Below are 57,399 nucleotides of genomic sequence, written 5' to 3'. Positions count from 1 at the left end.
ACCATGATAAAAGCGCCAGCCGCGCATTTGCGCCGCGAGATCACCGATCTCCGGATAATGCCCGGACTGTCCCAATACTGATAGCCCACTCTCGGACGTCAGAAGACGGCTTGGATGTTCGGTTCGCCGCCCCTCCCCGTCACGTGCAAACACCGCAGGCCCCTTGCGATCCATCAGATCAACCGGACGTCGCCCGGTATCGAGATTGAGCTGCTCTTCCTTGATTTGTGGTTCAAACGGAAATGCCCCCGATACCGGAGGCGGTAGGCCAGCCTCAACCTTGTAAGACAGGCGCGAGGCAAGGCGTTCATCTTCAAACTGGGCTTCCAGAATGATTCGGGCTGGCTCCTGCTTGCGCCTGACACCGCCCCACATGGCAGATTGCATTCCACCTTCGCGCACAATCTCAGTTGAAAATGTGCCTTCAGCAGCCGCTTTCACCAATTGCAGCGCACGATAGAGGTTCGATTTCCCGGCACCATTCTCACCAACAAAGACCGTGACCTGTCCCAAATCAAACCGAACGGATCGAAGCGAACGATAGCCTTTTGCTGAAAATGAAACGAGCCGCATAATTTCCTCTGTCAGATAAGCAAAAGGCGGCACAGGATGCGCCGCCTTTTGAAATTCAACAAACTCATTCGCTCAGAGCTTCGACATCTGCATAGCGATGGCGAGATAAATCTGCTCGGCCAGTTCTTCGGCAGCACGCTTGGTTGCATCACGCTCTGCACGCAGGTTAGCAAATTCCTGACGCGGACGGTCAAACGATGCTCCTACCGTACGCGTACCGGCTTTCAGCGGCTTGCCGTCTTTGTCAAACAACACGAAATTCGACGTTGCATTGACTGTACCAGCCGATGGACGACCCGTGCGGTCCGTCTGATCGCCAATATCAACACTGACGAAAGACGTAACCGACTTGCTCAGACCAAGACGGAGTTTATAGACCGGATTTGCAGGCTCGCCAGCGCCCCCCGAAAGCAGGAAAATCAGCCGGTTGCGAACCTGAACACCGTAAATGTCGTTCACCGGCTCGACCGAGATCGACGCCAGCTTGCTGCGCATATCCGGCGTAACGCTGCCACCGATTGTGCTGCCAGCGCTGCCGCCACCCGAATAGAGCGGCTGCACGGTGCAACCTGCAAGAAGAACCGCAGCTCCGAGTGCCACGAAAGCAACGCGGAAGTTCTTAAAAGCGGTCATGAAGCGATCAGGCAACGACATTGACGATCCTTTGCGGAACCACGATGATCTTTTTCGGCGTGCCCCCTTCGAGCGCGGCCTTGACGAAGTCAAGTTCGAGCACTGCCTGTTGGATTGTAGCTTGATCAGCGTCGCGCGCGATTGTCAAATCCCCACGCTTCTTACCGTTGATCTGAACGGGCATAACGATCTCGTTTTCCACGATCATTGCTGTATCGAATTTTGGCCATAGCGCAGTTGCGGCAATCGTTTGCTTGCCAGCAATTGTCCCACCCAGTTCGGTAACGCACTGTTCGGCAAGATGCGGCATCATTGGAGCAAGCATTAGCACCAGCATTTCAGTGGCTTCACGCACTGCACTCTTCAGCTGGTCATCAGCCTTACCAGATGCAACCTGCTGCAACGGTGCTGCAAGCGTGTTGACCAGTTCATAAAGACGCGCAACAGCACGGTTGAAAGCGAGCTTTTCAATGTCATCGCCCACAGCCTGAACCGTTTTGTGCGCAGCCTTCGTAACAGCAAGCGCTTCGCCTTCTGCACCGGACTTCGCAACAACATCCTTCAGAACAGGAGCTGCTTCCGAAACCAGACGCCACACGCGCTGCACAAAACGATGCGCACCTTCGGCACCAGCTTCCGTCCAGATCACATCGCGCTCTGGCGGACTATCGGAAAGCATAAACCAGCGCGCAGTGTCGGCACCGTAAGACGAGATGATGTCGTCGGGATCGACCACATTCTTCTTCGACTTCGACATTTTTTCAATCGAGCCGATTTCAACTGGAGCGCCAGTATCCAGCATGGTTGCTGTGCGCTTGCCATCTGATTCTTCGATGCGAATATCGGCAGGTGCCACCCACTGGCCATCAGCCTTATAGGTTTCGTGCACCACCATGCCCTGCGTGAACAAGCCCTTGAACGGCTCGTCAATGCCGACATGGCCAGCCACTTTCATGGCACGGGTGAAGAAGCGCGAATAGAGCAGATGCAGGATCGCATGCTCAACGCCACCGATATACTGATCAACCGGCAACCAGCGATCCGCAACTGCGCGATCCGTTGGCTCGTTTTCCCATGGCGCGGTAAAGCGTGTGTAATACCATGACGAATCGACGAACGTATCCATCGTGTCGGTTTCACGACGCGCTTCGCCACCGCATTTCGGGCACTTCACATGACGCCATGTAGCATGACGGTCGAGCGGATTGCCCGGACGGTCGAACTCAACATCGTCCGGCAGCTTAACCGGCAGATCGGCACGCGGCACCGGATTGACGCCACAGCTTTCGCAATGGATCATCGGAATTGGGCAACCCCAGTAACGCTGGCGCGAAATACCCCAGTCACGCAGACGGAACTGAACCTTGCGTGCAGCCTGCGGGCGGCCATCAAGCTCAATCTTTTCCAGACGATCAGCCACTTCAGCAAAAGCTGCTTCCGGTGTCATACCATCCAGAAAGCGCGAATTGATCATCACGCCATCATCGGTGAAAGCGGTTTCGCCAACGCTAAAACTCGCAGCGTCCTCGCCCTTTGGCAGAACAACCGGCGTCACTTTCAGCGCATATTTATTGGCGAAATCCAGATCGCGCTGATCATGGGCCGGGCAGCCGAACACCGCACCCGTGCCATATTCCATCAGCACGAAATTGGCGACATAGAGCGGCAGCTCCCAGTTTTCATCAAACGGGTGCTTAACCTTGATGCCGGTATCAAAGCCCTTCTTTTCAGCCTTTTCCAGCGCTTCAAGCGACGTGCCATGCTGATGGCACTCATCAATGAATGAAGTCAGCTCAGCATTGTTTTCTGCAAGCGTCTTTGCCAGTGGATGATCTGGAGAGATCGCGACAAAAGACGCACCGAACAATGTATCAGGGCGGGTGGTATAAACTTCAACTTCCGAGAAGCCAGCGGGGGCAGTTGATGCATTGAGTGCAAAACGAACCTGCAAGCCTTCCGACTTACCAATCCAGTTCTTCTGCATGACGCGGACTTTTTCCGGCCACTGGTCAAGTGTATCGAGACCAGCCAGCAAGTCTTCGCTAAAATCGGTGATTTTGAAGAACCACTGTGTCAGTTCGCGCTGTTCGACCAGAGCACCAGAGCGCCAGCCGCGTCCATCCACCACCTGCTCATTGGCAAGCACGGTGTTGTCGACCGGATCCCAGTTGACCTTCGAGGTCTTGCGAGTCACCAGACCTTTTTCAAACAGATCGATGAACAGCATCTGCTGACGATGGTAATATTCTACATCGCAGGTCGCAAATTCACGCGACCAGTCGAGCGAAAGGCCCATCGATTTCAGCTGACGCTTCATCGTATCGATGTTCTGGTAGGTCCATTCTTTCGGATGCACCTTGTTCTGCATTGCCGCGTTTTCCGCAGGCATACCGAACGCGTCCCATCCCATCGGATGAAGAACGTTAAAACCCTTGGCACGCTTGTAACGAGCGACAACATCACCCATCGCATAGTTGCGCACATGGCCCATGTGAATGCGCCCTGATGGATAAGGGAACATTTCGAGCACGTAATATTTTTCGCGCGGATCGCTGTTGTCGGTTTCGAAAGTCTGGTTTTCTTCCCAGATTTTCTGCCAATGTGCTTCCGCCACGCGCGGATTATAACGTTCGGATGCCATGACCGTATTTACTCGTACGAAGGTGATGCAATAAGGAGAGTCGATATTTAATGGCGACCTTCACCACGTATTGGCGAAAGCGTCAAGTTTTTGCAGACTTAAAAGCCTGAAAGCGAGAGTTTCATGTCAGATATTGGTGCGAACCTGAACACGGTCAAGACCGCGATTGCCAATGCCGAGAAAGAAGCGCATCGCAAAAAGGGCTCTGTGACGCTCGTTGCAGTGTCCAAAACATTCGATGCGGACGAAATTCGCCCAGCGTTAGATTTAGGCCAACGAGTGTTTGGTGAAAACCGCGTTCAGGAAGCGCAAGGCAAATGGCCCGCATTGCGCGAAGCCTATTCAGGTATTGAATTACATCTCATCGGCCCCCTGCAGTCCAACAAGGCCGCCGATGCGGTTGCGCTCTTCGATGTGATCGAAACCGTGGACCGCGAGAAGATCGCAGCCGCCTTAGCTGTCGAGATCAAAAAGCAGGGCAAAAGCTCAAAGCTCTATGTGCAGGTCAATACCGGTCTTGAAGAACAAAAGGCTGGCATCCCCCCGAAAGAAGCTGTTGCCTTCGTCGAACGCTGCCGCACTGAACATGGCCTGACAATCGAAGGTCTGATGTGCATTCCACCTGCCGATGAAAATCCCGGTCCGCATTTCGCATTGCTTGAAAAGCTTGCCCGTGCGGCAGGCGTCGAAAAGCTCTCCATGGGCATGTCGGGCGACTTCGAGACCGCAGTTGGTTTCGGCGCGACTTCGGTACGCGTGGGTTCGGCAATCTTTGGCGGACGGAGCTATTCACCGTCGGCTTGAGGCGGAGGTGGGCGTCGATGCGCCCTCACCCGCTCTATTATCTTGGTGTAAATCCAGGCCAAAGTAATTGCCACCACACAACCCAATGCGATTTCCATTAATCGCGTGAGCGCAAGCAGAAGCTCCTCATTGCGCGTTTGCGCAAAGCGTCCCGCATCCATGACGATCACCACCGTTGCGGGCGCTAGACGCCAGTTCACCGGATAGCGGTCGATCATCAGGATCACAAAGACGGTGAGCGCTGCACCAAACAGACTTGCAACTGGCGAGTAGCCCACCAGCCAGATCGTGACCATGCCGATCATGCATCCAACAGCGGTATTGATCGCCCGAGCCTGTGAAAGCGCAAGCGTGGTACGAACATCCGGATCAGAAATGATGAGGACCGTGATCACTGCCCAAATCGGATGATCAACCCCTGCCCATTGAAGTCCAAACCAGCAGATCAGGCACCCAAGCAATGTCTTGGACGCGTAAAGCAGCGCCTTTTCCGGATGAGAAAGATGAACAAACGCCATTTGGCCGTCCGTATGCCCCAATTGGAATCAAAACCTGCTGCCAATCATAGAGGAGTGGGGATCAGTGCAACAGTATTTCCCCTCGCACGTTCTTCCAATCTGATGGACCCAACAGTTTTTGATGCGCGTAGACAACCGAATGCAACGGCCCTTCGATCTTCTCTTTCCAGAATTCGATGAAGTGGTGCAACTCTGGAAACTCCGGTGCGAGATCGTAATGTTGCCAGACAAAAAGCTGCAACAAATGCGGATGATCCGGCATATGGTAGAAAAGCTTTGCCGTTGTCAGACCGTAACCAGCAAGTTGCAATTCAAAGGCAGACTTTGAAATAAAAGCGGATGTCGTCATGGCGATTTCCCCTTTTTATAGGGATCTCATTGTGAATATTCAGCGGACCCCACAGAAATTATAATCGCAGAAATTAGTTTTTAAAACGTAAAAACAATATGTTAGCAACATATTAGCGTGAGTGCTGCCACGCTGATCATATTTTCGTGCTGCGTCACTGTGGACCATAGTCGATCCGAATGTCTAATTTACGTTGAGCCAGACGGAATGTAGATGAGTCTGGCGATAGCTTCGCCCCGATGCGAGCTATCGATTACGGCGGGAGGATCGCCGGACAGCAAGGAGGACGACATGTCGGAAAAGCTTTACCCTGTTCTGCCGGGGGCAAAGAAAAACACGCTCATCGACAACGAGAAATATCTCGAATGGTACAATGAGAGCGTGACCGACCCGGATGGATTCTGGGCCAAGCACGGCCGACGGATTGATTGGTTCAAACCCTTCACCAAAGTCAAGAACACCGATTTCAACGGCGACGTTTCGATCAAATGGTATGAGGACGGTGTTACCAACATCTCCTACAACTGTATCGACCGTCATCTCAAAAGCCGTGGCGATCAGGTTGCGATTATCTGGGAAGGCGACAATCCCTATATCGACAAGAAAATCACCTATCGCGAGCTGCATGAAAATGTCTGCCGCCTTGCCAATGTCCTTAAAAAGCACGGCGTCAAGAAGGGCGATCGCGTCACCATTTATCTTCCGATGATCCCGGAAGCAGCTTATTCGATGCTGGCCTGCGCCCGTATTGGTGCAGTGCATTCCGTCGTCTTCGCCGGCTTCTCACCGGAAGCGCTGGCCGGACGTATCGTCGATTGCGAATCCACTTTCGTTATCACTGCCGACGAAGGTGTACGCGGCGGTAAGCCCGTGCCGCTGAAAGAAAACACCGACACAGCTATCGACATCGCTGCCAAGCAATATGTCATGGTCAATAAGGTTCTGACCGTGCGCCGCACCGGCGGCAAGGTCAGCTGGGGACCAGGCCGCGATCTTTGGTATCATCAGGAAGTTGCAAGCGTCGAACCGACCTGTGATCCTGAACCAATGAATGCGGAAGATCCGCTGTTCATTCTTTATACCTCTGGTTCAACAGGCAAGCCAAAGGGCGTTCTTCACACAACCGGTGGCTATATCGTTTACGCGTCGATGACGCACCAATATGTTTTCGACTATCATGACGGCGACATCTATTGGTGTACGGCGGATGTGGGTTGGGTCACAGGCCATTCCTATATCGTCTACGGACCATTGGCGAATGGCGCGACCACGCTGATGTTTGAAGGCGTTCCGAACTTCCCTGATCAGGGTCGTTTCTGGGAAGTGATCGACAAGCATCACGTCAACATCTTCTACACCGCGCCAACAGCTATCCGCGCTCTGATGGGCGCTGGCGACGAATTCGTCACCCGCTCTTCGCGTTCCACCCTACGTCTTCTTGGCTCGGTCGGCGAACCGATCAACCCGGAAGCATGGGAATGGTATTACAACGTGGTCGGCGATCAGCATTCGCCAATCGTTGATACATGGTGGCAGACGGAAACCGGCGGCATTCTCATCACTCCATTGCCGGGTGCAACCGACCTCAAGCCAGGTTCTGCAACCCGTCCATTCTTTGGCGTCAAGCCGCAGTTGGTGGACAATGAAGGTGCGGTTATTGAAGGCGCAGTCGATGGCAATCTCTGCATTATCGACAGCTGGCCGGGTCAGATGCGTACACTGTACGGCGATCACAAGCGCTTCATTGAGGCTTACTTCTCCACCTATAAGGGCAAGTATTTCACAGGTGACGGCTGCCGCCGCGATGAAGATGGCTACTACTGGATTACCGGCCGCGTCGATGACGTACTCAACATTTCCGGCCACCGCCTTGGCACCGCGGAAATCGAGTCGGCACTCGTCTCGCATCACTCGGTTTCGGAAGCGGCTGTTGTCGGCTATCCGCATCCGATCAAGGGACAGGGCATTTATTGCTATGTCACGCTGATGACCGGCGAGAGCGTTCAGGACGAAGAAGCCCTGCGCAAAGAGCTGACCTTGCATGTGCGCAAGGAAATCGGGCCTATTGCAACGCCGGATAAGATCCAGTTCTCACCCGGCCTCCCAAAAACCCGTTCTGGCAAAATCATGCGCCGTATTCTGCGTAAGATTGCAGAAGACGAGTTTGGCGCATTGGGTGATACTTCAACGCTTGCCGATCCTGGCGTTGTGGACGACCTGATCGAAAATCGTCAGAACAAGAAATAAAAACAGGCCGGGATTTCCCGGCCTTTTTCTTTATTAACGGGGTATGTGAATGCGCCCAAGTTTGACGAGATTTTCGTTCATGCGTGTCGAAAATCGTGGTTTTCGAGGACCGGAGCGGAGTGTACTTTTGGGTACATGAGCACCGGAAGCGCAGAAGAACGCGATTTGCAGGCCGCAGAAACGGAAATATCCCAAACTTAAAAGTCGATGGTCCGACCCTTGATCTCCCAATCGCCAAAGCGAGCGGGATCTTTGCCACCACGACCACCTATTTCGCGCGGCTGCTTTTCAGCAGTCTGGGCAGCACGGCGTTCTTCCGCTTCCTTTAACGCGCGCTGGGCTGCGGGCGGCAGAGTATCAATTTTGCTGCGATCAGCGTTGTCATTCATTTCTGTTTCGTTGAATTTATCGGTCATAGGCGGCAAATCCATTATTGAAGCGATAGCGTTCCATACCCATCATATAGTTAAACTTGGTGGGTAAGCAAAACCCCGATTGATGTAAACTGTTGCTGAACTGGAGACCTCGACACATGAATATGACGAAAACTGCCATGCTGATTGCTCTCATGACAGTCATGTTCATGAGCATCGGTTATTTGCTCGGCGGCGGCGGCGGCATGATGATCGCGCTCGTGGTCGCTGTAGCCATGAACCTGTTTGGCTATTGGAACTCCGACAAAATGGTGCTGCGCATGTATAATGCGCAGGAAGTGGATGAGCGTTCTGGTTCCGATTATTATCGGATGGTCAGTGGTCTCGCTGCCAATGCGGGCCTGCCAATGCCAAAAGTTTATATCATTCACGAAGACCAGCCCAACGCTTTTGCGACGGGCCGAAATCCAGAAAATGCTGCTGTTGCAGCCACAACCGGCCTACTGAACCGGCTGACACCAGAAGAAGTTGCAGGCGTGATGGCGCATGAGCTGGCCCACGTTCAGAACCGCGACACGCTGACCATGACAATCGTGGCAACGCTGGCCGGTGCCATTTCCATGCTCGGTAATTTCGCGTTCTTCCTAGGCGGAAACCGCGAAAACAACAATGGCATTATGGGCGTGGTCGGCACGATCCTTGCCATGATCGTCGCGCCTTTTGCAGCGATGATCGTGCAGATGGCGGTCAGCCGCACCCGCGAATATGCCGCCGATCGTAGAGGTGCTGAAATCTGCGGAAATCCGCTTTGGCTTTCTTCAGCTCTCGGTAAAATTGCGCGCGGGGCTAAGTCAGTTGTCAATGAAGAAGCCGAGCACAACCCGGCGACAGCCCATATGTTCATCATCAATCCGCTGAGCGGGCGCGGCGCCGACAACCTGTTCTCGACCCACCCGGACACTGATAATCGCATTCAGGCGCTCGAACAAATGGCAGCCGAAATGGGCATTCGCTCGTCAGGAATGACGCAGCGTAATGCGCCCCCTGCACAAAACAGTGGTCCTTGGGGGCAAAGTAGTGGTAATGCAGACGAAAATAACAGTGGCAGTTCGGGTTCCAATTCTGGCTACCGAGGCCCATGGTCATAGAAACGCATACCAAGCGTCAGAAAAGTAGAACAGCGTGAACGATAAGAATACTGCGCCAAAGCGTGGAAATAACAAGCCGCAGACACATGATTACGCCGCAGACCGTGCCGAACAGCAACGGCCCGGTCTTGCAGCACGTCTCACTGCGGCTCGCCTGCTTGGTGCGGTGATCGAAAAGAACACATCGCTCGACGGTCTGACTGATAACAGCCATGGTCACCCGCAATATCTCGCACTTGAGCCACGCGACCGTTCGCTGGTTCGCGCTATTTTGGGATCAGCGCTGCGCAATCGCGGTAGCATTGATCGCGCAATTAACAAGCGTCTTGATCGCCCACTGCCGGAAAACGCGCACGCGCTCAAGCATTTGCTGCATATCGCGGTCGCGCAGATTTTCTATCTCAAGCTGCCTGATCATTCAGCCGTTGATCTAGCGGTTGAAGCGGCGAATTATGACCCGCGCAATCGCAAATATGCAGGTCTGGTAAACGCTCTTCTGCGCCGTCTGTCGCGCAACAAAGAACGCGCACTCGAGCACACATTGCAGCCTGAAAAAAATGTGCCGGAATGGTTTTCAAGAAGCCTTACCGATTCCTACGGCCCGAAGAAAACCGAAGCCATTTTGACTATGCATGGCTACGAGCCGCCAATCGATTTCACCGTTAAAGGTGATCCGACGGAATGGGCAGAGAAGCTCGGCGGCGTAGCCTTGCCAAACGGTTCTGTGCGTCTTCAGACAGTCGAGGGCAACCTCACCGATCTGCCGGGTTTTGCCGAGGGTGACTGGTGGGTGCAGGATGCCGCCGCAAGCCTGCCAGCGCGCCTGATGGGCGACATTAAAGGCAAGCGCGTGGCCGATCTTTGTGCAGCCCCCGGCGGCAAGACTGCACAGCTTGTGCTTCAGGGTGCTGATGTGACAGCCCTTGATATGTCCGAAAACCGCCTCAAGCGGCTTGACGGCAATCTGGAGCGTCTGGGCCTTAAGGCCCGCACGGTTGCAAGTAATATGATGGATTTTAAGCCGGATACATTGTTTGATGCCGTGCTGCTGGATGCGCCATGCTCATCCACTGGCACCGTGCGCCGTCACCCGGATGTGCCATGGACCAAGACACCGCAGGATATTAAGAAGCTTGCTACCCTTCAGGCCAAAATGCTTGAGCAGGCCATCACGCTTGTGAAACCCGGTGGCACAGTGCTGTTCTCCAACTGCTCACTGCATCCGCAGGAAGGCGAGGACATGGCCCGCAATGCACTGAAAAATCCGGCCATTGAAGCCTATCCGATCACGCTTGGAGAGTGCCCCGGGCTTGAAGGCTTGATCACCAAAGAAGGCTTCTTGCGCTCAACCCCTGCTGATCTGCCTGCGGAAAAATTTGATGGCAATCCGAATATGGCAGGCATGGACGGCTTTTTCGCCGCCCGTTTCAGACGCAAGGCCTAATCAATTAGCCATTGCTGATAAAAATCGACGGATTTGGCATAATGGGTGCTCTGCACCCATTATGGTTAACACTCGATTCACCATTATAGACGATTCTAAGAATGCATGATTCCGAAATCTGGAAAGCAGCATTTCGATACATCATGTCATGAAAGGACGGACCTGCCTTATCGGGTCCATTGCGAATGAATTTGAATACGGAGAATGAGAGGGTGGCAGTCGCGTTGAGCGAAACCCCGCATCTTTGGGGACTGGCTGTTGCACAGGCTTGGCGCAAGTTTAGCCGTCGCCTGCGCATGGGCCCGCTTTATCGCTGGCGTTTCACCGGCTTCACGCCGGAACGCATCCTGATTGCCCCGCCAGATCTCCGCGTTGCCGATCCGCAATTGGCACAGGAATTCTACCACGGCCGTTTCGCGCTGGCTGGTCGTCTTGTCGAAACCGGCGGCATGTCGCCTTTCGCAGTTGAACCGCCGACACCTGAATGGGAAGCAGCGCTTCAGGGCTTTGGCTGGCTCAGGCATCTCAAAAGCGCGAATAGCGAACTTGCCACCGCAAATGCGCGCGCGCTGGTTGATGACTGGATGCGCTTTTATGGCAGACGCATCGGTGGTCTTGCATGGTCGCCAGAAGTGACAGCCCAGCGCATTATCGCATGGTTACAGCATTCCAATCTCATTCTTTCGGGTGCGGAACTGCCAGCCTATCGCAAATTCATGCGTTCGCTTGCCATGCAGGTGCGTTATCTACGGACCGTAGCATCCGCCATGGATGATGGTGAAGAACGCCTGCGTGCGCGTATTGCCCTTGCCTTTGCAGCGCTTGCCCTACCCGTTTCACCACCGACCGCGCGCGCGGCACGCCGCAATCTCGAATATGAACTGAAACGCCAGATTCTGCCCGATGGCGGACATATTTCGCGCAATCCGGTGACGATCCTTGAATTGCTGGCAGATCTGCTGCCACTGCGTCAGACCTATGCCAATGGCACAGAATCGCCGCCAAAGGCACTGATTGAAGCCGTCGAACGCATGCTGCCAGCCTTGCGTTTTTTCCGGCATCAGGATGGCAGCCTTGCGCTGTTTAATGGTGTTGGCCCGACATTGTCCGAACGCATCATTTCAGTGCTGCGCCATGATGAAACCGCAGGCTCACCACTCACACACGCGCCTTATTCTGGCTATGAACGCCTATCGATGGGTGCGACCACGATCATAGCCGATACAGGTCTGCCACCGCCCGTGACCTCGTCGCGCGATGCCCATGCCGGTTGCCTTGCCTTTGAAATGTCCTCCGGGCGTCAGCGCTATATTGTTAATTCCGGCATCGATCGCTACGGCCCGCCGGAATTTCGTCCATTGGGACGCTCAACCGCGGCACACTCGACCGCCACCATCAATGATACATCATCGTGCCGTTTCAGCCATAATACCGGCCTGTCCAGCATGATTGGCACGCCAATCGTTGCCGGTCCGACCCGCGTTCAACGCGACCGTGTGGAAGATCAGGGGCGGCAAGGTTTTGTAGCAAACCATGATGGCTACGTTCGCTTATTCGGTATTTTTCATGAGCGCCGTGTCGTGCTTTCGCATAATGGCAGCGTTATCCAAGGTGCAGACCGCTTCTATCGTGGTGACGCCAAAGCTTTAAAAGCGAATGGCCGCGATAATGTTGCCGTGCGTTTTCATATCCATCCGTCGGTGGAAATCTCGTTTGATGAAAACGGGCTGATTAATCTCAGCGCACCGCATGATGACACATGGGCTTTCTCTTGCTTTGAAGTGGCTCCGCAGCTCGAAGACAGCATCTTCTTTGCTGGTTTCCGCGGACCTGTGACATCAAAGCAAATCGTGCTCTCGTTCCCGGCACACGAACTGCCGGAAGTGAACTGGCAATTCAGCCGTGTTGCCATCGGAAGCTATACCTAGCTCATAAAGCCTCGATCTCTGGCTTTTAGGGTATGATTCGTCTCACAGCTGTGCTAACTCGCAAACCGTCCCACCCTTCCTGAACGCAAAACGCTTCAGCAACGAAGAGACCGTTTCCTATGGCTGTCAGCTCCAAGCATATCCCCGCTCCCGATCTTCATCGGGTGCGCCGCGCCCTAATTTCCGTGTCCGACAAGACCGGTCTCATCGATTTCGCTAAGGCGCTTCATGCCCATGGCGTTGAAATTCTCTCGACCGGCGGTACCGCCAAGTCGATTGCCGCAGAAGGCATTCCTGTAAAAGACGTGTCGGAAGTTACCGGCTTTCCGGAAATCATGGACGGACGCGTGAAGACGCTGCACCCATCGGTTCACGGCGGCCTGCTTGCAGTGCGCAACGACCCGGAACATGTTGCTGCCATGGAAGCCCACGGCATTGGCGGTATCGATCTGGCCGTCATCAATCTCTATCCGTTTGAAGAAGTTCGCTTCAAGGGCGGCGACTACGACACCACCGTCGAAAACATCGACATTGGTGGCCCAGCCATGATCCGCGCCTCGGCAAAGAACCATGCCTATGTCGCAACGGTTGTCGATCCCGCTGATTATGCAGACGTTGTAGCCGAGCTCGAAAAGAACGAAGGCTCGCTGCCTATTTCTTTCCGCAAGAAGCTCGCAGCCAAGGCGTTCTCGCGCACAGCGGCTTATGATGCAGCCATTTCCAACTGGTTCGCAGAAGCGATCAACGACGAAACCCCGACCTATCGCTCGGTTGCAGGCAAGCTGCACTCCGTCATGCGCTATGGCGAAAACCCGCACCAGACCGCTGGCTTTTATCTGACCGGCGAACAGCGTCCGGGTGTTGCAACAGCAACGCAGCTTCAGGGCAAGCAGCTTTCCTATAACAACATCAACGACACCGATGCAGCTTTCGAACTGGTAGCCGAGTTTGACCCAGCCCGCACCGCAGCTGTTGCCATCATCAAGCACGCCAATCCTTGCGGCGTCGCCGAAGCTGCAACCATCACCGAAGCCTATCTCAAGGCGCTCGCCTGCGATCCGGTTTCGGCTTTTGGTGGCATTGTTGCGCTCAACAAGACACTTGATGAAGCGGCCGCTGAAGAAATCGTCAAAATCTTTACCGAAGTCATCATCGCACCGGATGCAACCGAAGGCGCACAGGCCATCGTTGCCGCTAAGAAGAACCTGCGTCTGCTGGTAACGGGCGGTTTGCCTGATCCTCGCGCCAAGGGCATTGCAGCGAAAACTGTTGCAGGCGGTGTGCTGGTTCAGTCACGCGATAACGGCAATGTCGATGACCTCGATCTGAAAGTCGTTACCAAGCGCGCACCAAGCGAAGCCGAACTCAACGATATGAAGTTCGCTTTCCGCGTTGGTAAGCATGTGAAATCGAACGCCATCGTTTATGTGAAGGACGGCGCAACAGTCGGCATCGGTGCAGGTCAGATGAGCCGTGTGGATTCGGCCCGCATCGCAGCGCGTAAGGCAGAAGACGCAGCAGAAGCCGCCGGTCTTGCTGAGCCGCTCACCAAGGGCTGTGTGGTTGCGTCCGACGCATTCTTCCCATTTGCTGACGGTCTGCTTTCTGCTGTTCAGGCAGGTGCAACTGCTGTCATCCAGCCAGGCGGCTCAATGCGTGACGATGAAGTGATTGCTGCGGCTGACGAACATGGCATCGCCATGGTGATGACTGGCATGCGCCACTTCCGTCATTAATCTCAGCAACGGCTTAAACAATTTATAGCCCCCACAACTTAGGTGTTGCGGGGGCTATTTCTTTGTATTCATATCATTTTCGTTTAAGTTCGGTTTAGACTGTAATGAAACACGGAGGAGCATATTTAATGACGCAATTTATCGGTTCCATCGACCAGGGAACCACCAGTTCACGTTTCATTATTTTTGATAGAAACGGCGATATTGTCGCCATGGATCAGCGCGAACACGAGCAGATTTATCCGAAAGCTGGTTGGGTCGAGCACAATCCGAACGAAATTTGGCGCAACACGCAGCATGTTATCGGCGAAACACTGAAAAAAGCGAAGCTCAAGGCTTCCGATATTGCATCCGTCGGCATTACCAATCAGCGCGAAACAACGCTGCTGTGGGACAGGAAGACCGGCGCACCGCTTTATAATGCCATTGTCTGGATGGACACACGCACGGACGAACTGGTCGATCATTTTGTCCAAGATGGTGGCGCTGATCGCTTGCGCGATAAGACGGGACTGCCGATTTCGACTTACTTCTCGGGCCTTAAGCTGCGCTGGATACTCGATAATGTTCCCGGTGCGCGCGAAAAGACAGAAGCAGGCGATGCGCTGTTTGGCACAATCGATAGCTGGCTTGTCTGGAACCTCACCGGCGGTGCAAATGGCGGCATTCACATCACTGATGTCACCAATGCGTCACGCACGCAGTTGATGGACTTGTCTACGCTCAAATGGGACGAGGAAATCCTGCAGCTGTTCGGTATTCCCGCAGCTTGCCTGCCGGAAATTCGTTCTTCCAGCGAAGTCTATGGCGAGATTACCCTGCCAGCGCTTGTCAGTGTCAAGCTTGCAGGCATTCTGGGCGACCAGCAGGCAGCCCTTTTCGGTCAGGCCTGTCTTGAGCCGGGCGAAGCCAAGAACACCTATGGCACCGGCTGCTTCATGCTGATGAATACTGGCGAGAAACTGGTTCCATCCACCTATGGGCTTTTAACGACTGTTGCCTATCAACTTGGTGAACAAAAGCCGATCTATGCGCTGGAAGGTTCCATCGCGATCACCGGCGCACTGGTGCAATGGCTGCGCGATAATCTTGGCATTATCAAAACCAGCGCCGACATTGAAACACTGGCGCGCACGGTCGAAGACAATGGCGATGTCTATTTCGTTCCGGCCTTCTCCGGCCTTTATGCACCACATTGGGAAGATTCTGCACGCGGCGTCATTGCTGGTCTGACGCGCTTTGCCAATAAGGGTCACATTGCCCGCGCTGCCCTTGAAGCAAGCGCCTATCAGGTGCGCGAAGTGCTGGAAGCCATGGTCAAGGATTCAGGCGTAGAGATTACTGAACTGCGTGCAGATGGCGGCATGACCATCAACGAACTGCTCATGCAGTTCCAGTCAGATATTCTCAACGTGCCGGTCGTGCGTCCGAAAATTATCGAAACCACAGCCCTTGGTGCAGCTTATGCGGCTGGGCTTGCAGTTGGTTACTGGAAATCAACCAACGACATTATCGAGAACTGGCAGGTCGGTCAGCGCTGGCATCCAAAGATGACGGCAAAGGAGCGCACTGGCCTGTTCAACGCGTGGGAGAAGGCCGTGCAGCGGTCTCTCAACTGGGTCGATTAGAGCATAATCCGACCGGAGTGGAACGAGGATCGATAAGATTATGCTTAAAGTAAAAAGTTTTAGAGCGCCGATCTGATTCAATCAGATCGAAACGCCTCTAAAACTAAGGCTCTCGTAACAGACCAAACTTGAAAACGATCAATGATTATCGACAGCCGGTGAGCATATCCGCTCACCGGGCGGCTTTTTAGTACCTAAGTTATTTTCTCGGAGTAGATGATGAGCAATGGTTTTATCGGTGAATTTCTCGGCACGATGGTGCTTATCCTATTGGGCGATGGTGTTGTTGCAAACGTGCTTCTTGCAAAATCCAAAGGCCAGAATTCCAGCTGGATCGTCATTACCGCAGGTTGGGGCTTTGCGGTTCTCTGCGGTGTGATGGTTGCCGTTGCGGCTGGCAGTGCAGGTCATCTGAACCCTGCCGTAACGCTTGCTTTTTATGCGGCTGGCACTTTTCCGGCGGCTGACGTCGCGCCCTATATTGCGGCACAGATGCTTGGTGCTTTCACAGGTGCAGTGCTTGTCTATCTCGCCTACCTGCCACACTGGAAGCCAACGGAAGACGAAGGGCTCAAGCTCGGCGTCTTCTGCACCGGGCCTGCCATCCGCAACATACCAGCCAATTGCCTGACCGAGATCATCGGTACCTTCGTGCTGGTATTCGTCGTCATTGCCATTGGCGCAAAGGCTGTTGGCGCAACAGGTGTTCTTGGACCACTAATGGTCGCCCTGCTTGTCTGGGCAGTTGGTGTTTCACTGGGCGGTCCAACCGGCTATGCAATCAATCCGGCACGCGATCTCGGACCACGCATCGCTCATGCTTTGCTGCCTATTCCAGGAAAAGGCGGCTCAGATTGGTCTTATGCCTGGGTGCCCGTAGCAGCGCCGATCATCGGTGGACTGATCGCAATTACCTGCGCCAAAGCAGCAGGCATGATGTGAACTGTAGGGCGCAGCGTCATCGCTGCGCTTTATTTTCAGATGCGTTCAGCCGGATAAGGCGTGGCTTTGGCCAGCAGAAACCCTGCACCAAACAACACAACCAGCACCGACATGCCGAGCGCTGCCGATCCGCTGAGCGCTGTAACAGTCGCCACCAAAAATGGTCCAATGAAACTGGTGGCCCGCCCTGCCAGCGCATAGATACCAAAATAGCGGCCTGACTCTTCCGGTTTAATGCTGCGCGCAAACCATGACCGCGATGATGCCTGTACCGGTCCGAAAGCTGCACCGATCATTAATCCGTAAATCAGATAAGCATGTTCAGCAGGTGTTGCGAACAATCCTTTGACATCCGTCGGTGCGAAGGAAATTAAGCCAAAAATCGTATAGTCGTGGCCTGTCGATACAATACCAAGCGTCGCGATGAAAAGCAGGATGATTGAGCCAAGGACAACCACCTTTGATCCGACCCGTGTATCGAGCTTGCTTGCAAGCAAGCAACTGAAAATCGCCATGACATTGAGGATCATGCCGAACAGACCAATTTCGGTGATCGACCAGCTGAATAGCACCGCCGCATAGCCAGCTCCAAGCGCCAGCAAAGCATTAACGCCATCCTGATAAACCATACGCGCAATCAGAAAGCGAACAATCCCCGGACGTTTGCGAACTTCCCCAAGCGTCTTTTTCAGTTCGCTCAAACCTGAGCGCAAAGCTGGTGCAAGTTTCTCACCCTTTGCCACATCAGGCGTGAAGAAAAACATCGGCAGGATAAATACAAAATACCAGAGGGCAGAAATCGGTCCGGCTATGCGTCCATCTTCGCCTTTTGCTGGATCAATCCCAAACAGCGGATCAATTCCGATGATTGTTTTTCCTGTTTCTGGTGAAGCCGCCAGACAAAACACGATGAAAATCAGCACCGTCATGCCACCAAGATAGCCAAGTCCCCAGGCAATATTCGACACCCGGCCAATATCTTTTTGTGGGACAAGCCTTGGCATCATGGAATCATTGAAGACAATGGAAAACTCTGCGGCAATCATTGCCAGCGCAAAGGCAAACAGCACCCAATAAATATTGGCACCCGGAACAGCGAACCACAGCGTGCAAAGTGCCGTAATTTTGATAATTGCAAAGAAGGCTATCCAAGGTTTTCGTGGACCCGTTCTGTCCGACACAGCCCCCAAAATTGGCGAGAGGATCGCTACGGCAAGCCCTGCTGCTGCAAAGCCATAGCCCCATGCAATTTGCCCAGCCTCGGGGCTCTCTGCCATGCGGGAGATGAAGTAAGGGCCGAAAATAAACGTCGTCACAACTGTAAAAAACGGCTGAGCCGCCCAGTCAAAAAATATCCAGCCCCACACACCCCGGCGTGAAGAATAGCTGTCCTTCGGCATTGCATTTTCCGTCATATGTCGCGCCCATCCCCCGTCAAGCGCTCCGAACTTACACTGCTCGCTTTCACACCACAACAAAGCAAAAAGGGCAGCCTGAGCTGCCCTTTTCAATAGCGGTTAATCGTATCTTATTGCGTCAAGTCTGACATAAGTCCGGCTGCAACAGCGAGACGTGAGACGGTGAGATCACCGCCCTCAGTCAATGCAACCATACGATTTCGGACCTGATCAATACGCGCCGCATCTTCTGCGAACCATGCCGCTGCCGCGTCATTGTCCTTGCCATACTTCTTGAGTGCCGCAATCGTGATACCACGAGCTGCCTGCGTGATCGTATCGCTCGCACGCGACAGCGCCAGTCCGTCATAATAGTCGGTGACAGGAATGGTGCGGGCCGCTTCTTCGATACGTCCAATGCGGAAAGCTTCCGAAACGCCGAAATATGCCTTGGCGGTTGCCACCAGATCAGCATTGGCCAGATGTGCAATCAACGCAATATCCGGCATGATGCCTGCAAGCTGTAGATTGGCCAGACGCTGTGCAAGCTTCTCTGGCGCACCCTTTTCAACAAAGGCTGCCTTGTCAGACTGAACGGCCTCAATGAGGTAATCCGGCATCAGACCATCGAAGCGTGGCTCAAGCGCTGCACGAGCAGTGGTGATGGTGTTCACCAGTTCCGTTAGGTTTGCACGCGTTGTGTCGTTGCGCAGTACCCATGCTGTCGTTGCCAGCAGCATTTCGCCAACCAGATGATAGAACTGGTTCTGCACATCGCCAGCAACTTTGTTGTCGAGCGCATCAATCGCGTCATAGATCGCATCGATCTCAAAGCCATCACGCACAGCTACATAAGCGCGGACGATATCGGCAGGCGACTTGCCGGTCGTGTCGGCCAGACGGCTGATAAAGGTGATACCGCCGCGATTAATGATATCGTTAGCCAGCAAAGTAGCAACGATTTCGCGCTTCAGACGATGGTTTGAAATTTCCTCAGCATAGGTTTTGACCATACGCTTCGGGAAATAACCAAACAGCAGCTGCTCAAAATATGGCTCATCAGGCAGTTTGCTTGCAACCACATCGTCCGACAGCGACAGCTTGGCATAAGCGAGCAGAACCGCGAGTTCTGGACGCGTCAGCGGCTGGCCGGATTTCTGACGATCATTGAGCACCGCATCCGAAGGCAGGTATTCGACCTTGCGGTCCAATAGCTTACGGGCTTCAAGTTCGGCCATGAAGCGTGCCTGGTAAGGCAGCTCGGTAAGACCATGGAGTTCGCTCAAAGACAATGCAAGCGGCTGGAGATAGTTGTTGCGCAACACCAGTTCTGACACATCGTCAGTCATACTAACCAGCAGCTTGTCGCGCGCAGGACGCTTCAATTTACCGGAACGCATGGCAGCAGCCAGTGCAATCTTGATGTTAACCTCAACGTCAGAGCAATTCACACCTGCCGAGTTGTCGATAGCATCGGTATTGTTGCGACCGCCGGTCAGCGCATATTCGATACGTCCGCGCTGCGTCAGGCCAAGATTTGCACCTTCGCCGATTACCCGTGCACGCACTTCCGAACCCGTGATGCGGATTGCATCATTGGCTCGATCACCAACCTGCGCATCGGTCTCAGCAGTCGAGCGAATATAAGTGCCGATACCACCGAACCACAGAAGATCGACCTGCGCTTTCAGGATCGTCGTCATGATTTCTTGCGGCGAAGCAGTGGTTTTGCCAAGTCCGATGGCCTTGGCTGCTTCCGCTGAAAGTGTGATCGTCTTTTGGCTACGGCTATAGACGCCACCACCTTCCGACAGCTTCGAGCGATCATAATCCTGCCAGCTCGAGCGTGGGAGATCGAACAAACGCTTACGCTCTGCAAAGCCGTCAGCAGGGACCGGGTTTGGATCGATGAAGATGTCGCGATGATCGAATGCTGCAACCAACCTGATCTGCTCAGACAACAGCATACCATTGCCGAACACGTCGCCCGACATATCACCCACACCAGCAACCGTGAACGGCTCCATCTGAATGTCTGTGTCGAGTTCACGGAAATGCCGCTTCACGGCTTCCCACGCACCGCGCGCGGTGATGGCCATACCCTTATGATCGTAACCAGCAGAACCGCCCGATGCGAAAGCATCATCAAGCCAGAAGTCATGCGCCTGGCTGATCGCATTCGCCGTATCGGAGAATGTCGCCGTGCCCTTGTCAGCAGCAACTACGAAATAAGGATCATCCTTATCGTGACGAACAACATCGACAGGCGGTACAACATCATTGTCATGGATATTGTCAGTGACGGAGAGAAGCGTCGAGATAAACACCTTGTAAGCGTCACGACCGGCTTCAAACACTGCATTGCGATCACCGCCAACCGGCAGACGCTTCGGATAGAAGCCACCCTTGGCACCAACCGGCACGATCACCGCATTCTTAACCTGCTGTGCTTTTACGAGACCCAGGACTTCTGTGCGATAATCCTGTGCGCGGTCCGACCAGCGCAGACCACCACGTGCAACAGCGCCAAAGCGTAGATGTACGCCTTCAACTTCAGGGCCATAAACGAAGATTTCGCGATAAGGGCGCGGATCAGGCAGACCTTCGACAAGCCGCGGATTGAGCTTGAACGCGAATGTTACGCGTGGGTTGCCCTCGCCATCAGGCTGATAGGCATTGGTGCGCAGCGTTGCTTCGATCAGATTGCGGAAACGACGCAGAATCTGGTCATCATCAATGCTTGGTACGCCGAGAAGTGCGGTTTCAATTGCATCAACAAGTTTGGTTTCAGCAGCATCGCGACGCTTAGCCGATGGGTTGAAACGCAGATCAAACAGCGAATAGAGATCGTTAGCGATTTCTGGATAGCGATTTAATGCTGCCGCGATAAAGCCCTGCGAATAAGCAATACCCGCCTGTTGTAGATAACGACCATAGGCGCGCAGGATCATGATCTGACGTGCGCTCAAACGTGCAGTCTGCACCAGCGCATTATAAGCATCATTGTCAGCGAGACCGTCCCACACAGTGCGGAACACATCTTCCAGCATCTCGCCATCGTCGGACAAATCGACCGGCGCGCCATAAGCATTTACGAGCTGCATGTCGTGTACGTAAACGGCAGCGCCGTCTTTGCCGGCTAATGGAAGATCAATCGTCTGCTCGCTAACCACACGGAAGCCCATGTTTTCAAGAAGCGGCACACGCTGCGACAGCACAACCGGCGCACCATGATGATAGATCTTCAGCGAAACTGCATCCGGTCCATCAGTACGATAGCGATAGAAGTCCACAAACAGCGGAGCTTCTGCACTCAGACCAGCAATACGCTGCGCATCGATAAGCGCTTCCGGAGCTGTGAAGATTTCACGATAGGATTGCGGGAAGCTTGAAGCGAGTGCGACAGTCTTCGCATCAGCGCTATCCGCGCTTTCACGCACGGCATCGTCCCATGTACGAACGATCGAACGCACTTCTTCTTCCAGCGCATCGCGATTCACATGCGGCGTTGAACGCTCATGACGACGGATGACGAACTGCACACGCGTCAAGCCGTTCTGCAAGAACACCGGATGGAATTCGAAGCTGTCGCCGCTATAAATATCAACCAGATAACGACCGATCTTTTCACGCACAACAGAATCGTAACGGTCGCGCGGAATGTAAACGAGTACGGTGGCAAAACGGCCAAAGCGATCCAGACGTGGAACAGCGCGCACACGCGGACGTTCGCCCAATGCCAGAATAAGTTCTGCATTGGCTGTCAGGCTTTCCGTATCAATCTGGAAAAGCTCATCGCGCGGATATTCTTCCAGCACGTTGATAAGCGCCTTACCCGAATGGTCTTCGCGGTTAAAGCCAAGATGCTTAATGACCGCATCAGCCTTTGAACGGATGAACGGGATGCCGGCAACAGAGCTTGTATAAGCAACGGAAGTAAACAGACCGACGACACGAAGCTCACCAATGGCTTCGCCATTTGGCCCGAAAATCTTCACGCCAACATAATCGAGATAAGACCGGCGATGTATAAGCGAAAGCGAGTTCGCCTTGGTTACGATCAGCGGTTCACTGCCGTCGAGGAAGTCTGTGATTTCGCGTGGCGTCGCCTTGTCATCATCGTCCTTACGCAGAACGCGGACTTCGCCGTCATTGAGAATGCCAAGCGTTTCCTTATTCGGAACCAGATCACGCTTGTCGCCCTTGCCCTTGAAGGTCAGTTCGCGCATTCCGAGGAAGATGAAGCGGTTATCACGCAGCCATTCAAGAAAAGCGATTGCTTCCGGCATGGCCGGATCAAGTGTGAGTTTCTGAACGCGTTTGTAATCATCAATCGCCACATCGAGGCGCTTGATCATCGGCTTCCAGTCGCTGACGGCTGAACGAACCTGTCCAAGCACACGCTTGATTGCAGCAGTCAGATCGGCCTTGGCCTGCTTATCGAGCAGTGGCAGGTGAATCTGCACAAGACTGACGCGCTCGACGCCCTTAGCAGGTGCGAGCTGCGATGCTTCGCCCAAAATAGTCAGGCCATCTTTTTCCCGCTCAATATCGAGAACCGGGTGAACAACCATGAAAATCTGGCTGACATGATCGTTCAGCTCACCCATGATCGAGTCAAGCAGGAACGGCATGTTGTCATTGACGATGGTAATGACGCTGACAGGACGGCCATGGCGTTCGATACTGTTATCGACGCTGATAATGCTCTTACCCTTGCGATAGGATTCAAGCGCTTCAAAGCCATACTGGGCAGATTTATCGAGCGCTGCGGCATCATAAGCCGCGAGATCTTCGGGCGGTGCCCATTCGAAAAGAAGCTGCGAAAATGCGGTTAGCGTCTTCGACTTTCCTCCCTTCTTCTCCTCCTTGGCTGCCTTGGAACCCTTGATTTTGCTCGACCGATCCTGCTTTGCAGTCACGTCGGATACTCCTGTCATGATGGCAATGCGCGCCAAACTAGCAGATTGCCCACTCGTTTCGATGACAAATCGTTGAAAACAACCAAATATTTCCGTGAAAGTCAGAAAATTCGCATCTAATCCATTTAAATTGGAACAAAACTTCGGAAAGCTTTTGAAAAATTTCAGAATGTGCCGTTGAGGCTGTACGGAAATGACACAGCTTCTTTACGTAAGCGTCACAAAAGCTAAATTTCGCCACAAATCATGGCCGAATCTGATGCTGTTAACGGCCCTTAAAGTTCGATGAGATGGTCATCCAATTCATTGACATTATGCGCGCCTGCCGGGAAATTTTTCTCCAGCAAATCGCCTGCCTGGCCAATCGCCAACACAAAGCCTTCGGCCACTTCCGAGCGTGATGCATGATGGGTCAGCGTGGCAACGATGCTGTTCCATTCGTCCTGCTCAACCCGCGCATGAATACCCGCATCGGCAATCACTTCTGCATAATGTTCAGCCATCGATACAAACAACAGGATGCCGGTGCGATGTTCGGTGATATGGACATTGCGCGCCAGAAACTGCTGCAAAGCATTGAGATGTGCGCGCTTGTAGCGAATGCGACGCGGCACCAGCAGCATCCGCACTGTCGGCACAAACCAGAGCAGCGCCATCGCTGTGGCAAACGCCGCAAGTATGGCAAGGCCAAACATTGGTAGGCTAATGTCAAACCAATACCAATGCGCGAGAAAAGCCATGATAACCGAAGCAAGCAGAATACCGCAGGTCGCAACAAAACCCGCTGCAAAGAAATAGTCATCACTGGTGCGCGCCAGCACTGCGTAGATTTCACCACTCGTATTGGCTTCCGCCGCACGGATAGCCACTGCAATGCGCTCGTGATCCTGTTCGCTGATAAGGTTTTTATCACTCATAAAACTTTTCCCTACCAGCTTCCTGAGGCACCGCCGCCACCTGATGAACCGCCACCGCCGGAGAACCCGCCACCACCGCTGCTACCGCCAGATGACCAGCCCCCACCCGAAGACCGACCACCGCCTGAGCCGCCTCTTGAGTTGAAATCCATCACCATACCGAGCCAGCGATATTTGCCGGGTCCGATCTTTTGACCAAAAATCGGTGTCAGGATCGCCATGCCAAAGCCGCCAAAGAAGATCACAGCCCAGAAAATGATGAAGATCACAAAGATCCAGTCGATGTCATCGGAACCAGAACTGGTCTGAACATTCCGCTTGGCACGCGCTTCGAGTTCCGCGCCATCGCCTGATAACACCGACAAAATGCCATCGACGCCCTGCACGATTCCTTCGGAAAAATTACCGCTGCGGAACTCCGGAATTATCGTGCCATTGATGATAACGCTCGACAGCGCGTCAGTCATCGTGCCTTCAAGACCATATCCGACCTCGATACGCACCTTGCGATCATTAGGAGCCACCACAAGCAGGATACCGTTATTCTCCTGCTTTTGCCCCAATGCCCATGCGCGAAACAGGCGGTTTGAATAGCTTTCGATGTCTTCGCCATTGAGACTCGGCAGCGTTACCACAACAACCTGATCGGACGACTTTGCTTCAAAATCGGCCAACTTCTGCTTGAGTTGCTGTAGCTGCGACGGATCGATAATCCCGGCCGCATCAACCACACGACCTGTCAGTGCCTGTGTCGGCTTTGCCGCATCCTGCGCATTCGCGCCGACCGCAACAAAACTTGCAAACAGGAAAAGCAGAAACGCTGCAAGCAATCGTGGTCCATTCAGACCACGAACCACCGCATCACGCATGGGGAGCAAAGCTGCCACGGGTCGCCCGATCCGTTTTTAAAATTTGACCTGTGGTGCGCTCTGGCTTGACGCATCGGCACTGAATGTCTGCATTGGTGCAGCATCGCGATACCAGATCCATGTCCAGATCATCGTCGGCATAGTGCGGATCGATGTATTATAGACGCGGACCGCTTCAATATAATCGCGTCGGGCCACAGCGATACGGTTTTCCGTCCCTTCCAGCTGCGATTGCAGCGCTAGGAAGTTCTGATTGGCCTTCAGATCAGGATAACGCTCCACCACCACCATCAGGCGCGAAAGCGCGCTGGTGAGGTTTGCCTGATTGTCCTGAAACTGCTTGAAGAGTTCAGGATTGTTCAATGTCTCCGGCGTAATCTGCACTTGCGTCGCCTTGGCGCGCGCTTCGATCACGGCTTCCAGCGTTTCCTTTTCGTGTGCCGCATAGCCCTTCACGGTTTCTACCAGATTGGGCACCAGATCAGCGCGGCGCTGATACTGGTTCTGCACTTCGCTCCATGCGGCTTTCGCCTTCTCATCATTGGTTGGAATTGTGTTGAAACCGCACGCCGAAAGCAGCGGCACCAAAACAGCCAAACCCAGGGCAACGAAAATGCGACGGAATGAAAACGCACGAATAGCCGTTACAGCCGACATGGTATTCTCCTGAACAGGGCGCTTTTTCAGCGCTGTAAAACTCTATGCTCGCATATGCACACTGACGAAAATGCGAGCCGTCAAATCAATAGGATAGACGAAAACTGCGCGTTTTCCAGTCGTTTAATTTCAGGGCAGAATAGAAACAAAAAAGGCAGCGGATTGCTCCGCTGCCTTTCCATTCGCAAGTTGCGAAAAATTATTCGCTTGCAGCTTCTTCAGCTGGAGCAGCTGCTGCGGCAGCAGCGGCTTCTGCTTCAGCAGCAGCCTTTGCAGCTGCATCTTCTTCAGCCTGCTTAGCCATAGCAAGACGTTCCTGAGCCTTCTTGCCTGGCAGACCCTTGGTCAGGTTGCTGCGTTCTTCACGCTTTGCAATACCTGCCTGATCGAGGAAGCGAAGAACGCGATCTGTTGGCTGTGCGCCCTGTGCAATCCAATGCTGAATGCGGTCAGCGTCGAGCTTTACGCGTTCTGCGTCTTTCGCAAGCATTGGGTTCCATGCGCCAACGGTTTCGATGAAACGGCCGTCGCGTGGGCTGCGAGCGTCAGCAACAACAACGTGGTAGTAAGGACGCTTCTTGGAACCAGCGCGTGCGAGACGAATCTTAAGAGCCATTTTTTCTTTCCTTTAGTCAATTATCCTGCCCTGTCGGGCAATTTGTTAAAACAGTTCGGTTGTTTAGTTTCCGCTGTGATTGGCAGCGGCATGCTCATGGTGCCGAATGACTTCCTTCACGATGAAATTCAGGAATTTTTCGGCAAAATCTGGATCCAGATGGGCATCAACAGCCAGCGCGCGCAGACGCTCAACCTGACGCTTCTCACGGGCCGGGTCAGCAGCAGCAAGGTCGCGCTCGGCTTTCAAGACACCCACAGCTTTTGTGCAGCGAAAACGCTCAGCAAGCATATGGATGAGTGCCGCATCGATGTTATCGATGGAAGCACGCAAAGAGAGAAGTTCAGCGGGTACAGTGTTCTGTTCGTCAGCCATCTTACTCACTTCTTCTTCGGCAGGCCGGGAAGACCGCCACCAAAGCCCGGAAGCTTAGGACCGCCCAAACCCGGCAGACCTCCACCGGGAAGGCCAGGCATTCCGCCGCCTTTAGTCAGACCAGCAGCTTCCGCCTGTTTGGCAAGCGCTTCAAGCTGCTTGGGGTCCATCTTGGACAGATCAGGCATACCGCCCATGCCACCACCAAGACCGCCAAGGCCCATCTTGCCAGCAAGACCGCCCATCATCTGCTTCATCATTCCGCCCTTGCCTTTGCCCATGACTTTCATCATGTCGGCCATCTGGCGGTGCATCTTGAGAAGCTTGTTAATGTCGGCAGAACTGGTGCCGGAACCCTTAGCAATGCGCTGCTTGCGGCTGTGCTTGAGCAGATCAGGATTGGCGCGCTCGGCTTTGGTCATCGAACCGATGATGGCAATCTGACGATCAAAAACCTTGTCATCAAGACCGGCAGCTGCTGCCTTGTCCTTCATGCCACCCATGCCGGGCATCATACCCATAATGCTGCCCATACCGCCGAGCTTCTTCATCTGGCCAAGCTGATCAGCAAGATCATTCAGATCGAACTTGCCCGACTGCATCTTCTTAGCCATCGCTGCGGCTTTTTCGGCATCGATGTTTTCAGCAGCTTTTTCGACGAGCGAAACAATGTCGCCCATGCCCAAGATTCGATCAGCAATACGCTTTGGATAAAACTCCTCAAGCGCATCCATCTTTTCGCCAGTGGCGATCAGCTTGATAGGCTTACCGGTGATTGCGCGCATCGAAAGTGCAGCACCGCCACGTCCATCGCCGTCCATACGGGTCAGCACGATGCCGGTAATGCCAACGCGCTCATCAAAGTTGCGCGCGAGATTAACCGCATCCTGACCAGTCAGACTGTCGGCAACGAGCAGAATTTCATGCGGATTGGCGGCTTTGCGGATATCCGCCATTTCCACCATCAGCGGCTCGTCGATATGCGTACGACCAGCGGTATCAAGGATCACCACATCATGACCGCCAAGCTTTGCAGCCTGAACGGCGCGCTTGGCGATTTCAACTGGCGTCTGACCAGCGATGATCGGCAATGTATCGACAGAAGTCTGAATACCGAGCTGACGAAGCTGTTCCTGTGCTGCCGGACGACGCGTATCAAGCGACGCCATCAACACCTTTTTACGCTGACGTTCTGTCAGGCGCTTGGAAAGCTTGCCCGTCGTTGTTGTCTTACCCGAGCCCTGCAAACCAACCATCATAATGACGACAGGCGCTGGTGCGTTCAGATCAACTGTAACGCCTTCGGTACCGAGCATTTCGATAAGTTCGTCATGGACGATCTTAACGACCATCTGGCCGGGCTTAATGCTTTTGAGAATTTCAGCGCCGACAGCCTTCTCACGAACACGGTCGGTGAAAGAACGAACCACTTCCAGCGAAACGTCGGCTTCAATGAGCGCACGACGCACTTCGCGCAGCGCAGCCGCCACGTCGCTTTCGGAGAGAGCGCCGCGTCCGGTCAGGCCGTTTAGAATGGAGCCAAGACGCTCCTGAAGTGATTCAAACATCTAATTTCCTTTTAATCCGCGAGGAGGCTCAGTGCTTCACCGGGATAGATCGTTCTTTGATCAAACCAGTTCAAGAACCAACCAAAGCGATACATCACCCGAGGGCGCATCGCGCTGTCGGATGTGGACCTCCGGGATCGTTTTATACCAAATGGGTCCCGGTCGGTGGCTCGCGTTCTGAAGATCGCGGATAGATTGGTTGAGGCTTTAAGGCGGAGAGCCCGTAATGTCAAGCAAAAGCCCGAAAACGGGAGTCCAGAACGCGTCATCTTTGCCTATAAAACACAGTTATGGCGATTGGATTTACCAAAACTTGAACAATGCATGAGACAAGGACTATAAGCGCAGCGCCGCTTTGAAGGCTTTCAGCCTCATTGCGACATGACATTCGGTGTAAAGAATGGCAAATTCGCGCCGAGGTAGAATCAACTCCAAAGGAGATACGTATGGCATTGTTTGCCAAGGGCCGGACATGGACGGCAGCAGCAGTTCTTGCAGTAAGCATGATGGCTGGTACAAGCATCGTCGAAGCAGCCCAATGTGGCAACAATGGCGCTGGCTATAATGCCTGGCTCCAGCAGACAGTCAAGGAAGCGCAGTCGCGCGGCATTGGCAATCGCGCCATCAACGCTCTGAAGAACACCAAATATGCGCAGGCTACAATCAATGCCGACCGCAATCAGAAGAGCTTCAAGCTGACGTTTGAACAGTTCATGCAGAAGCGTGGCGCAAACACCATCATTCAGCGCGGCAAGTCGATCAAGAAGCAGAATGCAGCGCTCTTCGCAGCAATCGAAAAGCGCTATGGCGTTCCTGCTGGCCCACTGATCGCGATCTGGGGTATGGAAACAGGCTTCGGTGCTTATCTTGGCAAGCAGCACACGCTTTCTGCTGTCGCAACGCTGGCATATGATTGCCGCCGCAGCGATTTCTTCACCAACCAGCTTTATTCGGCGCTCAAGCTAATCGACAATGAAGATCTTGATCCAAATGCTGTCGGCGCGATGCACGGCGAAATTGGCCAGACCCAGTTCCTGCCAGCGAACGTTCTGAAATATGGCGTTGACGGTGATGGCAGCGGTCACATCGACATGGCACGTTCAAAGGCTGACGCGCTTTACTCGACAGCAAACTTCCTCGTCGGCCACGGCTGGAAACGCGGTGCTGGCTACCAGCCGGGTGAACCAAACTACGGCGCAATCCAGGGTTGGAATGCTGCGCAGGTTTACCAGCGCGCTATTGCCGTCATGGGCAAAGCAATCGACGAATAATCATAGATACGGCGAAGCAAGCATTATGCTTCGCCATATTAAGAATAAAGAAAAGCCCCGATTTTCGGGGCTTTTTTGTTTTATGCGGTTGGCTCAGTAGTGTTTGCAACTGCAACGTCAGGCCGCTTAAAATCGCCTGTCTGCTGGTCCATCACCCACAGTTCGCCGGTCGAAATATCGAACCATGCGCCATAAAGGGTAAGCTTGCCCTTCTTCTCAAGAATATCGACACATGGGAATGTGCGAAGATTGTTGAGCGAATAACGGATCGAAATGCGTTCCAGCGCTGTCTGACGTTCTGTCGGTGTCATCAGATCATTACCGCTGATCGTTTCCGCAGCCGGTGCAATCAGGCTCATCCACTTGCCAATGAAATCGCTTGGTGAAAGCGGTGCAAATTGAGTATCAAGCGCTGCCTTGATACCGCCGCATCGGCCATGGCCCATGACAACAATATTCTTTACCTTGAGGCTCTGCACGGCAAATTCTAGTGCAGCCGAAGCCGCATGGAATTCGCCATCAGGCTCATAAGGTGGAATAAGATTGGCAACATTGCGCAAAACGAACATTTCGCCCGGCGCAGAGTTGAAAATTGTTTCTGGAGCGGCGCGGGAATCGCAGCAGGCAATGACCAGTGTTTCTGGTGCCTGACCTTTTTCAGCGAGTTCCTTATAACGTGCCGTTTCAGACGCGAAATGCTCGCTCATGAAGGTTTGGTAACCGGCGAGGAGTGAATCTGGAATATCAGCCATGACTTTCCATTATCCCTATCGAAAACGCAGAGCAATCAAAAAACATCGGACCATAATCCTTGCGACCCGTTGCCGCTTACGAGAGTTCTATGCACGCAAGCCTTTGGTCGGATGAACCAGCCGCCTCGTCTGCACCATCGCCATTGGTGTGGCCAAACTCGATGCATCAGCTTCCAGCATCAGCTCATCAGCTCCGCGCTTTGCTGAACGCGCAATGATTTCAAATACGGCTGCCGTGGTGCTTTGGAGTGATTTTTCCTCCGAGAAACCAGCAAGTCTGCGTGCCAAAAACACCGCAGAGGTAAGATCACCAAGGCCATTGGTTGGCCCATCAACACAACGATGTTCCGCCATAAGCGCTGAGGTCGGCGTCAGCAAAATGTTACCGATGCTACCCGTCATCAGCGGAAACGCCGATGTTACCAGCATCGTTGCCGGTCCGGTATCAAGGGATGCTTCCATCAATGCCTTGTTGTCTTCCAGCTCAACACCTGTCAGCCAAGAAAGCTCAAAACGATTGGGCGTTGCAATATCCGCAAGCGGCATCAGATGGTCACGAATACCGATTGCTGTCGCTTCCGGTACATAAAGCCCCTTCTGATCGCCAATCACCGGATCACAAAGATAAAGCGCTTTGGGATTGCGTTCTTTGACCTTTTTAACCAGCCCCGCAACGGCCTGAGCTTGTTCCGAATTGCCAAGATAACCGGTCAGGATCGCGCCCACTTCTCCAAGCCAGGGTGCGCGCTCAAGATCCTGCATAAGCGTTGCAAACTCTTGTGGAGGCGGCACGATGCGTCCTGCAGGACCATGGCCTGGATGCCACGGCAGCACCACTGTCGGCACAGCCCAAACGGGGAAACCGAGCGTTTCGAGTGCGAATACGGCGGCGCGATTTCCAACGGAACCGCGCACGACATGGCTTGAGATGACAATAACGGTTGTCGCGTCCGAAGGCGCAGAAAGCGTCATGTTAAACCTGGCTTTGCATGAGATAGGAAATGAGCCAAACGATAATCGCCAGCGTGATGATGAGACCAAGCCACCGCCCGATGCGCGTGGCCCAAAGTTCGATAGGGTCGTTTTCAGGAGCATCGACGGCAGAAAGATGTTTGCTTGTACGAGAAAGCCCGCGCCGAACAATGGCTTGCGGGCCTGTTTGCTCACGCGCAAGCCTCTCAAGAATACGCTCAGCTTCATCCTGACGCTCGCGTCCCGGATTTCCGCCCTCGCCTATGCCCGCCTGATGGCGTTCTCCCATGTACTGCCTGCCTTCAAGAAAGACTCGTGCCCCGGATGAGACGATATAGCATCATGCCCGGAAGGCAGTTCTGCAAGCAGAATATTGTCTGCTTATGTCAGTTTCACGATGAGCTTACCGAAATTACCGCCTTCTAGCATCGAAATGAAAGCCTTTGGGGCATTTTCAAGCCCCTCGACAATGTCTTCGCGATAGCGAACTTGACCATCAGCAATCCACTTCGCCATATCATGATAAAAAGCTGGACGCTGATCAGCAAAATCACGCTGGATGAAACCGCGAATAGTCAGGCTTTTGGTCAGGATATCGCGCATCAGCAGCGGCATGCGGTCAGGTCCGTCAAACGCGCCCTTCTGATTATATTGCGCAATCAGACCGCAAACCGGAATACGTGCAAACGGATTGAGAAGCGGCAGAACTGCATCAAAAACCTTGCCGCCAACATTCTCGAAATAAACATCAATGCCCTTCGGACAAGCCAACGCCAGTTCCTGAGCGAAATTATCGGAGCGATGATCAAGTGCTTCATCAAAGCCAAATTCATCAATCAGTGCTTTGCATTTGTCAGGCCCACCAGCAATGCCGACGGCACGCGCGCCTTTAAGCTTGGCGATCTGACCGACAGCGGAGCCAACGGGTCCGGTTGCTGCCGCAACAACAACAGTTTCACCCTCTTTGGGCTGACCAATGGTCAACAAGCCAGAATAAGCGGTAAATCCCGGCATCCCCATCACACCAAGCGCCGTTGTGACCGGCGCTTGCTTCGGGTCGAGTTTGCGCAATGTTGATGCATCGGCAACCGCATAGCTCTGCCAGCCCGAATGCGAGAGAACAAAATCGCCGGGAAGAAATCCCGCGCTGTTGCTTTTTACAACTTCGCCGACCGTGCCACCCTCCATTGGAGCACCGATCTCAACCGGAGCAGCATAGGATTTGGCTGCACTCATGCGCCCGCGCATATAGGGATCCAGCGACAGATAGCGGATTTTGAGCAGAACCTCGCCTTCACCCGGCTCAGGAATTGCGGCTTCATCAAGACGGAAATTGTCGGCACTTGGCTTTCCATCCGGGCGCGATGCAAGGACGATCCGCTGATTGATTTTTCCGCTCATAAATCCGTCTCCTGATATTCTCGATAAGACGTAATCTAGTGCGCGTTCAGGAAAAGTGCACCTGATTCATTGCAAAGATCGATAAAGAAAAACTCGCCCATGGCGGGGGCACCATGAGCGAGGTCTCTCACTTGGAGAAAGACTAACTCGTTAGTCCATCGTCGGGATAACGAACTCTGCGCCATCCTTAACGCCATGCCGTGCGCCCGCAGCAGAGCGAGGACGCACAACATGAAAAACGTCTGGCGTTAGCCCATCGTTGGGATGACGAACTCCGCGCCATCTTTAACGCCTGACGGCCAACGCGAGGTGACAGTCTTGGTCTTTGTGTAGAAGCGGAATGCATCCGGACCGTGCTGGTTGAGATCGCCAAAGCCCGAAGCTTTCCAGCCACCAAAGGTGTAGTAAGCAATTGGAACTGGGATCGGCACATTGATACCAACCATGCCAACCTGAACGCGGCTTGCGAAATCGCGCGCTGCATCGCCATCACGGGTGAAGATCGCAACGCCATTGCCGTATTCATGTTCGTTCGGCAGAGCGAGCGCTTCTTCGTAAGTCTTGGCGCGAACTACCGAGAGAACGGGACCGAAGATTTCTTCCTTATAGATGCGCATGTCGGATGTGACGTTATCGAACAGGCAGCCACCCATGTAGAAGCCGTCTTCATAGCCCTGCATCTTGAAGCCACGGCCATCGACAACGAGCTTCGCGCCTTCTTCAACACCAAGGTCAACATAGCCACGCACACGATCAAGCGCTGCTTTTGAGACCAGCGGGCCGTAATCAGCAGAATTATCAGTCGAGGTGCCAATTTTCAGCGCTTCAACGCGTGGAATGAGCTTTTCCATCAAACGGTTTGCGGTGTCTTCACCAACAGGGACAGCAACCGAAATCGCCATGCAGCGTTCGCCAGCCGAACCGTAGCCAGCACCGATCAATGCATCAACGGTTTGATCCATATCGGCATCCGGCATGATCAGCATGTGGTTCTTGGCACCACCGAAGCACTGAACGCGCTTACCGTTCGAGCAACCACGACCATAAATATACTGCGCGATTGGCGTCGAGCCAACGAAGCCAATGGCCTGTACGTCCGGATCGTCGAGCAGCGCGTCGACCGCATCCTTGTCACCATTGACGACGTTGAAAATGCCAGCGGGAAGACCAGCTTCCATGAACAATTCAGCAAGGCGCATCGGTACGCCCGGATCGCGCTCTGAAGGCTTGAGAATAAAGGCGTTACCGCAAGCAATCGCCGGACCGGCTTTCCAAAGCGGGATCATCGCTGGGAAGTTGAACGGCGTGATGCCAGCAACAACGCCAAGCGCCTGACGCATCGAATAGGTGTCGATACCTGTACCGGCATTGTCGGTGAACTCACCCTTGAGCATATGCGCCGAGCCGAGGCAGACTTCCACAACTTCAAGACCACGCTGAATGTCGCCCTTGGCGTCAGCAATCGTCTTGCCATGTTCGCGGGCAAGCAGTTCTGCAAGGCTGTCATATTCGGCTTCAACCAATTCAAGGAACTTGCGCAGAATACGCACGCGACGCTGCGGGTTTGTAGCAGCCCAAGCAGGCTGGGCAGCTTTGGCGTTTTCGACTGCCGCACGCACTTCATCCTTGGTTGCCAGGGCAACTGTGCCCTGCACCGAACCGTCAAGCGGCTGATAAATATCTGTGGTGCGTCCGCTTTTTCCAGCAACATGCTTGCCGCCGATGAAATGTCCTACAGTGCGCATCGAAATGCCTCCCAGCTGTTGTGTTCCATAAGGCGACATACGAGCCACCCTTCTCGAGGTGCATCTTGACTCTGCAAATTCATGATTGCAAGTCGCTGAAAAGCGTATCCGTTGTGCATTTTTTATAGTACGATTTTGTAAAGATCACGCTCACGCAGAGAATGCCATGAACTGGGATGATATTCGGATATTTCTGGCTGTTGCACGTTCGGGTCAGATTCTCGGAGCAGCAAAGCGACTTGGCATTAACCACACAACCGTTGCGCGCCGTCTGACAGCGCTTGAAGCGGCTCTGTCGACCACGCTTTTGACGCGCCGCACAAATGGGTCGACACTCACCCATGCGGGCGAAGAATTTCTGCTGGCAGCAGAACGCATGGAAGCGGAAATGCTCTCCGCACGTTCACATATCGGCAATGCCGATGTTGCAGTTTCCGGAACGGTGCGTATTGGAGCACCCGATGGCTTTGGCGTGAATTTTCTCGCTCCGCGACTGGCACGGCTCACACAGCAATATCCTGACCTGACTATTCAGCTGGTTCCCGTGCCGCGCTCGTTTTCGCTGTCACGACGCGAGGCTGATATTGCGATTACCGTCGAACGCCCGGAACAAGGACGGCTGATCGCACGCAGGCTGGTGGACTATACGCTCGGCCTATACGCGCATCGCAGCTATCTTGAAGAACACGGCACACCGCAAAGCACCGAAGAGCTGAGCAATCACAGGCTGATTGGCTATGTCGAAGATCTTGTCGTCAATCCATCACTGGCCTATGCGCCCGAAATAAGCCGCGACTGGAAGCCGGATTTTGAAGTTTCCAGTGCACTTGGCCAGGTGGAAGCGGTTCGAGCAGGTGCTGGTATCGGCATCCTTCACGCGTTTATTGCGAGGGCTGATCCCGATCTTATACCGCTGTTCCCAGATCGCACGATCCGGCGCGCTTACTGGCTGACTTATCATGAATCCGCACGCACGTTGCGGCGTGTCACGGCAGTTTCGGCGCTAATTTCAGAGCTGGTTGAGAGCGAAAAGTCGCTGTTTAGCTAACCAAGACGCCAATAAATCGCCATAACGGCAGCGATCATAATGACCGGAATATAGAGCGCATCCAGTCCGATAAAATAATGCCCTAAACCGCCACAAACCGCCCCGATCATTAGCGACAGCCAGACGGAAAAATGTTGCAACCAGCGCCAGCGCGGAACCTCTCCGCGCATATATCCCGCAAGGTCGGCTGCTGAATTAAACAGTGTGCCCGTTACGTAAGTAACGCCCAAGCGCGCCGAACCAATCGGCTGCACGGCGGCATTTTGCGCGCCCATAGCGGCAGCAAGCATCAACACCGGATGGATCAACTCCAGCCCAAAGCGGCGCAAGATACAGACGAGAACAAGTATCAGCGCCACAATCGCCATTACTGCAATGCTACCATTTCGGCCATAAGCACGAACGGCAAGTGTGCCAAGAAAGGCTCCTGCAAAGAACAAACCAATCAGCGCGACCGGAAGCCAGACGATGACACGCCCCATAATATCGGGCTGTCTAGCGATGGCGAGACCAAGCTGTGTCGTGTTGCCACTCATAAACGAGGCAAAAAAGCCGCCCAATTCCAGAAAGGCTATTCCATCAACAAAACCAGCGGCAGCCGTTAAAGCCAAACCGAGCGACAGCTTTGAATTCGGTGTCATTTTTCCAAGCTTTGAAAGAAAGTCGCCCGATTGTGACAACCGGGCAAAAATTTCGTCAGACGCGTTTGACGATCCGCAGAATAATCAAAAGGATTGCTGCACCAATAAACGCATTGATGATGGAAGCGATCACACCGCCACCAACCGAAAAGCCGAGACGCGGTAACAGCCAACCTGCAAAGAAGGCACCAATCACACCAACGATGATGTTACCGATGAGGCCAAAGCCACCGCCCTGCACGACTTTGCCAGCCAACCAGCCAGCAATCAGACCCACAAACAGAAATACAAGAAGACTCATACCATCCATAAGCATTTCTCCCACTCAAAAGGCGTCCACGACGCATCATGACCAAGTTGACAATGAGTCGGCTTAGCACACAAGAGGGCTTATGAATTATGGTGCGAGATGCCGGAAAGCGCTGACGGCCTCTTCATAGACCTTGCGCTTGAAAGGCACGATCAGCTCAGGCAATTCCTGCATCGGCTTCCATGCCCATTCCTCAAACTCTGCCGTGTGTCCACCGGGCGGCGGGTTGATCGCGATTTCGCTCTCATCACCTTCAAAGCGGTAGGCAAACCACTTTTGTGTTTGGCCACGATATTTGCCCTTAAGCGCCTGACCAACAAGATGCGGCGGCAAATCGTAATTGATCCAGTTTGGTGCTTCTTCAAGCAAAGTGACCGACTTCATGCCGGTTTCTTCATAAAGCTCGCGCAATGATGCGACTGCCGGATCTTCGCCCTTGTCGATACCGCCCTGCGGCATCTGCCAAAGCTGTGTTGCGCCGTCCATTTCATCACCCGGAATGACGATGCGGCGACCCGCCCAGACGAGGCCAGCCTTATTGAGCACCATCAACCCAACGCAGGGGCGATAGGGTAGGCTTTCAGGATCGACAAGGCCTTTATGCTTCGACATGGTATCTCCGTATGCGGGTGTTTGAATAAGTCTTATGCGCCTGATTATAGTGTTTCAATATTATTGACGTGCGACAAAAAGAAAACGCGGAAGCCTGAACTCCCGCGTTTATAACAATCATATCGAAAACCAGTTAGTTCAACACGGCCTTCTTAGGGTCTGGTGGGAATGATGCATTGGCGACTTCACCACGCAGGAGCTTCAATGCTTCATTGAGCTGCACGTCATCCTTGGCTTCGAGCGGCACATAAGCTGCCGATCCCGATCCCTGATCGTCTTCAGCATTGCCCTTGATGTGACCCTTAAGCTCGGACTCACCACGCACAACGTCCTGACCGAGCATTTCTGGCGGCAGGGGCTGATCAACCTTGATGTCCGGCGTGATGCCCTTACCCTGAATCGACTTGCCAGATGGTGTGTAATAGAGCGCGGTCGTCAGACGCAACGATCCATTTTCGCCAAGCGGGATAATCGTCTGAACCGAGCCCTTGCCGAAGGACTGCGTGCCAAGCACCGTTGCACGGCGATGATCCTGCAAAGCACCGGCAACGATTTCCGAAGCACTGGCCGAGCCACCATTGATCAGCACGATCACTGGCTTGCCATCAACAAGATCGCCCTTGCGTGCATCAAAGCGCGTTACATCCTGTGGATCGCGACCACGCGTCGAAACAATTTCACCCTTGTCGAGGAAAGTGTCTGAAACAGCGACCGCCTGATCAAGCAGACCACCCGGATTAAGCCGAAGGTCGAGCACGTAACCCTTGAGCTTATCGCCCGGAAGCTTTTCCTGAATATCCTTGATCGCCTTACGTAGATCATCCGATGTCTGCTCCGTGAAGGAAATCACACGCAGATAGCCGACATCATTTTCAACACGCGAGCGAACAGCCTTCACCTTGATCACAGCGCGATCAATCTTGAGCGTGATCGGCTTTTCCGCGCCCTCGCGAATAAGGGTGAGTTCAATCGGCGAACCAACTTCACCGCGCATCTTTTCAACTGCGTCGCTGAGGCTCAGACCACGCACTTCCGTGCCATCGATCTTGCTGATCAGATCGCCTGCGAGCACACCAGCTTTCGAAGCAGGCGTGTCATCGATCGGGGCAATGACCTTCACAAGGTCGTTGTCCATTGTGACTTCAATACCAAGACCGCCAAACTCACCCTTGGTCTGCACGCGCATGTCCTGCGCTGCTTCCGGATTGAGGTAAGACGAGTGCGGATCAAGCGAAGTCAACATGCCGTTGATCGCGCTTTCCGTCAGCTTCTTATCATCGGGCGGCGTCACATATTGCTGGCGCACGCGCTCAAAAATATCACCGAAAAGAGCCAGGTCCTTATAGACATCGCTGTCTTTTCCCGCTGCTGCAAACGCAGTGGAAGCAGGCGCGCCCTGAACCATCACCATGGCTGACGCGCCCAACAGGGCTCCGGCGAACAGCAGCGACAGTTTACGTATCATTTTGTGTCCTTCCAGAAAGCCGCTCGGACCACCATGGGGCCGGATCTACGGGTTTTCCATCTTTTCGAAACTCAATGTAGAGCAATGGAGCGCCATTGCCCACCTCAATTGGTGCAACACTTGCGAGAAGTTTTTCTCCCATCGCGCCCACAGGCTCACCCGCCAAAACGAACTGACCCTGAGCAACGTCGATTCGACCCATGCCAGCCATGACAATATGATATCCATTGCCAGCATCGAGGATCAAGAGCTGTCCATAAGATCTGAATGTTCCTGCATATAACACAACGCCATCGGAAGGTGACGTAATCGTGGCAGCAGGCAAGGTTTCAACCACCTGCCCCATCATGTTGCCACCGACACCATCCTTCTCCGCAAAATGACGGATCGTCTTTCCGGCGGCAGGCAGTACCAGCCTTCCCTGTAACGATGCAAAATCAATCTGCGCATGAAGGCGGTTCTCGTCAGGTGTTGATTCTCCGGCCTTTTCCTGCGCTTTTGCAAGGCGTTCGGCTTCGGCCTTGCGCGCTGCATCAGCGGCATCGCGCACGCCCGCCATTTGCTTATCAAGCCCGTCAATCAGCTCTTTCAGGCTGCCCGCACGATCTGCAAGCTCTTCAGAACGTTTGCGCTGGGCTTCAATTTCCTGCTCAGATTGCGACTGCAACTTTTTCTTTTCTTCAAGAAGAAGTGATTGACGCTTTTGCTCTTCCGCCTGTTGCGTGCGCGTTTCTTTGAGCCTCTCCTGCTCCTGCGCTATTGATGCGGTGACCCGCTGCATATCATCAAGATCACCCGTTAGTTCTTCGACCTGACCGCGCATTTCCGGCACAACAGCCCCTAGCAACACAGCACTACGCACCGATGCGAGCGCATCGTCTGGGCGCACAAGGATCGCAGGTGGCGGATTCAACCCCATACGCTGCAATGCAGCCAAAACTTCTGCCAGCACACTGCGACGTGCACGTAAGGAGGTGCGGATGCCGTCTTCCTGCTCGCGCAGAGATTCAAGCTTATCGGCACTATCGGAAATATCCTGCTGCAATTTCTTATCCGTCTTTGCAGACTGAATAAGTGCAGCTGTAATCGTCGTCTGATCTTTTTTGAGGTTTGCCACCTCGCCTTCAAGCTGTTTGAGCTTGTCACCCGTCACTGACAATTCGGTGCTGAGCTGCTCATATTCGCTTGCTGCCTGATCGCGCTGCTGCTGAATAGCCTGTTGCGCGTAAACCTGTGAGGCACCGGCCAAAAGCGCAGTCGCAGCAAAGCCAGCCCGCAAGAAAGCAGGCAGATTAGGCTTTTTTGAAAGGCTAAAAGGACTCATGAACCGCTATATCAGAAAGAAACAAGGCTAAAACTAGCCGGAGAGCATTAAGGAATTATTAGCTATAAACGCACTGTCAGCATTTTCAGCAAGACACTGGATATATTTCAGACCTCACTCTATTAAACACTCTGCAACGGGGGCAATCACAATGACATCAGAGCTTTGCGCAGAGGCCTCTGACTGGCGTCAGGGACGCAGCTATGTTCACACCTATATTTGTGAAAAGATCATCGCCTCTGCGGTGCTTGATCACAAGTCTATTCTGATGGCAATTGAAGAGCTTGGACTTAGGGTTATTGAGCAGGTTCAAACCGGCGTGAGTGTTCTAAACCCGCAAACCGGCAATCGTTTCACCCTCAGAGGCGCGATGTATCAGCCGGACTGGGTTCACCCGGCGGATTAAGCCCCATTTCAGGGTGCCAAGTCGGGATAGCTCTGTGCGTATTCATGCATCTCACGACGATAACGCCAAACCGCGCGAGCACGATGCTTCCAAAGGTCATGACGTGGTCGCTTCCATGGCTTTTCCGGCCCATGAAAATGGACAATGATCTCAGGGCCGGTTCTGCTTTCCTCAGCATCGCCGCCAAGCCGTACAATATGCCGCCGCTGCCGTGACACTTGGCTCCATGACGAATTATAAGCCGGGTTGAGCAGATGTACGCGACCCAGAAAGACGTTGTTCAGGTGATCCTGATCACCCAGCGCATAAGCAGATGCTCGGGCCAAATCATGCATGGCCTGATGCAGTTCGGGTTCTGCGCGAATGGCATCAGTATCGAGCAAAAGAACACCAGCATTAAAGTAACGCGAGATATCGCTTTGCTGCATCAATTCTTGCAATTCACGCACACGTGGTATCGACTTTTCGCGCACCTTAAGACTGCGCGCCGACCATTTGGCCACAACACAATCGCGCACGGCACCAATCGGACAACCGTTGAGATCAAGCGCGAAAAGAGGTGAGACATCGCCTACGACTTGCGTGTCGCCATCAATGTAGAGAACGCGGCCAGAAATACGCGACGGTATATGAAGCCGCCCCATCGTAGCCGCCGAAATATGCGAGGTTGGCCCTTTGGCGCCTTCCAGATCATCAGCAGTCAAACGCAAGCAATTGAGTGTCACAGCCGGATTTGTGGCTGCCACACGGTGTACCGCTTCCCAATCCCGCTCTTCAAGACCGTCGCCCCAAAAATGCACAATACCGGGCTGCGTCAAGTGACGCAGGACACCCCACATCGCAACGAGCGTGGGTTTGAGAAAGCCGCGATCGGTTACGAATGCGATCTGTGGCAACGTTTTGTTCGTCGATGAAAGCGACATGTAATTCTTCAATGATGCACGAGGCAGTTACGAAACCCGACCCGTTGCATCAGTTATGAGAAGAACATGAAAGAATTAGGATCGGTGATACGGATGCCCTGCAAGAATTGTTGCGGCCCGATATAATTGCTCAGCAACCAAAATGCGGGCGATCTGATGCGGCCATGTTAAAGCGCCAAGCGCCAAGACCAGATCGGCACGCGAGCGCAAGGCGGGATCGTGTCCATCCGGGCCACCAATGGCGACTATCAATTGCCGCTTGCCATCATCACGCATACGACCAATGCGTTCGGCAAAATCCTCCGAACCAAGCGCTTTGCCGCGCTCATCAAGCAAAATCAACGCGGCACCATTATCAAGCGCTTCATTGATGCGCTGTGCTTCTTCGGCTTTGCGCAATTCAACCGTCTGTCCACGACTTTCAGGGATTTCGCTCACGCCGGCGAATTCAAGACCAAGTGGCGGTCCGGACTTGGAAAAACGGTCAAAATAACGCTCGACCAACTCCCGCTCGGGGCCGGCTTTCATCCGGCCCACGGCAAACACACTCACACGCATAGCGCCCTCACTCAGACCAGATTAGTGCACGGTTCCCGATGCACGTTTGTCTTCGAGGTCATTGTCGATCCAGATCTTTTCCAGATTGTAGAAATCACGGATTTCCGGACGGAAAATATGGACGACAATATCGCCTGTATCGATAAGAACCCAATCACCAGCTTCGAGCCCTTCGACCCGAATGTCCTTGCAGCCCATCTCACGAAGCGCCTGCAAAAGATGATCCGCGACAGCCGAAACATGACGATGCGAACGACCAGAGGCGATGATCATGAAATCACCGATCGAAGATCGTCTGCGAATGTCGATAGGGATGATGGATTCTGCTTTGGAGTTTTCGAGACTGGCCAAAGCCGCATCGAAGGCCTGGGACACGAAAGCTGTTTCGTTCATCCCGACCGGTGAAGGCGCGTGGTGAGCCTTCTTCTCAATTGCTGTTCTCAGTGTATTTCCTTTCAGCAAGAACAACGCAATACGGCAGTTATAAGCACCGTACATGCATAAGATAGGCAGAGTCCCTGCATTCTTTCAAGAGTTTAATCTTTATTGCCGCGCATCTTTTCCGAAAACCGCTTAACACTTTTCGGGATGCGCTAATAACACCATTCACTTTTTTGATTTCTGCTTGCGAAGCGCACTTGAAGACAATGTCGAGCGCGGCCCGTGGATAAAGGTCCATGCCGGAGGTGCGCGACGTGCAAGCAATGGAGCATTGTGTTCATCGATGCGGCTGGACGAGAAAGTCTGTGCCATCCTTGAGGACAAATAAGCAAGCGTTGAGCCCGGGCGATCAATCACGGCAATGGGGAAATTCTTTGCAATTTCGCGCCAGCGCTGCCAGCGATGAAACGATGCAAGATTGTCCGCACCCATTACCCAGACGAAATGCACACCGGGGTTAGCTTTTTGTATCAGGGCCAGAGTATCGGCAGTGTAGCGCGTATGGAAAGCCGCTTCGAGCGCTGTCACCTTGATGCGAGGATCGGTCGATATATCTTCGCTCAGCTTTAAACGCTCTGCAAGCGATGCTAGTTCACGCGTATCTTTTAGCGGATTTCCGGGCGTCACCATCCACCAAAGCTGGTCGAGCTTTAGCCGCCGGATAGCGATTTCAGCGACCAGCGCATGTCCTGCATGTGGCGGATTAAACGAGCCGCCAAACAAGCCAACCGTCATACCCTTCTCAACATAAGGCATACGCAGATAATGCGCATCGACGTCTGGGTATCTGGCTTTTAAAGCGTATAGCCCGAAGCCGAATTTCATCAGCCTCGAACCTGTCCATTGCCACGAACACGATATTTAAATGAGGTTAGCTGTTCGACACCGACCGGACCACGCGCATGCATTTTTCCGGTAGCAATGCCGATCTCCGCACCCATGCCGAACTCACCACCATCCGCAAATTGCGTCGAGGCGTTGTGCAGTAGAATGGCCGAATCGATCTCGTTGAAGAAACGCGCAACAACCTCTGCATCCTCAGCAATAACCGCCTCGGTGTGATGCGATGAATATTGCCCGATATGCGCAATCGCATCTGAGACGCCATCAACCAGTTTTACTGAAATAATCGCGTCGAGATATTCGGTCGACCAGTCTTGTTCCGTTGCAGGCGTAGCATCGGGATAAAGTGCTAACACCTCTTCGCTGCCGCGAATTTCACAGCCCTTGGCAGCCAAATCTTGAAAAATTGGCACAAGATGAGTGCTGGCCACCGCGCGGTCAACCAACAGCGTTTCCGCCGAACCACAAATTCCAGTGCGACGCATCTTGGAATTCAACGCAATCGCGCGCGCCATATCAAGATCTGCGGACTTATCAATGTAGAGATGACAAATGCCTTCAAGATGGGCGAACACCGGCACACGCGCTTCCGACTGCACCCGTGCAACAAGGCTTTTGCCGCCGCGTGGTACGATCACATCAATGGCACCATTGAGGCCTTTGAGCATTTCGCCGACCGCTGCACGATCTGTCACCGGCACGATCTGGATCGCATCCGCAGGCAAATTGCTAGCTTCCAACCCCACCACAAGCGCATTGTGAATGGCTGCCGACGAATGGGCGGAATCTGAACCGCCGCGCAGAATAACCGCGTTACCAGCCTTGAGGCAAAGCGCACCAGCGTCCGCCGTCACATTAGGGCGGCTTTCATAGATCACACCAATCACACCGAGCGGCGTGCGCACACGCTCAATGTGCAGACCATTCGGACGGTCCCACTCGGCAATCACTTCGCCAACAGGATCAGGCAGAGCAGCGATCGCACGAATACCATCGGCGATAGCCTGAATACGACTGCCATCGAGTGTCAAACGATCCACAAACGAAGCCGCCATGCCGCTTTGCGCAGCATTTGCAAGGTCGAGCTTATTGGCTTCAAGGATTGCATCTTTGCTTGCCAGAACGGCATCAGCAGCAGCAAGCAAGGCTTTGTTTTTCTGTTGAGGCGAAGCAATGGAAAGTGGAGCCGCTGCCTGTCTGGCTTTACGACCAACCTCAGCCATAATGGCCGCGATATCAGTTCCGGCATCCGCTTTGTTCAACATCTCTTCCCCCTACACAACTTCCGCATTACTTGCAGCGCGTGTCACCAGATCATTACGATGGATCATCGCAGCTCGTGCATCATAACCAAGAATATCACTGATCTCTTCGCTTTTATGGCCTGCAATCTTGCGCGCATCATCAGCGTCATATGCAATGAGGCCGCGTGCAATTTCACGACCATCTTGGTTGAGAACTGCAACCGTATCACCGCGCTCGAACTGACCTTCGATGTCCTTCACACCGGCAGGCAACAGCGACTTGCCAGACTTCAGCGCCTTGGCTGCACCCGCATCAACCGTCAAACGACCAGCGGGTTCCAGATTACCGGAAATCCACGTCTTCCAGGCGTTAACCGGCGCGTTAGACGGCTCAAACAAAGTTGCGCGCTCACCGCGATCAATGGCTGAAAGCGGTGCCATGCGTGTGCCAGAGGTGATGATCATGGCCGTACCGGCTGCGTTGGCAATTTTGCCTGCATCAAGCTTGGTTTTCATACCGCCACGCGAAAGCTCAGATGCAGCGGCTCCCGCCATGGCTTCGATCTGCGGAGTTATAGATGCCACAAGCGGAATAAACTGCGCGTTCGGGTCTTTGTGCGGCGGTGCCGTGTAAAGACCGTCAATGTCCGACAATAGAATGAGAAGATCAGCGCCCATCATGGTAGCTACGCGCGCTGCTAGACGATCATTATCGCCATAGCGGATTTCAGTTGTCGCAACCGTATCATTCTCATTGATGATCGGGACCGCACCGAGTTTCAACAATGTCTCGATTGTTGCCCGTGCATTGAGATAACGACGACGCTCTTCTGTATCATCGAGCGTGAGCAAAATCTGACCTGACTTGACGCCATGCCCGCCCAACACATCGGCATAGGCTTTGGCCAATGCGATCTGACCGGCAGCAGCCGCAGCTTGACTTTCCTCAAGCTTTAGCGATTTCTTTGGCAGACCAAGCACCGTGCGCCCCAATGCGATAGCACCGGATGACACAACCAGGACTTCAACACCTCCACGCGAAAGGTTGGCGATGTCCTGCCCAAGGCTTTCAAGCCAGCTCTGCTTGAGGCCAGTTGCACGATCCACAAGAAGTGCGGACCCAATTTTGATAACAATGCGGCGATAGTCTTTGAGTTGTTTCAGCATGTTTTCAGTTCCTGCGCCGCATTACCAATTTTTATTCTTCTTCGACAGCGCCTGCTTCGACCGCACGGCTCTTGTCGATCACGCTGGCAAGCTGGCGCAGAACATCGTTCAAACCTTCATGGCTGACCGCTGAAAGCAGCATAGGATCGCATCCACATGCCTTTTTAAGCGCCTTGATCTTTTCCTTACGGGTCTCAGGATCAATCGTATCAATCTGCGACAGCGCAACGATTTCCGTCTTTTCAGACAGACCGTGTTCATAGGCTTCAAGCTCACCACGAATAACCGTGTAAGCCTTCGCCACATCTTCTTCCTGCGCGGAAACCAGATGCAACAGCACGCGCGTGCGCTCGACATGACCAAGGAAGCGATCACCAAGGCCCACGCCTTCGCTTGCACCTTCAATCAGACCCGGAATATCCGCAATCACGAACTCACGGCCATCGACTCGGGAAACACCAAGGTTTGGATGCAGTGTGGTGAAAGGATAATCGGCAATCTTTGGCTTTGCAGCCGTCACACTTGCAAGGAATGTGGATTTACCCGCATTTGGCAATCCAACCAGACCTGCATCAGCAATCAGCTTCAGGCGTAACCATAGCGTGCGCTCAATGCCATCCTGACCGGGATTAGCATGGCGCGGCGCACGGTTTCGCGATGTCGTGAAGTGAAGATTACCAAAACCACCATTGCCGCCCTTAGCCAGACGATAGCGTTGACCAAGCTCTGTGATGTCACAGATTACTGTTTCATTATCTTCTTCGAAAATCTGCGTTCCAACCGGCACTTTGAGAATAACATCATTTCCCTTGCCGCCGGTCATATTGCGGCCCATGCCGTGCATGCCAGTCTGTGCCTTGAAATGCTGCTGATAGCGATAATCGATCAGCGTGTTGAGACCGTCGACAGCTTCAACCCAGACATCACCGCCGCGACCGCCATCACCGCCATCAGGACCGCCAAATTCAAGAAATTTCTCGCGCCGGAACGAAACAGCGCCTGCACCGCCCGCGCCGGAGCGAATGTAAATCTTGGCCTGATCGAGAAATTTCATTGAACTTACCTCTTGTGACGCACCGTTTTTGTCTCGGAACACGTCTTAAACTTTGGAATTGCGCACTGTCCCGCGCAATCCGATTTGCAATTACAGCAAAACCCGCGTCCTGCAAACAGCAGAACTCATAGGTTTTCAGCTTAAATTCAGTTTCCAAGCTGGATCACTGAAATCGATATAGAGCAGTTCCTGATCCAGATACTGCCCCTGCACATAAAGTGACTTGCGCTCAAGGCCATAGGATTTGAAGCCAAGCTCGTCATAAATGCGCTTGGCGGGCTCATTCGTTGCCACAACCTTCGCGTCCAGTATCACGACATGCTGTGCTGCATGTTCGATAACACGCTGAACAAGCGCCTTGCCAAGATGTAGCCCGCGCGCTTCGGGTGCAACATAGACACTCACCAAAGTGCCGCGATGTCGTTCCGACTTGCGTTCATGTCGAAACATGCCGGCGATGCCCATCAGGTTCTCACCATGAAAAGCACCGAAAATGACATTGCCATTTATCTGCTCAAGACGACGCGCGAACACGCTCTCGGAATAGGCATTTTCTTCTTCAAAAGTCGATCCAAAGGCTTGCGGCGCAAGCTGTAAAGCCGAAAGGCGTATCGCGCGAAATCGATGTAGGTCGCCCTTATCCAGCGCCCGAACCTCAACCCTTTCGCGGGTGATTGCGTATATATCGTTCATAGTATTCCCCGATGATTATCGGCCCTGCGCTCTAACTATTTGTTTTAACGCGCATCTTATCCGAAAACCGTTTCACACTTTTCGGGATGCGCTCTAAACGCAGGGCCATTTTTTATGATTATGACTGCCAGCTTCTCAGGCCGATCCATGTGCGCCGATCGAGAACATAACGCTCGACAGGAACATTTCCGGCAGCAAGTGAATCCGCCATGCCCATGCTACTGAACTGGAAGCCGCATTTATGGATCACCTTACGCGAACTGCCATTGCTGGCATGACACGAAACATGCAGCCGCTCGATTGGCGTGGCACGGAAGGCCAGATCAATCAATGCGTGAGCCGCTTCGGTGGCAAAGCCATGCCCCCAATACGGCTCGCCCAGCCAATAGCCAATCTCCAGACCTTCGCCGTGGCTGTGCGGATGGATGCCACAACAGCCCATAAAGATACCAGTTTCAGCTTGGGTAATTGCGTAAATGCAATTGCCCATCTCGCCTTTTCGCACGCGCTCAACAAAGTCCACGGCATTTTCGCGGGTGTATGGATGAGGCATACGGGCGAGCATAGTGGAGACGCGGGCGTTATTAGCAAGATAGGAAATTGCATCCACGTCTTCGACATGCGGCGGGCGAAGAACCAGCCTGTCAGTCACGAGAACGGGGCAATCCAACTGATCTGCTAATCCCGGCGAGAGATCAGCATAGCTGGCCTCCCGCTCACTACAGCTCTCGTAATAATCTTCTTCTAAAACTTCGATGACCATTGTTCTGTCCTCCAGACGAAAAAAAGGGAAGATGGTTGTCCCATCTTCCCTTTGATCTTCTGGCAGGTGCCATATGTACCGGGTCCATGGGACGCCGGTACTTTATAGAGGTCCGGCTTACTCTGCTGCTTCCGCGATCGGGGTAACCGACACGTAAGTACGACCGTTGGCTTTCGTGCGGAAAGCAACGGAACCATTGGTGGTAGCAAAAATGGTGTGGTCTTTGCCGAGGCCAACATTGGAACCCGGATGCCACTTGGTGCCGCGCTGACGCACGATGATGTTGCCAGAAACAACAGCTTCGCCACCAAACTTCTTCACGCCAAGGCGCTTTGACTCTGAATCGCGACCGTTACGCGACGAACCACCAGCTTTTTTGTGTGCCATTGGATTTCTCCTTTATCTCTTCTACTTACTCAGCCGAATCGGCCTTGGCTGCAGCCTTCTTAGGCGCTGCCTTCTTTGGCTTTGCGACTTCGCCTTCAGCGACGTCTGCCTTTGGAGCCTTCTTCTCAGCGGCCTTCTTGGAAGGCTTCGCGCCGTCGGTAAGGATCTCCGAGATACGGATTGTCGTCAGTTCCTGACGATGACCGCGAGTGCGCTTCGAGTTCTGACGACGACGCTTCTTGAACGCGATAACCTTGCGAGCGCGGCCCTGTTCAACGACTTCTGCCGTTACCAGAGCGCCTGCAACAACTGGCGCGCCAATGGTCGAACCAACCATCAGAACTTCTACGAATTCTACGATGTCGCCAGCTTCGCCAGCAACCTTTTCAACCTTGATCAGGTCGTTTGCGGCAACGCGGTACTGCTTGCCACCAGTCTTAATGACTGCGAACATTTGTTTTCCTTTCGGGTCGTTCGGTCCAGCTCTCATACCCTTTAACGCAAGCGCCTGGGCACGGGCCGTCTTTTTATCAGTCGTTGATTTTGAAAGCTTTCAGCCTTCTGATCAGAGCCCGGAAAGCCGGAAATCTCCAATCAAAACAATAGACGCAGACACAGCTGCGCTTAAAGTCAGGTGCTTATAGGTGGGAGACTGCGGAAAAGTCAAGAATTTTCGCACTGTTATGCAAATTAGGTCTTGTCTAATTGCATTTGGCCCGTTATTGAGCCGCTACACACTTAGCATTCGCTTTAGATGCTTACAAACGGCGCGGTTTTTATAGATCGTTTTACCGTAGTGCACCATGCGGAGAGGTGGCTGAGTGGTCGAAAGTACCGCACTCGAAATGCGGCGTGGGGGTAACTCCACCGTGGGTTCGAATCCCACCCTCTCCGCCATTTTATTTACCAATGAAAACACATATAAGCGCGTGTCACTCAAACTTCGTGATTTGAGATAAATTTAAAATCACAAACCAACAGACAGTCCTTAATACGGCACTTGTTGAACCATTCGCTTTGTGCCCTATAGTGATCTTGAAGTGTTGCATAAGGGGGCGCTGGAATGTCAAAAACTACGCGCTCCCGGCTGAAATGGACCGCCAGCATTCTCGCTATCTGGTTTACGTTTATTGCACTTTATCTGGCGCTTTCGATCAACAATTCTCTGAAAAATGAAGCAAGTGAGTTAAACGAAGCCGGCTTTCTTTTACATCGCATGATTTCGCAGCGCGTCGCGCAACATGATGCACATATGACGACGCTTGCTTCGCTGATTCTCGCAGATGAAAATAAAAAGCCACAGCTTGTCGCGCAGGTCAGCGACAGCATCATGCGGTTTTATCCTCGCATCAAAGCTATTCAGGAAATTGAAATAACGTGGCGGGAACCTTCAGCCATTGCGGATGTGCGGCAAGTGCTATCGGTGCCTGCTAATGCAGCGCTCCCGGATTACCGCACACTGGGCAGAGAAATTTTCGTCCAGAAAGCGGGAGAAGTGAGGAGCTATATCAGTCCCTCTTTCGAGCAGGGATATCTGCTGGCCAAGAAGCTGAAAGATACCAATCCGGCTCTTGCACTCGTCATGCAAATTGATGCCAAGCAGCTCATTGATCTGGACGAGCTCCCTGCGTGGGCGAACATCAGGCTCATACTCGACGGCTCCATTGTAATGGAGCAAAAAGCCGTACAGCAAGCTTCCGGATGGCTCGCTTCACCATGGTTCAGTCGAGTGGTTGATAGCGGGTCACAGCCGCTTCTTCTCACAATGGATTATCCCATCGCGCTAACTGATCTTGTTGATGGTATTGCATTATCCGTGGTGGCAATCATCAGCCTGATTGTGCTTTCGCTTCTTGGATATAGTTTGCAGCACAGACGCGAAGTGCGTCGTCTCAAAGCTTCTGCAGAAATGGCCGAGCAACGCAGCATAACGCTCGCACGTGAGACACGTCTGGCGCATGCGGAGAGAGTTAATTCCATGGGAGAACTGGCTTCCGGCATTGCACATGAACTGGCACAGCCTCTGACGGCACTGATGAGCCAGAGCCGTGCCGCTGAACGACTGGTCGAGCAGTCAGGCATAAACAATGCCCTGCTAAAAAAAGCTATGGCCGCCAATGTGCGGGAAGCAAGACGCGCGGGTGATATGCTCAAACGGATGCGTGATTATATCAGCAATCGCCCACCAAAGCCTGTGCCCGTCGAGATCAATAGCATCATTCAGGACACGGCTGAGCTTCTGCATACCGAGCTCGAGCAACGCAACATTGCGCTACATTTCACACTCGAACCCAACCTGCCCCCTGTAATGGCTGACCCGGTTGAACTCGAGCAGGTCTTCAACAATCTGATCCGTAATGCCTCCGATAGTCTCAACGAAGCCAGCGTTTTGGAAGGGCAGATCAGTATCACAACGAAGCGCGAAGGCGAACATATCTGCATCAGTATATGCGACAATGGGCCGGGGATTCCCGCAGACCTGCAACTGCGCCTGTTTGAACCTTTTTTCACGACAAAGAAAGACGGGATGGGGCTTGGCCTCACTCTGTGTTCAACACTGATTGAACGCATTGGAGGTCACATCGAAGCACAGAACAATGATGATGGCGGAGCATGTTTCATGGTCAGGCTACCGATTCAGAATAAGGGAGCCAGCACTTGAGCCAAACAATGATCTATCTGGTTGACGATGATGAAGCGGTCCGTGATGGGCTTTCAATGCTTCTGTCTACGTATGGCATGGCTGTCGAAACCTTTGCCGATCCCACGACTTTCCTCGCCCATATCGATGAACATCGCCCCGGAATATTGTTGCTCGATTTACGAATGCCGCTGATCAGCGGGTTGCAGGTGCAACAAAAGTTAACGGAGCGCGGAAACAATTGGCCGATCATCATGATCACCGGTCATGGCGACGTGAACGCCTGCCGCAGAGCCTTCAAAGCAGGTATCAGCGACTTTCTCAGCAAACCCATTGATGAAGATGTGTTGCTTGATGCGATCCACTCAGCGCAAGCGCTCTTGCAAACGAGACTGGAAAAGCAGGAGGCAATTGATCTTCTGGCAAGCCTCACAAGCAGGGAACGGGAAGTGCTTAACCTTGTCTGCGAAGGTTATGCCAGCAAGGACATAGCCGGGGCACTGGATATTTCAGCACGCACCATTGATGCGCACCGCGCCAACATTGCCGAGAAGCTCAAAACAAGCTCTGTCGCCGAGTTCGTCCGCCTCACCATAGCGGCATCTCAGTAGAACTACCTAGCAGACTTCGTGTTGTCGCGGATTCCACGAAAAGCCACCTGCCTTTAGAACTGTCATCAGAAAGTGAGACTTTCAGGGAATAGTTCCAAAGGAGATACGACTATGAAACGCATTTTTCTAGCCGCTACTGCCGCTGCCCTTATGACTTCGGCTGCGTCCGCACAGATCCTTGAAGAAAAGAATATGCCAATGGAATTGGCAAGCACGATTGCTCGTGAAGCCGTCGCAGCATGTTCCGCTGAAGGCTACAATGTTGCCGCAGCAGTCGTTGATCGTGCCGGTGTCCTTCGTGCGCTTCTGCGGGCTGATAATGCTGGTTCGCATACACCTGAAGCAGCACGCCAGAAGGCTTACACCTCATCGTCTTCGCGCATGCCAACCAGTGCCATGGCTGAAAACATTACCAAGAACCCAGCAGCCGCAGAACTGGCATCCATTGACGGCTTCCTCGTTCTGGCTGGCGGCGTTCCGGTCAAAGTCGGTGATGTAACAATCGGCGCGGTTGGCGTCGGTGGCGCACCTGGCGGTCAGTTTGACGAAGCATGTGCGATTGCAGCGATCAACAAAGTGCAGGATCAGCTCAAGTAATCAGTGCTTATAAAAACAAAAACGCCGCGCAACCAGTCACTGGATGCGCGGCGTTTTTTAGATCATTTGAAATATCTCCATCAGAGATTTTTCTGAGCAAACCGATCGAAAGCCTTGAGGAAATCGCCAAGGAACTTGGCCGTATCGGGCACCAGTTTGCCGCTTTCATCCAGCATTTTATCAACATGCGCGAGATAAGCCTCTGGCTGCTGCAAGGTCGGCATATCCAGAAAAACGAGCGACTGACGCAGATGATGATTGGCGCCAAATGCTGAAATATTGCCGGGTGATCCGCTGATAATTGCAGCAGGCTTTCCGCTCCAAATGCTTTTACCATAAGGGCGTGACCCCACATCGAGAGCATTTTTAAGAGCGGCCGGAACAGATCGATTATATTCAGGCGTCACGAATACAACTGCATTGGCTTTTGCTAGTTCAGACCGGAACCGCGTCCATGCCTCGGGTGGGGTGTCTGTATCGAGATCAGGGTTATAAAGTGGCAGATCACCAATTTCGACAAGTGTTAGCGCCATATCGTCAGGCGTTATAGCGTTCAAGCCCTCTGCTACTTTTCGATTGAACGAATCGTTTCTCAGGCTTCCAACCAGAACAGCCACATTCAATTTCGGCATTGCAACTTCCTATCTTCAATGTTGATCTGCAAGAAAAGTAAAACAGAAGATGAAGAGGTCAAGCTGATACAGAATTAATAAGGGTCAAAAGCGCACTGCGTTCTTGGAATGACTATGATTTACAGAGCAAGGCCCATTCCTTCTTACGGCAAATTAATCGCAAGACGCCTTAGGTTGCGGTAATTTTGGCCTTAACGAACACGTCATAGCGCGTGCTTTTGCCTAAAATCTGATGTGAAGGTTTGCGTAAACCCTCCATAGATTCAGCCCGCAGCGGCCATTTGAGAACCACACGGTTTTGCGCATGTTCCAACGCAACCTGCATAAGCAATTCTGAATCAGAGTCTGCACCCACAATTTCACGAATCTGGCGCATTTCCTTTTTAACCAATGCCGTGTTTCCACGCGGCGGGTGCATCGGATCAACCAGCACGACCATGGGCTTAAGTTCGGGCAACAGCAGAGATGAATCTCCATGGAGCAAGGTCATTCGCTCCACTGTTTGCGCATATTTTCCGCCTTCGGCACTTGCGCGTGCGAGCCCTTCAGCAAGAAGATCATGCATCTTCTTCGAGCGCTCAATCAAAGTTACCCGCGCTCCAAGAGCGGCGAGCAAAAAAGCATCGCGACCAAGACCCGCCGTTGCATCCACAATATCGGGCGTAATGCTTCCTGTAAGCCCAGCGGCCTTAGCCAGTGCCTGCCCTCGCCCTTCACCCGCTCGGAACCGATGCCCAACTGCCCCACCTATAAAATCAACGATCAGTTCTGCTGGTTCAGCCTTTTGCGACATGGTGCACTCAGAATGGGCAAGGAATAGTAAATGTGACATCGCGCCCGTCTGGATGCTGAAACGTCAATTCTTCAGCATGCAGCAATAGGCGTTCGGACGCATCAAGCGAGGCACCTTCAGCGTAGAAGGCATCGCCAAGTATAACATGGCCTAGCGCCTTCATATGAACACGCAACTGGTGTGTTCGTCCGGTCAGTGGAAAAAGCCGGAGCCGGGTCGTATTCTCACCGCGTGCCAAAACTTGCCAACGCGTTTGAGCGGGCTTACCATTTTGGTGGTCCACGCGATGACGTGGTTTATTTTCGGCATCGATCGCCAGCGGCAAATCAATTAGGCCCTCATCCTCAGCAACTTGCCCCCATACTTTGGCTATGTAAGCCTTATGGGTCGTTCGCGCCTCAAATTGTGCTGCAATAGCAGCATGGGCCTTGCGATTGAGTGACATCAACACAAGGCCAGACGTGTCTTTATCCAGACGATTGATCATCAACGCATTAGGAAACTGCTTCTGCACCCGGACAGCAAGGCTGTCCGTCAAAGCGGGATGACGTCCGGGGACAGACAACAGCCCGCTCGGCTTATCGAGAACCAAAATATCAACATCTCGGTGGATGATAGATATATATGGCTCAAGCGGCGGATTATAAACAGGAAATTCGGGCATTGGTGCATTCATAACGGCGTTTTAGCACGGTTTGCATGGCGACGAAAAGTGTTGATCAATATGGCGGTGACCATGCATAAGCCGTATATCAAGTGTTTTAGCTTGATCTATCGCGTCGTGACAATTCTGGACCATCAATGGCATCAAAAACCACTTTGAATGCGAAAAATCTCGAAGCACTCGGTGTTGAACGCCTTGCGAAGCTATTGATTGAAGTCAGTACCGGCAATGCCAACCATAAGCGTAAGCTGCGCATGGAGCTTGCAGGTAACTCAAGCAGTGCGGAACTTGCAAGAGAGGTTCGCAAACGCTTGGGCAGCATCGCACGTGCGCAAAGCTGGATAGGCTGGAGAAAAATTAAATCCTTCAAGGCAGATCTTGAAAGCCAGCGAAATACCATTGTCAAAAATATAGCCCCCTCCGATCTAGAGGAAGGATTTGAATTAATATGGCAGTTTCTCTCTCTTTCGAATCAGATATTTGAACGTTCCGACGATGGCAATGGCACGCTCATGGAGAGCTTTCACGCTGCTAATCGAGACGCTGGACACATAGCGACGCAGGCTAATCCTCCTACGGAAAGGCTTGTTGACCAAATATTCCAGGCTCTTCTGAGCAACGACTTTGGTCAATATGACCAACTCATCAGTTCGATGTCACCAGCACTGAAAGAAAACGGTCTTCGAAGACTCCAGCAACGTTTTGAAGAGTGGAATAATGAGCACTCAACACATAAACATAACGCCACAGCTGATGCTCGTTCTGGAGCAGTAAAAATCTCACTTCAAAAAATAGCTGACGAACTCAATGATGTTGAACTTTTTGTCGCCCAACATCCTGCAAACACACATCGATTACCAAGCGTTTCCACTGAAATAGCTACGAGACTACTTTCCGCGGGCCGTCCCCAGGAAGCATTGGAAATGCTCGACGGCGCCCAGTTTAGTGGAGAACGTGAAACACTGCCAGAATGGCAATTGACACGAGTTAACGCACTAGAGGCATTGGGGCACTTGGAAGAAGCTCAGCAATTTCGTTGGGACGGCTTCAGGCAAACACTCAACGTCGATCTTCTGCGCGGTTTTCTACGGAAGCTACCAGATTTTGATGATATTGATGCGGAGGAAAAGGCCTTTGCACTTGTGGGCGATTATCCAGATGCCAACAAGGCAATTCTATTTTTCATGCAGTATACATCTGTTAGTCAAATGGCCAAATTCGTAATTCATCGCTCATCCGAACTTGATGGCGAAAAATACGAGTTAATGTCGGCCGCAGCGGAGAGGCTCGTCGACAAATATCCAGTTGCAGCAATCCTATTATTCAGGCGCATGATAGACTTCGCACTTACGCGCGGCCGAACGAGCCGATACAAGAAAGCAGCGCAGTATCTATCGGAATGCATCTTACTTGATCGCAATGTTACAAGTTGCGGCACGATCGTTCAGCACGATGTTTACCTTTCGAATCTTCGTAAGCAACACCACAAGAAATATAGTTTTTGGGATCTGGTAAATTGACGATCTCTATTTTAGATAATACTCATGTATTCCATGAATGAGACCTCTCTGAAAAAGCTACAGGATGATTTGGAGCGCCTGCAGATTGAGCTGGCGAACAAACAGCGGCTTATTCATGAGCAGGAACAAACGCTTTCACATTTCAGAAAAATTTACGATCAATCTTCCATTGTCGCTCAGATTGGTATCTGGGAATGTACGTTACCCGACGAGGAGTTAACCTGGTCGGATTACGTTTACGATATTTTTGAACTACCCAAGGGAGAACCTCTCACGCGTGCTGATACACTGGCATGCTATACGGATGCTTCAAAGATAGAACTTCAAAAACGCCGGTCAGATGCCATTACTCAACGCAACGGTTTTACGTTCGAAGCAGAGATAACTACTTTTCGTGGAAACAAGCGTTGGATACGCATTACGGCGTCGGTCGAATGCCAGGATGAAACACCCGTCCGCATCTTTGGCATGAAACAGGATATTACGGAGCAGAAAGCATTATTCGACAAAATAACGCATCTTGCCGAATACGATCAGATGTCTGGCCTTGCAAATAAAAGCCAGTTCCACACAAAACTTTCATCGATGCTGGACATCGCCAATAATGAGAAAGAAACCGGCTTCCTCTTATTGATTGATCTCGATGGATTTAAGAAAATAAATGATGAATTTGGCCATCTCGCAGGAGATGAATGCATTAAAGAAATTGGATCACGACTTAGTGGCCTAAATTCCCTTGGTAGTCATACTTATCGAATTGGTGGCGACGAGTTTGCAGTTATCACATCAGAGTCTTGTGATCAAAAGCGAGCCGAGGACATCGCTCAAATAATCATAAATCGCGTTAGTTCACCTATAGCATTTAGTAATAAGAATCTTCAACTTGGAGCATCTGTTGGCATCGCCCCATTAAAGGGCCTCACAGAATCTGATGTCTTTAACAACGCGGATGCTGCACTGTATTGCGCTAAAGCTGAAGGGAAGGCGACGTTTCGTTGCTACCAACCCCATCTAGAAGCGGCCAGAGCTTGAACCGACTTGTTAGATAAATCAGTTACAAGTCCTATTTTCCTAATTAGTTAGGTCTTGTCCTAGCTGCGCTAATAAAAGTGTGCAGCTTGTAGAGCATTATTTGGGGATCCAACGCGCGCATCTTATAGCTGCACTATTTCTGGGTTCTATCTTAAAAAGCAAAAAGCCCGCTTGTAGCGGGCTTTTGATGTTGGTTGTTTTGTTCACGTGTTGATACGTGTGATTATGCACCGGATTATTTGTTTTTTGAGAGATTTGGTTGCGGGGGCAGGATTTGAACCTGCGGCCTTCAGGTTATGAGCCTGACGAGCTACCGGGCTGCTCCACCCCGCGTTATTAAGTGCGAACCATTGCGGCCCGGGAGCGAAGTCAGGCGTAGCCTGATGAGGTGAGGTCGTTTAAAAATCGATTGATTATCGATTTTAGACCGAACGGGCTGCTCCGAGCCACTCTCACTTAGTCATATATTCGGTATTTTTCGCGCTTATTGCGTTGAATGTCTGTTTTGTATGGATTTGAGAAGATGAATGATATTTGTGTGCTTAGCAGACCTGGCAGCGACCTACTCTCCCGTGTCTTAAGACAAAGTACCATTGGCGCTGG

At 52.8% G+C, this 57,399-nt stretch carries 54 protein-coding genes and 2 tRNA genes (1 of these 56 only partly in view); 17 read left to right on the top strand and 39 right to left on the bottom strand.

Translation table 11 applies throughout. The annotated features are described in order from the left end of the window. From WH356_RS21660 to leuS, 3 genes are all read right to left on the bottom strand, one after another. On the bottom strand, positions 1-573 hold the 5' portion of the coding sequence (locus WH356_RS21660) for an AAA family ATPase (protein WP_339514572.1). It extends 522 nt beyond the left edge of the window; only the first 573 of its 1,095 coding nucleotides appear in the window; its start codon is at positions 571-573; its stop codon lies off the left edge, out of view. Positions 574-645: 72 nt separating this feature from the next. Next, complete coding sequence (gene lptE / locus WH356_RS21655; protein ID WP_339514570.1) at positions 646-1,227, bottom strand: LPS assembly lipoprotein LptE; 582 nt, start codon at positions 1,225-1,227, stop codon at positions 646-648. Continuing rightward, positions 1,214-3,847 carry a leucine--tRNA ligase gene (gene leuS, locus WH356_RS21650; RefSeq protein ID WP_339514568.1) on the bottom strand — a complete coding sequence of 878 codons (2,634 nt, stop codon included), beginning with the start codon at positions 3,845-3,847 and terminating at the stop codon, positions 1,214-1,216. The genes lptE and leuS overlap by 14 nt, the downstream gene beginning before the upstream one ends. 123 nt (positions 3,848-3,970) lie before the next feature. Here leuS and WH356_RS21645 point away from each other — a divergent pair, with 123 nt between their 5' ends. Beyond that, a complete protein-coding gene (locus WH356_RS21645) occupies positions 3,971-4,651 on the top strand; it encodes a YggS family pyridoxal phosphate-dependent enzyme (RefSeq protein ID WP_339514566.1) in 681 nt (226 codons plus the stop codon). Here the strand turns inward: WH356_RS21645 and WH356_RS21640 are convergent. Together WH356_RS21640 and WH356_RS21635 are read right to left on the bottom strand one after the other, a co-directional pair. Beyond that, positions 4,633-5,169 (bottom strand): FUSC family protein, encoded by a 537-nt coding sequence (locus WH356_RS21640; RefSeq protein WP_339514564.1) that lies wholly within the window; start codon positions 5,167-5,169, stop codon positions 4,633-4,635. The genes WH356_RS21645 and WH356_RS21640 overlap by 19 nt on opposite strands. A gap of 61 nt (positions 5,170-5,230) precedes the next feature. Continuing rightward, the gene (locus WH356_RS21635) at positions 5,231-5,518 is read right to left on the bottom strand and encodes an usg protein (protein WP_339514562.1); all 288 of its coding nucleotides are present in this window, start codon (positions 5,516-5,518) and stop codon (positions 5,231-5,233) included. 291 nt (positions 5,519-5,809) lie between these two features. On the opposite strand from WH356_RS21635, the gene acs reads away from it, so the two are divergent. Beyond that, positions 5,810-7,765 carry an acetate--CoA ligase gene (gene acs / locus WH356_RS21630; RefSeq protein ID WP_339514560.1) on the top strand — a complete coding sequence of 652 codons (1,956 nt, stop codon included), beginning with the start codon at positions 5,810-5,812 and terminating at the stop codon, positions 7,763-7,765. A 197-nt stretch (positions 7,766-7,962) separates the two neighbouring features. On the opposite strand, the gene WH356_RS21625 is transcribed toward acs, so the two are convergent. After that, positions 7,963-8,181: a DUF1674 domain-containing protein gene (locus WH356_RS21625; RefSeq protein ID WP_339514558.1), complete on the bottom strand. Its 219-nt coding sequence runs from the start codon at positions 8,179-8,181 to the stop codon at positions 7,963-7,965. A 116-nt stretch (positions 8,182-8,297) separates the two neighbouring features. On the opposite strand from WH356_RS21625, the gene htpX reads away from it, so the two are divergent. The 6 genes from htpX (at position 8,298) to WH356_RS21595 (ending at position 16,965) form a co-directional block, all read left to right on the top strand. Further along, entirely contained in the window at positions 8,298-9,287 is a 990-nt protein-coding gene (gene htpX / locus WH356_RS21620) for a zinc metalloprotease HtpX (protein WP_339514556.1), read from the top strand. Positions 9,288-9,321: 34 nt separating this feature from the next. After that, positions 9,322-10,731, top strand: coding sequence for an RsmB/NOP family class I SAM-dependent RNA methyltransferase (locus WH356_RS21615; RefSeq protein WP_339514554.1), 1,410 nt, complete (start codon positions 9,322-9,324; stop codon positions 10,729-10,731). Positions 10,732-10,916: 185 nt separating this feature from the next. After that, entirely contained in the window at positions 10,917-12,659 is a 1,743-nt protein-coding gene (locus tag WH356_RS21610; RefSeq protein WP_339514552.1) for a heparinase II/III family protein, read from the top strand. Positions 12,660-12,778: 119 nt separating this feature from the next. Further along, positions 12,779-14,395, top strand: a complete 1,617-nt coding sequence (gene purH, locus WH356_RS21605; RefSeq protein WP_339514550.1) for a bifunctional phosphoribosylaminoimidazolecarboxamide formyltransferase/IMP cyclohydrolase — start codon at positions 12,779-12,781, stop codon at positions 14,393-14,395. 128 nt (positions 14,396-14,523) lie between these two features. Beyond that, the gene (gene glpK / locus WH356_RS21600) at positions 14,524-16,023 is read left to right on the top strand and encodes a glycerol kinase GlpK (protein WP_339514548.1); all 1,500 of its coding nucleotides are present in this window, start codon (positions 14,524-14,526) and stop codon (positions 16,021-16,023) included. 219 nt (positions 16,024-16,242) lie between these two features. Then, positions 16,243-16,965 (top strand): MIP/aquaporin family protein, encoded by a 723-nt coding sequence (locus WH356_RS21595; RefSeq protein ID WP_339514546.1) that lies wholly within the window; start codon positions 16,243-16,245, stop codon positions 16,963-16,965. 35 nt (positions 16,966-17,000) lie between these two features. Here WH356_RS21595 and WH356_RS21590 read toward each other — a convergent pair whose 3' ends face one another. The 8 genes from WH356_RS21590 to ffh all read right to left on the bottom strand — a co-directional run bounded on the left by WH356_RS21590 (position 17,001) and on the right by ffh (position 28,286). After that, positions 17,001-18,380 (bottom strand): MFS transporter, encoded by a 1,380-nt coding sequence (locus WH356_RS21590; protein ID WP_339514544.1) that lies wholly within the window; start codon positions 18,378-18,380, stop codon positions 17,001-17,003. Positions 18,381-18,493: 113 nt separating this feature from the next. Next, positions 18,494-23,284 (bottom strand): NAD-glutamate dehydrogenase, encoded by a 4,791-nt coding sequence (locus tag WH356_RS21585; RefSeq protein ID WP_339514612.1) that lies wholly within the window; start codon positions 23,282-23,284, stop codon positions 18,494-18,496. Positions 23,285-23,559: 275 nt separating this feature from the next. Then, positions 23,560-24,201: a TPM domain-containing protein gene (locus WH356_RS21580; protein ID WP_339514542.1), complete on the bottom strand. Its 642-nt coding sequence runs from the start codon at positions 24,199-24,201 to the stop codon at positions 23,560-23,562. Positions 24,202-24,212: 11 nt separating this feature from the next. Then, positions 24,213-25,070, bottom strand: coding sequence for a TPM domain-containing protein (locus WH356_RS21575; protein WP_421566194.1), 858 nt, complete (start codon positions 25,068-25,070; stop codon positions 24,213-24,215). Positions 25,071-25,106: 36 nt separating this feature from the next. Beyond that, complete coding sequence (locus WH356_RS21570; protein WP_250041259.1) at positions 25,107-25,727, bottom strand: LemA family protein; 621 nt, start codon at positions 25,725-25,727, stop codon at positions 25,107-25,109. A gap of 199 nt (positions 25,728-25,926) precedes the next feature. Further along, positions 25,927-26,343: a 30S ribosomal protein S16 gene (gene rpsP / locus WH356_RS21565; protein WP_250041261.1), complete on the bottom strand. Its 417-nt coding sequence runs from the start codon at positions 26,341-26,343 to the stop codon at positions 25,927-25,929. A 63-nt stretch (positions 26,344-26,406) separates the two neighbouring features. After that, positions 26,407-26,718 carry a chorismate mutase gene (locus tag WH356_RS21560; RefSeq protein ID WP_339514537.1) on the bottom strand — a complete coding sequence of 104 codons (312 nt, stop codon included), beginning with the start codon at positions 26,716-26,718 and terminating at the stop codon, positions 26,407-26,409. A gap of 5 nt (positions 26,719-26,723) precedes the next feature. Next, the gene (ffh, locus tag WH356_RS21555; protein WP_339514535.1) at positions 26,724-28,286 is read right to left on the bottom strand and encodes a signal recognition particle protein; all 1,563 of its coding nucleotides are present in this window, start codon (positions 28,284-28,286) and stop codon (positions 26,724-26,726) included. Positions 28,287-28,732: 446 nt separating this feature from the next. Between ffh and WH356_RS21550 the strand changes: the two genes are divergently transcribed. Beyond that, on the top strand, positions 28,733-29,557 hold the full coding sequence (locus WH356_RS21550) for a lytic murein transglycosylase (RefSeq protein WP_339514533.1): 825 nt from the start codon (positions 28,733-28,735) through the stop codon (positions 29,555-29,557). 80 nt (positions 29,558-29,637) lie between these two features. Here the strand turns inward: WH356_RS21550 and WH356_RS21545 are convergent, their stop codons facing one another. The 5 genes from WH356_RS21545 to WH356_RS21525 all read right to left on the bottom strand — a co-directional run bounded on the left by WH356_RS21545 (position 29,638) and on the right by WH356_RS21525 (position 34,427). Continuing rightward, positions 29,638-30,309 carry a carbonic anhydrase gene (locus WH356_RS21545; protein WP_339514531.1) on the bottom strand — a complete coding sequence of 224 codons (672 nt, stop codon included), beginning with the start codon at positions 30,307-30,309 and terminating at the stop codon, positions 29,638-29,640. 87 nt (positions 30,310-30,396) lie between these two features. Further along, positions 30,397-31,281 carry a pyridoxal kinase PdxY gene (pdxY, locus tag WH356_RS21540; protein WP_339514529.1) on the bottom strand — a complete coding sequence of 295 codons (885 nt, stop codon included), beginning with the start codon at positions 31,279-31,281 and terminating at the stop codon, positions 30,397-30,399. 1 nt (position 31,282) lies between these two features. Further along, the gene (locus WH356_RS21535; protein WP_339514527.1) at positions 31,283-31,570 is read right to left on the bottom strand and encodes a hypothetical protein; all 288 of its coding nucleotides are present in this window, start codon (positions 31,568-31,570) and stop codon (positions 31,283-31,285) included. Positions 31,571-31,662: 92 nt separating this feature from the next. Beyond that, a complete protein-coding gene (locus WH356_RS21530) occupies positions 31,663-32,682 on the bottom strand; it encodes an NADP-dependent oxidoreductase (protein WP_339514525.1) in 1,020 nt (339 codons plus the stop codon). Positions 32,683-32,930: 248 nt separating this feature from the next. Continuing rightward, positions 32,931-34,427 carry a CoA-acylating methylmalonate-semialdehyde dehydrogenase gene (locus tag WH356_RS21525; RefSeq protein WP_339514523.1) on the bottom strand — a complete coding sequence of 499 codons (1,497 nt, stop codon included), beginning with the start codon at positions 34,425-34,427 and terminating at the stop codon, positions 32,931-32,933. A gap of 166 nt (positions 34,428-34,593) precedes the next feature. Between WH356_RS21525 and WH356_RS21520 the strand changes: the two genes are divergently transcribed. Continuing rightward, the gene (locus WH356_RS21520; RefSeq protein ID WP_339514521.1) at positions 34,594-35,475 is read left to right on the top strand and encodes a LysR family transcriptional regulator; all 882 of its coding nucleotides are present in this window, start codon (positions 34,594-34,596) and stop codon (positions 35,473-35,475) included. Here the strand turns inward: WH356_RS21520 and WH356_RS21515 are convergent. From WH356_RS21515 to WH356_RS21495, 5 genes are all read right to left on the bottom strand, one after another. After that, a complete protein-coding gene (locus WH356_RS21515; RefSeq protein ID WP_339514519.1) occupies positions 35,472-36,116 on the bottom strand; it encodes a YoaK family protein in 645 nt (214 codons plus the stop codon). The genes WH356_RS21520 and WH356_RS21515 overlap by 4 nt on opposite strands. A 55-nt stretch (positions 36,117-36,171) precedes the next feature. After that, entirely contained in the window at positions 36,172-36,426 is a 255-nt protein-coding gene (locus WH356_RS21510) for a GlsB/YeaQ/YmgE family stress response membrane protein (protein ID WP_339514517.1), read from the bottom strand. Between the two features lie 87 nt (positions 36,427-36,513). Then, positions 36,514-37,038 (bottom strand): RNA pyrophosphohydrolase, encoded by a 525-nt coding sequence (locus WH356_RS21505; protein ID WP_339514515.1) that lies wholly within the window; start codon positions 37,036-37,038, stop codon positions 36,514-36,516. 133 nt (positions 37,039-37,171) lie between these two features. Next, on the bottom strand, positions 37,172-38,503 hold the full coding sequence (locus WH356_RS21500) for a S41 family peptidase (protein WP_339514513.1): 1,332 nt from the start codon (positions 38,501-38,503) through the stop codon (positions 37,172-37,174). Beyond that, entirely contained in the window at positions 38,493-39,827 is a 1,335-nt protein-coding gene (locus tag WH356_RS21495) for a murein hydrolase activator EnvC family protein (protein WP_339514511.1), read from the bottom strand. The genes WH356_RS21500 and WH356_RS21495 overlap by 11 nt, the downstream gene beginning before the upstream one ends. A gap of 151 nt (positions 39,828-39,978) precedes the next feature. Between WH356_RS21495 and WH356_RS21490 the strand changes: the two genes are divergently transcribed. After that, positions 39,979-40,233, top strand: coding sequence for a hypothetical protein (locus tag WH356_RS21490; RefSeq protein ID WP_339514509.1), 255 nt, complete (start codon positions 39,979-39,981; stop codon positions 40,231-40,233). Between the two features lie 8 nt (positions 40,234-40,241). Here the strand turns inward: WH356_RS21490 and WH356_RS21485 are convergent, their stop codons facing one another. The 11 genes from WH356_RS21485 to rplU form a co-directional block, all read right to left on the bottom strand. Then, entirely contained in the window at positions 40,242-41,156 is a 915-nt protein-coding gene (locus tag WH356_RS21485) for a glycosyltransferase family 8 protein (protein WP_339514507.1), read from the bottom strand. A 75-nt stretch (positions 41,157-41,231) separates the two neighbouring features. Continuing rightward, positions 41,232-41,714 (bottom strand): 23S rRNA (pseudouridine(1915)-N(3))-methyltransferase RlmH, encoded by a 483-nt coding sequence (gene rlmH / locus WH356_RS21480; protein WP_339514505.1) that lies wholly within the window; start codon positions 41,712-41,714, stop codon positions 41,232-41,234. Between the two features lie 21 nt (positions 41,715-41,735). Continuing rightward, positions 41,736-42,107, bottom strand: coding sequence for a ribosome silencing factor (gene rsfS / locus WH356_RS21475; RefSeq protein ID WP_339514608.1), 372 nt, complete (start codon positions 42,105-42,107; stop codon positions 41,736-41,738). 213 nt (positions 42,108-42,320) lie between these two features. After that, the gene (locus WH356_RS21470) at positions 42,321-42,980 is read right to left on the bottom strand and encodes a nicotinate-nucleotide adenylyltransferase (RefSeq protein WP_339514503.1); all 660 of its coding nucleotides are present in this window, start codon (positions 42,978-42,980) and stop codon (positions 42,321-42,323) included. Next, a complete protein-coding gene (locus WH356_RS21465; protein ID WP_339514501.1) occupies positions 42,980-44,263 on the bottom strand; it encodes a glutamate-5-semialdehyde dehydrogenase in 1,284 nt (427 codons plus the stop codon). The genes WH356_RS21470 and WH356_RS21465 overlap by 1 nt, the downstream gene beginning before the upstream one ends. A 9-nt stretch (positions 44,264-44,272) precedes the next feature. After that, positions 44,273-45,409 (bottom strand): glutamate 5-kinase, encoded by a 1,137-nt coding sequence (gene proB, locus WH356_RS21460; protein ID WP_339514499.1) that lies wholly within the window; start codon positions 45,407-45,409, stop codon positions 44,273-44,275. A gap of 31 nt (positions 45,410-45,440) precedes the next feature. After that, positions 45,441-46,463, bottom strand: a complete 1,023-nt coding sequence (obgE, locus tag WH356_RS21455) for a GTPase ObgE (RefSeq protein ID WP_339514497.1) — start codon at positions 46,461-46,463, stop codon at positions 45,441-45,443. Between the two features lie 135 nt (positions 46,464-46,598). Beyond that, positions 46,599-47,156, bottom strand: coding sequence for a GNAT family N-acetyltransferase (locus WH356_RS21450; RefSeq protein ID WP_339514495.1), 558 nt, complete (start codon positions 47,154-47,156; stop codon positions 46,599-46,601). Between the two features lie 118 nt (positions 47,157-47,274). Then, positions 47,275-47,919, bottom strand: a complete 645-nt coding sequence (locus WH356_RS21445) for a GNAT family N-acetyltransferase (RefSeq protein WP_339514493.1) — start codon at positions 47,917-47,919, stop codon at positions 47,275-47,277. 117 nt (positions 47,920-48,036) lie between these two features. Further along, positions 48,037-48,306: a 50S ribosomal protein L27 gene (rpmA, locus tag WH356_RS21440; RefSeq protein WP_339514491.1), complete on the bottom strand. Its 270-nt coding sequence runs from the start codon at positions 48,304-48,306 to the stop codon at positions 48,037-48,039. Positions 48,307-48,331: 25 nt separating this feature from the next. Then, positions 48,332-48,760, bottom strand: coding sequence for a 50S ribosomal protein L21 (gene rplU / locus WH356_RS21435; protein ID WP_339514489.1), 429 nt, complete (start codon positions 48,758-48,760; stop codon positions 48,332-48,334). 353 nt (positions 48,761-49,113) lie between these two features. On the opposite strand from rplU, the gene WH356_RS21430 reads away from it, so the two are divergent. The 4 genes from WH356_RS21430 to WH356_RS21415 all read left to right on the top strand — a co-directional run bounded on the left by WH356_RS21430 (position 49,114) and on the right by WH356_RS21415 (position 52,155). Further along, positions 49,114-49,203 (top strand) — tRNA-Ser (locus WH356_RS21430). A 166-nt stretch (positions 49,204-49,369) separates the two neighbouring features. After that, on the top strand, positions 49,370-50,968 hold the full coding sequence (locus WH356_RS21425) for a sensor histidine kinase (RefSeq protein WP_339514487.1): 1,599 nt from the start codon (positions 49,370-49,372) through the stop codon (positions 50,966-50,968). Beyond that, a complete protein-coding gene (locus WH356_RS21420; RefSeq protein WP_339514485.1) occupies positions 50,965-51,558 on the top strand; it encodes a response regulator transcription factor in 594 nt (197 codons plus the stop codon). The genes WH356_RS21425 and WH356_RS21420 overlap by 4 nt, the downstream gene beginning before the upstream one ends. Positions 51,559-51,669: 111 nt before the next feature. Next, a complete protein-coding gene (locus WH356_RS21415; protein ID WP_339514483.1) occupies positions 51,670-52,155 on the top strand; it encodes a GlcG/HbpS family heme-binding protein in 486 nt (161 codons plus the stop codon). Between the two features lie 80 nt (positions 52,156-52,235). Here the strand turns inward: WH356_RS21415 and WH356_RS21410 are convergent, their stop codons facing one another. The 3 genes from WH356_RS21410 to WH356_RS21400 form a co-directional block, all read right to left on the bottom strand. Continuing rightward, positions 52,236-52,787 carry an NADPH-dependent FMN reductase gene (locus tag WH356_RS21410; RefSeq protein WP_339514481.1) on the bottom strand — a complete coding sequence of 184 codons (552 nt, stop codon included), beginning with the start codon at positions 52,785-52,787 and terminating at the stop codon, positions 52,236-52,238. Between the two features lie 169 nt (positions 52,788-52,956). Continuing rightward, entirely contained in the window at positions 52,957-53,580 is a 624-nt protein-coding gene (locus tag WH356_RS21405) for a class I SAM-dependent methyltransferase (RefSeq protein WP_339514479.1), read from the bottom strand. 7 nt (positions 53,581-53,587) lie between these two features. Further along, complete coding sequence (locus tag WH356_RS21400; protein WP_421566176.1) at positions 53,588-54,244, bottom strand: pseudouridine synthase; 657 nt, start codon at positions 54,242-54,244, stop codon at positions 53,588-53,590. A 137-nt stretch (positions 54,245-54,381) separates the two neighbouring features. Here WH356_RS21400 and WH356_RS21395 point away from each other — a divergent pair, with 137 nt between their 5' ends. Then, on the top strand, positions 54,382-55,764 hold the full coding sequence (locus tag WH356_RS21395; protein WP_339514475.1) for a DUF6880 family protein: 1,383 nt from the start codon (positions 54,382-54,384) through the stop codon (positions 55,762-55,764). Positions 55,765-55,788: 24 nt separating this feature from the next. Further along, entirely contained in the window at positions 55,789-56,796 is a 1,008-nt protein-coding gene (locus WH356_RS21390; RefSeq protein ID WP_339514473.1) for a diguanylate cyclase domain-containing protein, read from the top strand. A 256-nt stretch (positions 56,797-57,052) separates the two neighbouring features. On the opposite strand, the gene WH356_RS21385 is transcribed toward WH356_RS21390, so the two are convergent. Beyond that, positions 57,053-57,129, bottom strand: a tRNA-Met gene (locus WH356_RS21385). Positions 57,130-57,399: the final 270 nt, after the last annotated feature.

The organism is Ochrobactrum sp. MYb379, assembly GCF_037479515.1.
Classification (GTDB): Bacteria; Pseudomonadota; Alphaproteobacteria; order Rhizobiales; family Rhizobiaceae; genus Brucella.
Note: the sequence above shows the minus strand (reverse complement) of the source record. Positions and strands in the feature narration are given on the sequence as shown.

What these genes read in the sequence shown, in the direction of transcription:
- lptE (WP_339514570.1), bottom strand. Translation starts at nt 1,227, where the DNA reads ATGTCGTTGCCTGATCGCTTCATGACCGCTTTTAAGAACTTCCGCGTT.
- leuS (WP_339514568.1), bottom strand. Translation starts at nt 3,847, where the DNA reads ATGGCATCCGAACGTTATAATCCGCGCGTGGCGGAAGCACATTGGCAG.
- WH356_RS21645 (WP_339514566.1), top strand. Translation starts at nt 3,971, where the DNA reads ATGTCAGATATTGGTGCGAACCTGAACACGGTCAAGACCGCGATTGCC.
- WH356_RS21640 (WP_339514564.1), bottom strand. Translation starts at nt 5,169, where the DNA reads ATGGCGTTTGTTCATCTTTCTCATCCGGAAAAGGCGCTGCTTTACGCG.
- WH356_RS21635 (WP_339514562.1), bottom strand. Translation starts at nt 5,518, where the DNA reads ATGACGACATCCGCTTTTATTTCAAAGTCTGCCTTTGAATTGCAACTT.
- acs (WP_339514560.1), top strand. Translation starts at nt 5,810, where the DNA reads ATGTCGGAAAAGCTTTACCCTGTTCTGCCGGGGGCAAAGAAAAACACG.
- WH356_RS21625 (WP_339514558.1), bottom strand. Translation starts at nt 8,181, where the DNA reads ATGACCGATAAATTCAACGAAACAGAAATGAATGACAACGCTGATCGC.
- htpX (WP_339514556.1), top strand. Translation starts at nt 8,298, where the DNA reads ATGAATATGACGAAAACTGCCATGCTGATTGCTCTCATGACAGTCATG.
- WH356_RS21610 (WP_339514552.1), top strand. Translation starts at nt 10,917, where the DNA reads ATGAATTTGAATACGGAGAATGAGAGGGTGGCAGTCGCGTTGAGCGAA.
- purH (WP_339514550.1), top strand. Translation starts at nt 12,779, where the DNA reads ATGGCTGTCAGCTCCAAGCATATCCCCGCTCCCGATCTTCATCGGGTG.
- glpK (WP_339514548.1), top strand. Translation starts at nt 14,524, where the DNA reads ATGACGCAATTTATCGGTTCCATCGACCAGGGAACCACCAGTTCACGT.
- WH356_RS21595 (WP_339514546.1), top strand. Translation starts at nt 16,243, where the DNA reads ATGAGCAATGGTTTTATCGGTGAATTTCTCGGCACGATGGTGCTTATC.
- WH356_RS21590 (WP_339514544.1), bottom strand. Translation starts at nt 18,380, where the DNA reads ATGACGGAAAATGCAATGCCGAAGGACAGCTATTCTTCACGCCGGGGT.
- WH356_RS21580 (WP_339514542.1), bottom strand. Translation starts at nt 24,201, where the DNA reads ATGAGTGATAAAAACCTTATCAGCGAACAGGATCACGAGCGCATTGCA.
- WH356_RS21575 (WP_421566194.1), bottom strand. Translation starts at nt 25,070, where the DNA reads ATGCGTGATGCGGTGGTTCGTGGTCTGAATGGACCACGATTGCTTGCA.
- WH356_RS21570 (WP_250041259.1), bottom strand. Translation starts at nt 25,727, where the DNA reads ATGTCGGCTGTAACGGCTATTCGTGCGTTTTCATTCCGTCGCATTTTC.
- rpsP (WP_250041261.1), bottom strand. Translation starts at nt 26,343, where the DNA reads ATGGCTCTTAAGATTCGTCTCGCACGCGCTGGTTCCAAGAAGCGTCCT.
- WH356_RS21560 (WP_339514537.1), bottom strand. Translation starts at nt 26,718, where the DNA reads ATGGCTGACGAACAGAACACTGTACCCGCTGAACTTCTCTCTTTGCGT.
- ffh (WP_339514535.1), bottom strand. Translation starts at nt 28,286, where the DNA reads ATGTTTGAATCACTTCAGGAGCGTCTTGGCTCCATTCTAAACGGCCTG.
- WH356_RS21550 (WP_339514533.1), top strand. Translation starts at nt 28,733, where the DNA reads ATGGCATTGTTTGCCAAGGGCCGGACATGGACGGCAGCAGCAGTTCTT.
- WH356_RS21545 (WP_339514531.1), bottom strand. Translation starts at nt 30,309, where the DNA reads ATGGCTGATATTCCAGATTCACTCCTCGCCGGTTACCAAACCTTCATG.
- pdxY (WP_339514529.1), bottom strand. Translation starts at nt 31,281, where the DNA reads ATGACGCTTTCTGCGCCTTCGGACGCGACAACCGTTATTGTCATCTCA.
- WH356_RS21535 (WP_339514527.1), bottom strand. Translation starts at nt 31,570, where the DNA reads ATGGGAGAACGCCATCAGGCGGGCATAGGCGAGGGCGGAAATCCGGGA.
- WH356_RS21530 (WP_339514525.1), bottom strand. Translation starts at nt 32,682, where the DNA reads ATGAGCGGAAAAATCAATCAGCGGATCGTCCTTGCATCGCGCCCGGAT.
- WH356_RS21525 (WP_339514523.1), bottom strand. Translation starts at nt 34,427, where the DNA reads ATGCGCACTGTAGGACATTTCATCGGCGGCAAGCATGTTGCTGGAAAA.
- WH356_RS21520 (WP_339514521.1), top strand. Translation starts at nt 34,594, where the DNA reads ATGAACTGGGATGATATTCGGATATTTCTGGCTGTTGCACGTTCGGGT.
- WH356_RS21515 (WP_339514519.1), bottom strand. Translation starts at nt 36,116, where the DNA reads ATGACACCGAATTCAAAGCTGTCGCTCGGTTTGGCTTTAACGGCTGCC.
- WH356_RS21510 (WP_339514517.1), bottom strand. Translation starts at nt 36,426, where the DNA reads ATGGATGGTATGAGTCTTCTTGTATTTCTGTTTGTGGGTCTGATTGCT.
- WH356_RS21505 (WP_339514515.1), bottom strand. Translation starts at nt 37,038, where the DNA reads ATGTCGAAGCATAAAGGCCTTGTCGATCCTGAAAGCCTACCCTATCGC.
- WH356_RS21500 (WP_339514513.1), bottom strand. Translation starts at nt 38,503, where the DNA reads ATGATACGTAAACTGTCGCTGCTGTTCGCCGGAGCCCTGTTGGGCGCG.
- WH356_RS21495 (WP_339514511.1), bottom strand. Translation starts at nt 39,827, where the DNA reads ATGAGTCCTTTTAGCCTTTCAAAAAAGCCTAATCTGCCTGCTTTCTTG.
- WH356_RS21490 (WP_339514509.1), top strand. Translation starts at nt 39,979, where the DNA reads ATGACATCAGAGCTTTGCGCAGAGGCCTCTGACTGGCGTCAGGGACGC.
- WH356_RS21485 (WP_339514507.1), bottom strand. Translation starts at nt 41,156, where the DNA reads ATGTCGCTTTCATCGACGAACAAAACGTTGCCACAGATCGCATTCGTA.
- rlmH (WP_339514505.1), bottom strand. Translation starts at nt 41,714, where the DNA reads ATGCGTGTGAGTGTGTTTGCCGTGGGCCGGATGAAAGCCGGCCCCGAG.
- rsfS (WP_339514608.1), bottom strand. Translation starts at nt 42,107, where the DNA reads ATGAACGAAACAGCTTTCGTGTCCCAGGCCTTCGATGCGGCTTTGGCC.
- WH356_RS21470 (WP_339514503.1), bottom strand. Translation starts at nt 42,980, where the DNA reads ATGAAATTCGGCTTCGGGCTATACGCTTTAAAAGCCAGATACCCAGAC.
- WH356_RS21465 (WP_339514501.1), bottom strand. Translation starts at nt 44,263, where the DNA reads ATGTTGAACAAAGCGGATGCCGGAACTGATATCGCGGCCATTATGGCT.
- proB (WP_339514499.1), bottom strand. Translation starts at nt 45,409, where the DNA reads ATGCTGAAACAACTCAAAGACTATCGCCGCATTGTTATCAAAATTGGG.
- obgE (WP_339514497.1), bottom strand. Translation starts at nt 46,463, where the DNA reads ATGAAATTTCTCGATCAGGCCAAGATTTACATTCGCTCCGGCGCGGGC.
- WH356_RS21450 (WP_339514495.1), bottom strand. Translation starts at nt 47,156, where the DNA reads ATGAACGATATATACGCAATCACCCGCGAAAGGGTTGAGGTTCGGGCG.
- WH356_RS21445 (WP_339514493.1), bottom strand. Translation starts at nt 47,919, where the DNA reads ATGGTCATCGAAGTTTTAGAAGAAGATTATTACGAGAGCTGTAGTGAG.
- rpmA (WP_339514491.1), bottom strand. Translation starts at nt 48,306, where the DNA reads ATGGCACACAAAAAAGCTGGTGGTTCGTCGCGTAACGGTCGCGATTCA.
- rplU (WP_339514489.1), bottom strand. Translation starts at nt 48,760, where the DNA reads ATGTTCGCAGTCATTAAGACTGGTGGCAAGCAGTACCGCGTTGCCGCA.
- WH356_RS21425 (WP_339514487.1), top strand. Translation starts at nt 49,370, where the DNA reads ATGTCAAAAACTACGCGCTCCCGGCTGAAATGGACCGCCAGCATTCTC.
- WH356_RS21415 (WP_339514483.1), top strand. Translation starts at nt 51,670, where the DNA reads ATGAAACGCATTTTTCTAGCCGCTACTGCCGCTGCCCTTATGACTTCG.
- WH356_RS21410 (WP_339514481.1), bottom strand. Translation starts at nt 52,787, where the DNA reads ATGCCGAAATTGAATGTGGCTGTTCTGGTTGGAAGCCTGAGAAACGAT.
- WH356_RS21405 (WP_339514479.1), bottom strand. Translation starts at nt 53,580, where the DNA reads ATGTCGCAAAAGGCTGAACCAGCAGAACTGATCGTTGATTTTATAGGT.
- WH356_RS21400 (WP_421566176.1), bottom strand. Translation starts at nt 54,244, where the DNA reads ATGCCCGAATTTCCTGTTTATAATCCGCCGCTTGAGCCATATATATCT.
- WH356_RS21395 (WP_339514475.1), top strand. Translation starts at nt 54,382, where the DNA reads ATGGCATCAAAAACCACTTTGAATGCGAAAAATCTCGAAGCACTCGGT.
- WH356_RS21390 (WP_339514473.1), top strand. Translation starts at nt 55,789, where the DNA reads ATGTATTCCATGAATGAGACCTCTCTGAAAAAGCTACAGGATGATTTG.